This window comes from Allosalinactinospora lopnorensis (genome assembly GCF_000981225.1).
GTDB classification, from domain to species: domain Bacteria; phylum Actinomycetota; class Actinomycetes; order Streptosporangiales; family Streptosporangiaceae; genus Allosalinactinospora; species Allosalinactinospora lopnorensis.
In genome coordinates this window covers 1-44,077 of sequence record NZ_LAJC01000051.1, presented here as the reverse complement: position 1 = coordinate 44,077, position 44,077 = coordinate 1, and the positions used below count along the sequence as shown (strand labels likewise).

Here is a 44,077-nt window from a genome sequence, read left to right as displayed (position 1 = left end):
GAGTGCCCCCGTGAGCCCGCAGGGGGCGTGCCCGGGGCCCGGCGCCCGGCTGGGCGGGACCGCTCCCGGTGGCGGCGGGACGCCGCTACCGGGCCATCCGCCTGGGGCCGACCATCCGTCCTCTGCAGGGCGTCGTCCGGGCTCGTCGGTCATTCATTCTCCGTGTACCTGGTTGCCGTCTTCGTCGCGGAACGCTCGACGTACGCAGCCGGATGCCCGCCGCACGGGGCCGCCTGCGGCCGACCGCGGGCTAGCGCCCGGCCACGTCCGCGATCCCGGCGCCCAGCCGTTCGAACCCGCGCCGCACCTGGGCCCAGAACCCGGAACCATCGGGCGCGGGCAGCGCCTCGACCGCGGTACCGACGATCTCGGGGGGAGCGTCGGTCAACACCGTATAGACGAAACCGCCGGATTCCCATATCCGACGATATTTCCCCGAATCACCGACGTAGGCCGTCCCGCCGCCTTCTACGACCGGACGCATCCCCCGTGCGGTTCCCACCGATTCCGGTTCGAGCCGCCCCCGTTGCACGAACACCGACACGATCGACAGCCCGTCGGAGTAGGAGAGGTGGACGACGCGTTCCTCTCCGGTGCCCTTGGTCCGTGCCCCGACGAACCGGAGCCCCCAGGACAGATGCTCGGGCAGTTCCCAGCCTCCGTCCGCCAGGCGTCGCCGCTCCGGCGCGGGCAGGCTCTCCCCCCAGTGACCGCTCCGCCCGGAGGCCTCCGGCAACGGCGCTGTTTCGGTTCCCACGGCCAGGGTGACGAACCGGACGGAGTGCGCCACCTCCCCGGTGGTGACGTAGGCCTCCCGGCGCATCAGCAGTGACGTCCGGTCGTCGACCCAGAATCGCCCGGCGGCGGTCCCGTCGCCGCGCCGCGCCTCGACCACCGTGGCGCCGCGCCCGTTGACGGTGTCGGAGCCGGAACGGGTCACCCGGTAGTTGCGCTCCAGCGCCCGAAGCAGCCGGTCGTTCAGCTTGAGCAGTGACGGGGACTGCCCCACCACGAGGCTCTGCTCCCCCAACCCTCCCTCAGCGGGCAGGCTGGCATACCCTGTGCCCTCACCCGGCCGGTGCACCACCTCGGCCCGCTCGGTGACGGTGCCGGCGTCCGCATCACCGCTGCTCCGCACCGAGACCGACTGCACGCCCTCGTAGGCCGTCTCCTGCCCTATCCTGGCCGCGCGGCGCAGGAGATCCATACCGTCGTCCTCGCCCCCGGAGCGCACCACGACGGCGCTCCCCGGGGTCGAGGTCGTCAGCGCTACCAGGATCAGCAGCCCTGAGAGCAGCAAAGCCGACGCTGGACGGTACCGCTGGTGAGCCGCGCCCTCCCCACTCACCGGGAGGAGGGGGCGTCGCTCGGCACCGCCTCGTCCAATGCCCGGTGCACGCTTCCGCCGCTTTCATCCGGTGTGGTGTTCGTGTGCACCGGCCCCTGCCTGCTGACCAGGGCGTGCTCGACCTCGTAGTCATCGAGGGCCGGACTGACCACCGGTCCCTGATCCGGCTCGCCTCCCGCGAAAAACGCCGCCCCCAGAGTCAGCGCCACGACAGAGACCCCCGCCACGGCGAAGCGCGCGCGGGTCCAGCGGCGGCGCAGCAGCGACAGCGGTGGGGTGGTCCGGCGATCCGGTTCGCGCGCCGGTTCGGCTTCGGCGGGCCCGTCATCCGTCACTACCAGGTGCCCGCCGCTCGACATTCCGGGGAGTCCTCCCCCTATCGGGCGGCTGGATCCCAGCGGCGGCTGGGTTCCGAAAGGGCTGTGGCCACCGGACGGCGGGCCCCACGGTGGTTCCCCGGACGGCGAGTCCTCCAGCGCGGAGAGGCGGCCCATGAAATCCGTCGACGGTTCCGGACCGTCGAGACCGTGCAGCCGCCGCTTGAGCCGCCGCAGCATCTCGGCTTCGAAGCGGCAGGTCTCACACGAAGCCAGGTGACGTAACGCACGGTCGCGCTCCGTGTGGCCGAGTTCGCCATCGACCAGAGCGGACAGGCGTTCCCCCAAATGGTCCATGCTCACTCCACCTCCCGGGTCCATCCGTATGCCACCGTGTCGCAGCCGTCCGCCGTCGGCGGCGCGGCGGACTCGTCCGAACCGGCCGCACCTGCTTGGGCGGCCAGCCGTCGCCGGTGGTCCAGGGCCTTGCGCAGCTGCGCGCGCCCCCGGTGGATCCTGCTGCGGACCGTCCCCAGCTTCACGCCGAGGGTGGCCGCGATCTCTTCGTAGGACAGCCCTTCGATGTCGCACAGGACGACCGGCGCGCGGAACTCTGCGGGCAGCGCGTCCAGCGCGACCTGGATGTCGGAGTCGAAATGGCGCTCGTCGTAGGACTGGGCGGGCGAGAGCTCCCGGCCTTCGAAACGTTCGTCGGCGTTCTCACCGAATCCCTCGAAGCGGATCCGGGCCTTGCGGCGCGCCATGTCCAGGAAGAGGTTGGTGGTGATGCGGTGCAGCCACCCTTCGAACGTCCCCGGGGTGTAGTTGGCGAGCGACCGGAACACCCGGATGAACACTTCCTGAGTGAGATCCTCGGCGTCGTGCTGGTTGCCGGTGAGGCGGTAGGCGAGGCGGTAGACCCGCGCCGAGTGGTTCCGCACGACTTCGTCCCAGCTAGGCGGCTCCCACTGCTCGAAGTCCACGGCAGAGCCGGAATCTGCCACCGGTACTCCCTTCCTCGGCGCGTCCCGTCCGGAAACGGCGGCGCGCCACACGTGCCTCGCTGGCCCAGGTGCCGGCGGGGGACCGGCCACCAAACGGCGAGCCCTCGCCGATTCCAACGCCGCGACCGAGCGATTAAGTTCCGGCGCCGCCGGAACACTCCCCTGGCAGGCTACTCTTTATCCTGGGACCCGGTCCGGTCGTAACCGCGCAGAGACGTTGAGTGACGACGGCTGCGCCCTGGTCCTGATCGAGCACACCGGGACGGCACCAGCGACCGCACCCGGGTCCCATGCGACCCCCCGCGGAGGCGGGGATGATCCGAGTCACGTCCGTTACACGCGCGGGAGGCCGTCATCGCCAGCCGAGACGACACACTGGCCTACATCGAGCAGTACGTCACCGAGGACGATACCCTGACCTCTGCCCGGCAGGCCGGCCAGCAGGCCGAGATAGGACACATCAGCGCGGCCAGCGGGGCAGCGCTGCGCTTCCTCACGGCGGCCATTGGGGCGAGATCGGTCGTGGAGATCGGCACGGGGTGCGGGAGTTCGGGGATCTGGCTGCTCCGCGGCATGCGCCCCGACGGTATCCTGACCAGTGTCGACGTGGAGCCCGAGTACCAGGAGTCCGCCCGGGATGCCTACCGGCGGGCCGGCTTCCCCGCCAACCGGACACGGCTGATCCAGGGCTGCGCTCTGGAGGTGCTGCCCCGCCTCACCGACTCCGCGTACGACCTGGTGTTCCTCGACGCCATGAAGACCGAGTACCCGCGATTCCTCACCGAGTCCCTGCGGCTGCTCCGCCCCGGCGGGGTCGTCGTGTTCAACAACGCGCTGGCCGCCACCCCGTTGACCGACGGCCCGCTGAGCGCCTCCGACGCCGACACCGCGGCGATCCGCGAGGTCGGGCGGCTGATCCGGGAGGACGAGTCGCTGATCCCGCTGCTGCTCCCGGTGGGCGAGGGCCTCCTCGCCGCGATCCGCGAGAAGGGCGCACCGGCCCGGTGAACCGGCGTCCTCGGCCGCACCGGGACAGAGGCGGGGGCCCGCCCTCAGGCCGAGAGCCAGCGCAGCAGTAACCGGGTGGAGAAGCCGGTGCCGCCCTTGGTCAGCACCCCGTCCTCACTCGTGGACCGCCCCGGCCCCGCGATGTCCAGGTGCGCCCACGGGAGGCCCCCGGCGAACTCGCGCAGGAACATAGCGGCCTCGGTGGCGCCCGGGGTCCCGTAGTCCTTGTTGGTTCCGATGTTCGCCAGGTCGGCGACCTGGGAGTCCAACGTATCGCGGTACTCCTCGACAAGGGGCATCCGCCAGACCGGCTCGTCCGACGCCTCCGCCGCTTCGCTCAGGGCCGACGCGAGGGCGTCGTCCGTACTGAACAGCGCACCGATGCCGGTGCCCAGCGCCAGTTTCGCGGCACCGGTGAGAGTGGCGACGTCCACCAGGACATCCGGTTCCAGCCCGGCCACGGCGTAGGCCATGGCGTCCGCCATGACCAGGCGCCCTTCAGCGTCGGTGTTCAGCACCTCGACGGTGCGCCCGCCGTAGGCGGTGACAACGTCGCCGGGGCGCTGGGCGCGATCCGAGACCGAGTTCTCGGCGAGCGCGACCAGTCCGGTGACCCGTGCCCGCACCCCGAGGTCGGCCAGCGCCGACATCACTCCCATCACCACCGCAGAGCCGCTCATGTCGGTCTTCATGAGCTTCATGTTGTCGTTCGGCTTCAGCGAGAGCCCGCCGGTGTCGAAGGTGACCCCCTTACCGACCAGCACCACGTGCCTCGTCGGCTCCTCGGGCACGTAGTCGAGCCTCACCAGGCGCGGCGGCCGTGCCGACCCGCGGCCCACACCCAGGATCGCGCCGAAGCCGTCGCGCTCCAGTTCCGCCTCGTCCCACACGGTGACGCCGAGGCCCGCCTCCCGGCCGAGCTTCTCGGCCCGGTCGGCGAGCCACTTCGGGTCCTTCTCCGCAGAAGGGGTGTTGATCAGGTCGCGCGCCAACTCCGTGGCGCGGGCCAGGGTCATTCCGCGCCGGACCGGCCCCGCGATCCGGCCGGGATCCTCCGCCACGAGATCGATCGCCGGCACCGCTTCCGGTCCCTTGGCCGAACTCCGCAGCGTGAACCGGTACCCGGCGAGGAGAGCTCCCTCCACGAACGACGTCAGTCCCGCGCCGGCAGTGGCTGTTTCCGTGCCGCCGGGGCCGAGAAAGGCGATGTTCGTCGCCGCGCGGGTGCGCCCCTTGGCGAGGCGGGTGAGTGCCGCTCCCGCCTTGCGCAGGTCACCGGGTGCGCCCGCGCCGACGCCGAGGAGAGCCAACCGGACCAGCCCCCGCCCGAGGTCCACCGGGAATTCGAGGGTCTCTCCCGGTTTGGCGTCGAGCTTGTAATAGGCGAGCAGTTCGGCCAATGATGCCGGTAGCCGCGTGTCGAGGTCGGCGGGTCCCAGCCCCACACCGGCGGTCACCACACGCGGACCGCCGTCTCCGGAGTAGAGGGGAAGCGCCAAGAGATCGGCGTCGGAGTCAACGAGCGGCCCCGGAATCGGGTGGATCTCCGTAGCAACAGGCACGAGCGCTCACATTCTCGCAGGGGTTGGTGCTTGCGGGCGGTTGGCTGTGCGCCGTGGGCGGCCATCGTTCCGATGCCCGTTGGGGGCGTGGACACCGAACCGGATCAAAGGCGAGCGGTCGCCCAGCGGCGGATGCCTCGTTCAGTTCCGGGAACGACCGGCTCGCGCGCTAGCCGACGACACCGTTCAGGGCCTCCGCGAGCTCGTTCGCCTCGTCCGGCGTGAGTTCGACAACGAGGCGCCCGCCACCCTCGAGCGGGACTCGCATGATGATGCCGCGGCCCTCCTTGGTGACCTCCATCGGACCATCACCGGTCCTCGGCTTCATCGCCGCCATGCCGTATCCCCTTTCATAGGAAACTTTCGCGGATGCACGGGCCGGTCCTGCGAGGTGCGGCCCCTCGTTCGCTGAGCCGGCCGTGTGAGGCCGCCACCCTGCATCGTTCGCGCCGCGAGTGACTCCGGGAACGAATCACTGTTCTGCCATTATCTCGGTTTCGCGACCTGATTGGGAACGATCGGGCGGCCCCAAGGCGCCGACCCCGAAGATTTCGAACAGTAAGGTTAGACCCGGACCGCGGGGTCACGGTTAAGCAGAACCGTACCTGCCGATCGAACCAGGGAGTTTCGCGTGCCCGAGCCGGACAGTGTCGTCTACGAACTCTCGGACGGCGTTGCCACAATTACGCTGAACCGGCCTGATGCGATGAATTCGCTGACGGTCGAGGCCAAGGAAGCCCTCCTCGCCGCTGTCGAACGGGCGAAGGCCGACGCCGATGCCCGCGCCGTCCTGCTCACCGGAAGCGGCAAGGCGTTCAGCGCCGGACAGGACCTGCGCGAGCACGCCAATTCGCTGAGCGAGGGAAAAGGCCTCAACGAGACGGTCCGCAGGCACTACAACCCGATAGTCTTGGGCCTCACCCGGATGCCGAAACCGGTGGTGGCCGCCGTCAACGGTGTCGCCGCCGGAGCGGGGGCATCGCTGGCCTTCGCCTGCGACCTGCGCGTGGCTTCGGAGAAAGCGTCGTTCCTCATGGCGTTCACCAGGGTCGGACTCGGCGCGGACTCCGGGGCGTCCTGGACGCTGCCCAGGCTCGTCGGGCACGCCCGCGCCATGGAGATGCTGATGCTCGCCGAACCCGTGTCGGCGGAGCGGGCCCTGGAGATCGGACTGGTGAACCAGGTCGTCCCCGCTGAGGAGCTGGCCGGCTCGGCGCACGAGCTCGCGCAGCGGCTGGCCAACGGCCCCACGGTCGGCTACGCCGCGATCAAGGCCGGCCTGACCTTCGGCTCCGGCCTGGATCTCGGCAACGCCCTGGAGATGGAGGCCGACCTGCAGGACCAGTGCGCGCAGACCGCGGACCACATGAACGCCACACTGGCCTTCCTGAACAAGGAGGAGCCCTCCTTCGAGGGACAGTGAGCCCAGTCGGCCCGCCGCACGGCGACGAGATCACCGCAGGGTGCCCGTAGAGGTCATGGACGTGCCCTCCTGCGAGGTCGCGCTCCACTTCGCCTCGAGTTCCCCCTCGTCCTCGCCGGCGCGCAGAACCAGCTCGGCCTCGTCGACACAACGGTCCTCGGGATCGTAGGTCTCGACGTAGTCGAAGAACAGCCGGTCCTCTTCCTGCCCGGAGAGGGCGAGGCCGCCCCGGCAGTCCAGGGTGTACCACTCGGAGCTGCCCCGCTTGGCTCCGGCTTCGAGCTCGACCCTGGTGCCCCAGTCGATGACGTGGTCGCCCTCGGCGTCCTCCTGCGACATCCGGCCGCTCCAGGTTCCGGCGAAGGGACCGGGCACGCTGGCCTCTTCGGTGGAAGACCCCTCGGAGGCCGACCGCCACGCCCATACCGCCACGCCCCCGCCCGTCCCTGCCAGGAGGACCGCGGCGGCCGCGATCACGGCCGCTCCCCTACGACGCCTCTTACCACTGTGGCGCGTGGAACGGCGCGGCGGCCACAGCGACATCTGCCGTACGGGCGAACTCGACCCCGACTCGCCGCACTTCGGCACCGGCACGGGTGCCGGTGCGTCGCTCACCGGGACTTCCCCGCGACGGCGGCACGTATACGGCGGGCACCGGCTGAATCGCTCATCGGTATTCCTCCAAGGCGAACGGCAGGGGAACGTTCGCGGCTCAGCGATCGAGGATAGGACACCAGGGCAACAGCCATGCGGGGCGGCCTGGCACTACCGCACGCGGGAGGCGCGCTCGCGCCCGGTCCCAGTGCGGGTCAGACCCGGCCCCGGGCGGTCACATCCCCTGTGCCCCTGCGGAAGCAGTCGGCGAGGTGATCGTCGACGACCCCGACCGCCTGCATCGTGGCGTAGGCGGTCGTCGGACCGACGAACCGGAATCCGCGCTTCTTCAGCGCCTTCGCCAATGCGGTGCTCTCCGGCGTGGAGGCGGGCACGTCGGCGACCGTGCGCGGCGCCGGCGGGCGGTCCCGGGGGGCGTACTCCCACACGAGGCGCGCGAGCCCACCGGAGAGTTCCAGGGTGGCACGGGCGTTCGCGACCACCGCCTCGATCTTGGGCCGACTGCGGATCAGCCGGGCGTCGCCGAGCAGCCGCTCGATGTCGCCGGGACCGAACCGGGCGACGGCGACCGGGGCGAACCCGCAGAACGCCTCGCGCAGCGCGGCACGCTTGCGGAGGACGAGCAGCCAGGACAACCCCGCCTGGAACCCTTCCAGCGCGATACGCTCGAACATCCCGTGGTCATCCCGGACGGACAGTCCCCACTCGGTGTCGTGATAGTGCAGCTCATCGCCCGTGGCGAGCGCCCAGTGGCAGCGTCGCAGCCCGTCGGGCCCCTGCCGGGCCGTGCCGTCATCGCTCATACCGGTGTCCGCATTGTGCGTCCGTGGTGCCGCGGGGCGATCAGGTGTCCTGCGGCCGGGGCTGCGTTTCGGGCGCGCCTTCGGCGGTGGCCGCCCCGGCGCGCACCGACCGCTGCTCGGGGAGGGCGGCGTCGGCGTCGGTGTCCTTGGGACGTTCGTGCCTGCCGCTTCCGGCCGAGTGCGGGTACAGGACACGCGGATCCGAGGACGTCTCCAGCTCGGCCATCCGATATTCGAGTTCGGCGATCCGGGTATCGCGCTCCCGGAGCGACGTGGCCAGCCGGGCCAGCGCCTCGTCCACCGCGCGGACGTGGTAGCCCCACAGCGCCAGCGGAAGCGTTACGCGGGCGATGTCGTCGCTCGTCACGGGCCGGTCCACCGGAAGATCCAATGGCGGGTGATCGGCCTCGAAGCGCGCCAGTTGTCCGCCCTTGCCCATGACCACGAACGCCACGCCCGCGAGGACGGTCACCGCGGCTAGAGTGATCAAGATCAGGATGGTTGGAGTCACATTTCGATCGTGCCATATCCGGGGTCCTCAACGGTGCGGGAACCGCTCGCCGACCGCGGTCGGAGGCGTGGGAGGCCCGGCACTTGTACGCCGTTCCCGCAAAGCGAAGTTCCCCCGAAGGAGAGGTATGTGTAAGACAAAAGGCGCTGGTGTCAGTGCCCGGATCCCTCCCCAGCCCGAAGACCGGGACATCCTCCGGGAGCCGCGGTGAACAAGAACACAGATCCCCGCGTCGTCGCGCCCGAGGCGGTGGTCGAAGGCGTCGCCGACGCCGGGTACCGCCCGAGCGTCCCGCGTGTCCGCGAACTGATGGCCGGCGGTCGCCCGGTCCTCGTGCGCTGCGTTCCCCCCGCGCCGGGCGGCGAAGGGCGCTGCAGCGTGGAACGGGAGGAGCTCGCCGAGACCCTCGCACTGATTTCGGTGTACGCCTGGCTCGGCGTCCGGGTGTTCGCGACCGACCACCCGCGCGCCGCCCGCCAGGCCCTCGACATGGTCGCCTCGATCCGGGGCACCCGGCCACCTGCGGCGGTGCGGCGCGGACTCGCCTGACCCGCCGGCACAGCGGGGCACGAGGCCTCTCGTCCCGGGTCAGCTCTCCGAGGTGTACTCCGCGGCCTCGACGTCGGCGGCGGTCGCCTGCACCTGATCGAACTCGAACTCCCGCCGGGCCAGGTCGACGTGCGCCTTGCGGATGATATCGACGACCTCGTCGGGATCGTCGATGAGGTGCATCAGGTCCGGGTCGTGCGGGGAGATGACCCCCTCGTACAGCAGGGTCGTCCGGATCCAGTCGCGCAGGCCGCCCCAGAACTCCGAGCCGACCAGGACGACCGGGAACCGGGTCACCTTACCCGTCTGCACCAGCGTGATCGCCTCGAACAGCTCGTCCATGGTGCCGAAACCGCCCGGCAGCACCACGAACGCCTGCGAGTACTTCACGAACATGGTCTTGCGCACGAAGAAGTACCGGAACGTGACACCCATGTCGATGTAGTCGTTGAGGGCCTGCTCGAAGGGGAGCTCGATGCCGAGGCCGATCGAGGTGCCCCCGGCCTGCTGCGCGCCTCTGTTGGCGGCCTCCATCATCCCGGGACCGCCCCCGGTGATGACCGTGTAGCCGGCTTCGGCGAGCTTGGCCCCGATCGTCCGGCCGAGGGAGTACTGCGGATTGTCCGGTGCGACCCGCGCCGACCCGAACACGCTCACAGCCTGGTCGACCTCCGAGAGCAGGCCGAATCCTTCCACGAACTCCGACTGGATCCGCAGTACCCGCCACGGATCGGTGTGCACCCAGTCCGTGGGACCGCGACGGTCGAGGAGGCGCTGGTCGGTCGTGGTCTCCGGGATGGCCTCGCCCCGGTAGGTGAGGGGGCCGGCCCGCCGAACATTGCGAGATTCCGTCATGGGAACAAGGTATCCGCCCCGGGTACATGAGTGTTGAATCCCAGGTCACCGGCGCGCGTCTGGGAACCGTCGGTCAGTGGGCGGCGTTCACGGACAGCCAGTGGACCATTTTCCGCTCGGCCTCGACGACGAGGTCGAGTTCGACGTACTCGTCGCGTGTGTGGGCCAGGGTGGGATCGCCCGGCCCGTAGTTCACGGCCGGCACCCCGAGTTCCGACATGCGGGCGACATCGGTCCAGCCCAGCTTGGCGCGGACCGCACCGGCGCCCACGGTGCGCACGAACGCCGCCGCCGCCGGATGGTCCAGGCCGGGGCGGGCCGGAGGGGCGACATCGGTGACCCGCACCTCGAAACCGTCGAACTGCTTGCGCAGGTACGCCTCCGCCTCCTCCGGGGTCAGGTCGGGGGCGAAGCGGTAGTTGACGCTCACGGTGCACTCGTCGGGGATGACGTTGCCCGCCACCCCGCCGGAGACGAACACGGCGTTGAGCCCCTCGCGGAAACTCAGCCCCTCGACCTCGGGGCGCCGCGGCGAGTACTCGCGCAGCACGTCGAGGATGCGGCCCGCGTCGTGGATGGCGTTGCGCCCCATCCAGGAACGGGCGCTGTGGGCGCGTTCGCCGCGCGCCGTCACCTCGACCCGCATGGTCCCCTGGCAGCCGCCCTCGATCACGCCCCCGGTGGGCTCCATGAGCACCGCGAAGTCGCCGCCGAGCCATTCGAGATGATTGCGCGCCAGCCTGCGCAGGCCGTTGCGCTCGGCGTCGATCTCCTCGCAGTCGTAGAACACGTAGGTGACGTCGTGCACCGGCGCGGTCACGGTCGCGGCGAGTTTGAGCTGGACCGCCACCCCGCTCTTCATGTCGGAGGTCCCGCAGCCGTAGAGCCGGCCGCCGTCCCGGTGCGACGGCACGTTGTCGACGATCGGCACGGTGTCGATGTGGCCCGCGATCACCACCCGCTGATCCCGGCCCAGATCGGTCCGGGCCACGATCGCGTCGCCGTCGCGCCGCACGTCGAGGTGGGCCAGGCCGCTCAGCTCCTGCTCGATCGCGTCGGCGAGGGCGCGCTCCCCGCCGCTGACCGATTCGATGTCGACGAGTTGGGCGGTGAGGGTGCGGACGTCCGCGGTGAGATCCAGCATGCGGGTTACGTACTTTCCGTGATCGCGGGTCGTGGGCCCCGGCACCCGGTGGGCACCGGGGCGCCGTGCACGGCCTCAGGCATTGACGCCGTGCTCGCGCAGCATCTCGTTGAGGGCCAGCTTGTCGTGCTCCTGCCCCTCCTCCAGGCGCTTGAGCACGAGCAGGCACGGCAGGCCGAAGTCGCCGCCCGGGAAGCTCTTCACCCGGGTCGCGGTCACGCACACCGACCAGGCCGGAGCCTCGCCGCTCGGGAGTTCGTCGCCGCTCTCGGCGTCGAAGACCCGGGTGGAGGAGGTCAGGATGGTCCCGGCGCCGAGCTTGGCACCGCGGCGCACCCGGGCGCCCTCGACGACCATGGAGCGCGAGCCGAGGAACGCCTCGTCCTCGATGACGACCGGTGAGGCCTGCGGCGGTTCGAGCACGCCGCCGACGCCGACACCGCCGGACAGGTGGACGCTCTCCCCGACCTGGGCGCAGGACCCCACCGTGGCCCAGGTGTCGACCATGGTGCCGGAGCCGACCCAGGCCCCGAAGTTGGTGAACGAAGGCATCAGCACGACGCCGGGAGCCAGGTAGGCGCCCCATCGGGCGATGGCGCCCGGCACGACGCGGACGCCGTCCAGGCGGGTCTTCAGCGGAATGCGGTCGTGGTGGTGGAAGCCCCCGACCTGGGACTCCTCCATGTTGAGCACTCGGAAGCTGAGCAGGATCGAGCGCTTCGCCCGCTCATCGACGATGACCTCGTCCGTCTGCGGGTCGACGAAGGCGACCCGGGCCTTCCCGGCGTCGAGTTCGTCGACCGCGCCCACGATGGTCTCGCGGGCCTCTGTGTGGTCGGGGGTCAGCTCGGAGCGGCGCTCCCACAGCTCATCGATCTCGGCAGGGAGCGGACTGGTGAACGAGGTGGTCATGGATGCCGAGCCTACTGGGTCCGGCCGGGGAAGTTCGAACCGCGCGCCCAGCTCGGCACGGCGCCCGCGCGTTCGGGGACTCGCGCTTCCGGCCCGCGCTGGACGGCACGCCCTACCATTCGAGTACGTGCACCCCTGAACCGGGGGCGACGGGCCCCTACCCCCTCGGCCCCTGGTTTCCGTCCGTATCAGCCGAGGTCAAGCGCTGGATCATCAGCGCGCGGCCTCATGAACCCATGGTCTGACTGTGCCTCGAAAGCTGCGAAGGGTATCCGCCTTCTTCAAGATCCTGACCGTGCTGACTGTTGTCTGCGGCCTACTCGTCGTGGGCGGGTACTTCGTTGTGAGCTCGTTCGAACCGATCGAGGTGCCCGAGGAGCCCCAGGAGGAGTGCCGGGTCGACATCGACGCGGACCGCCGGACACTGGACCCGGAGCAGGCCGCCAACGCCGCCACGATCAACGGTGTGGCGTTCAGCCGGGACCTCCCCGAGCAATCGGTCGTGATCGCCTACGCGACGGTGTGGCAGGAGTCCAAGTTCTTCAACATCGACTACGGGGACCGCGACTCCCTGGGACTGTTCCAGCAGCGCCCATCGCAGGAGTGGGGCGAACCCGACGAGCTGATGGACCCCGTCTACACCAGTGACGCGTTCTACGAGAAACTGGAGGAGATCCCCGGCTACGAGGACAAGCCGGTCTACGAGGCGGCTCAGGAGGTGCAGCGCAGCGCCGACGGATTCGCCTACGACCAGCACGAGGACGTCTCCCAGCTCATGGCCGAGGCCTTCGGCGGCACCCAGGAGAACGCGGTGAGCTGCCGGTTCGAGGAGGATGTGGGCGAACGTGAGCCCGATATCGCCGCGGCCGAGGAGGAGATGCGGCGTGTCTTCGGTGTGGACCCGGCGGCTCTTCCGGTGTCCGAGGAGCCGCAGACCGGCGATCTGGGGTGGGCCATGGCGCAGTGGGCGATGACCCACGCCCCGGAATACGGGCTGAACTCGGTGACCTACGGCGACCAGCGCTGGAGCGCCTCTCAGGAGCAGGAAGGCTGGTCCTCGGTGGACGACCCGGCCCCAGAGGGGCGGATCGCGCTGGGCTAGGGCGTACGCACCGCGTGCGGGCGCCGCCGGCGGAGTGCGCTATCCCACCTCTTCCAGCCGCTTGACCGCCGCGGCGACCCGCTCGTCGGTGGCCGTGAAGGCCACCCGCACATGCCGGGCTCCCGTGGGCCCGTAGAAGTCTCCGGGGGCCACCAGGATGCCCAGCGCGGCCAGCGCGGCCACGGACTCCCAAGCGTCGCAGCCGGGGTGCTCGGCCCATAGGTACAGGCCGGCCTCGGAGTGCGTGATGGTCCAGCCGGCCTGTTCCAGACCGGTGCGCAGCCGCTCCCTGCGCGTGGCGTAGCGCTCCTTCTGCTCGGCCGCGTGGACGTCATCGTCCAACGCCGCGCGCATGGCCGCCTGGACCGGCGCGGGCATGATCATCCCGGCGTGCTTGCGCACCTGGAGCAACTCCTGGATCAGGCCTGGATCGCCGGTAACGGAGGCGGCGCGGTACCCGGCCAGGTTGGAGCGCTTGGACAGCGAGTGCAGGGCGAGCAGCCCCTCGTGGGAGCCGCCGCAGACATCGGGGTGCAGGATCGAGATCGGGCGTACGCCGTCCCACCCGAGGTCGAGATAGCACTCGTCGGAGGCGACGATGGTGCCGCGCTCCCTGGCCCAGGCCACGATCTTGCGGAGGTGCTCGGCGGGAAGCACCCGGCCCGTCGGGTTGGCCGGGGAGTTGGTCCACACCAGCGGCACCCGTGCGGGGCCCAGCGCGGTCAGCCCGTCGGAGGCCACGGGGACGGCCCCGGCGAGCCTGACGCCGATGTCGTACGTGGGGTAGGCGAGCTCCGGGTACACGACGGTGTCGCCCTCGCCCAGGCCGAGCAGTGTGGGCAGCCAGGCCACCAGTTCCTTCGAGCCGGCCGTGGGCAGGGTCGCCGCCGGATCCGCCGCCACGTCATGGCGGCGGCCCAACCACCCGGCGATCGCTTCGCGCAGCGCCGGCGTGCCGTAGGTCGCGGGGTAGCCCGGAGAGTCCGCGGCGTTGCTCAGGGCCGCACGCAGCCGTTCGGGAACCGGGTCGACCGGAGTCCCCACGGACAGGTCGACGATCCCGTCCGGGTGCGCGGAGGCCTTCTGCTTGTACGGCGTCAGCCGGTCCCACGGGAATTCCGGCAGCCGGTCCACAGCGCCGCTTCGCCCCATCATCGTGCCCATGCTCCCGTATGCCCCCGCCGCATCGCCTCAAGAACGCCGCGTCCCCGCTGCGGGGATACGACATGCCTTCCGGCGGCCGCGCGTTCGCGCACGGCCGCCGTTCGCCGTTCTTCGCTACTCGTCGCCCTGGGGTGGGAGTTCGGCCACCACCGGGTGATCCTTGTCGATCTGACCCACCTTGGAGGCGCCCCCCGGAGACCCGATGTCGTCGAAGAACTCGACGTTCGCCTTGTAGTAGCTCGACCACTGGTCCGGCAGGTCATCCTCGTAGTAGATGGCCTCCACAGGGCACACCGGCTCACAGGCACCGCAGTCGACGCACTCGTCCGGGTGGATGTAGAGCATGCGCTTGCCCTCGTAGATGCAGTCGACGGGGCACTCTTCAATGCACGCCTTGTCGAGCACATCGACGCAGGGCTGCGCGATGACGTAGGTCACGTCGTACTCTCCTCTTCGGTCTTCGCCACGGGGACCGCTGTAGGTGTATTCGCTGTCACATAGCCTGGGCGATGCCGGGCCCGACATGCGGGTACGCCGGGCATCCGACACACGACTCGCTCTTTCCAGTATTGCGCTGTCCGGGCGATCATGTGCAATTGGGGGTTGATCCAGTGGGCTACGTATCACGATTCGCCACGGAGGTAACACCCGAAGACGTTGGGCGGCGTGTCACTCTGCGCGTCCAGCTGCCTGATCGCCGCTTCCGGGATATCGTCGGTGTGCTGGAGTCTTGGCATGATGGCATGATCCGCGTACGGCGACGCGATGGCGGTGTGACAGACCTCACGGCCGCTGATGTGGTCGGGAGCAGGATCGTGCCTCAGCGACCACCGCGCCGCCGAGCCGAGGACCGAGCTGCCGGCGGAGAGCCGACAGAAAGCTGAGCCGGGGACGGCCCGAAGGGGAGGTGACAAAGCCACGCCATGCAAGAGGCCATCGCATCCGCCCTCGCTCAGTTGGCGCGCCTCGACGTCAAGGCTGCTCAGGTAGCCGAGAACGCCCTTTCCACCCTCACCGCGGGACAGAACCTCGAATCGCTCTCCCAGCACGCCGTTCAGGAGTTCTGCTGGTACGTGCTCCCCGTCCGGTTCACCGCGGCCTCCGGCGACCGGAGCTTCGCCTCCCGCTCTCTCGGGCAGTTGTTCACCCTTCTCCACCTCGACCGCTACGCGGAGATCTGCACCTCGGAGAGCACGGAGCAGATCCTGCACGCCTACGCCACCAACCACGAGACCGGGCTGGCCGCCTACCGGCGTGCCATGCGCGCCTCCGGCGTCGAGCCGCCCGACCTGCCCGAACTCACCTGGGGCACCGCTCTCGGCAGCGCGAGATCGACGCCTACCATGCCACGTCGGCGGCGCTGGAGCTGGCCATCACGCTGGAGGAGGTCCGCCCCGGGACCCGCGGCTGGCGCACGGCCCAGGCGCAGCACGCCCGCGCCTTCCTCACCCAGCCCGACCACCAGGGCCGCAGCTACCTCGACCGGGTCCGCGAAGAACGGGTCCGCGGCTGGCTGGGCTCCCCGTCGCATCCGCACCGCCACCAGATGTGGCCGCTGCTCGGCCAGATCATCGCGGGCGCAGAGCCGCCGCCCAACGCTGACGAGGTCCTGGGGCCGGTGCGGCGGCTGCTCGGCTACGCCGACGAAGGCATCGGCCTGACCCAGATCGGCTACATCTCGCCCACCATGGTGCGGGAGCTGTGCACGGAGTTCGACTGGGCCAGCTCCCCCTCGCCGGCGCGCAGCGAGACCGACGTCATGCAGCTCATCGCGTTGCACAAACTGCTGCGCACCATGCGGGCGGTCCGCCGTTCGGGCCGGCGGCTGGTGCTGACGCGGCGCGGCCGGCAACTGCACGGCGACACCGAGGCGCTCTGGCGCGCGGTGGCCGAGAGCGTCCTGGACACCGACGGCTTCGAGCAGGCCGCCACCGAGACCCTGCTCGGGCTGCTGCTCGTGAGCTCGCCCCGCCCTACGGGGAACCACGCCCGAACCGACACCATCGACATCACCAGCGACGCCCGGCGGATCCTGGCCGAGGCCGGCTGGGGCGGCGAGGGCACCGACTGCGGCCCCGACACCCAGCAACTGCAGTCGATACTGATCAACGCCACCTGGCTGCTGGAGACACTGGGCTTCATCAACCACGACCGGCCGAACGACGGCGGTCCGCAGCGCCTCACCAAAGCGGGCCGCGCCTTCGCGCTCACCGCGACGCACCTCTCCGCCACGGCGCCGCAGACGTCCCTCTGAGACCGGGCCCGACCCCGTTCCCGCCCGCCGGCCGGGCCCAATAGCCTGGAAGTCGGAGACGGGGCGCCGGACGCTCTCCGGCTCCGCGACGATTCCCTCGAACATCGGCAGGAGCAGTATGTCCACGCCTGAGTCGGCGGAGGCGGACGCGAACGCCACCACCACCGGGAACGGCACACCCGACCCCGCGGGGCCGGAGCGGCCGGCGGCCGACGGCGGCCCCGCGGACGCCTCCGCCGCCCCGGAGGACACGGACGGGGAGATCCCCGGCGACGCCGGCGGGGCCGATTCCTCCGACGATGCCGCGAATGCACCGGAGTCGAGGGCGGACCTGCTGCCCAGCCCGATCTTCCTACTGCTCCTCGGTGTCACCGGGCTCGCCGGGTGGCTCTCCTGGACCCGGGCCGAGCTGGACTGGGGCGGCGACGAGGGCACCGTCTACCTGCCATTCGTGTTCATCCTGGCCGGCTGGATCGCCTCGATCGCGCTGCACGAGTTCGCGCACGCGCTCTTCGCCTACCGCTTCGGCGACCGCGCCCTGCGCGGGTCCGGTTACCTCCGGCTCAACCCGTTCCGGTTCCGCGAACTCTTCGCCGGTCTCCTCCTACCGGTGTCGTTCCCCATCCTGGGGGAATCGGAATGACCGGGCCGGCGACCTACCTGGACCCCGCGGCGGTGTCCGGCAGGGGCAGGCGCACCCTGACCGCGCTGGCCGGACCGGCGGCCAACCTGCTGCTCGCGGTCCTCCTCGCCGCCGCCATCAGCACGCTGATGGGGCCCGATGCGGTCACCGACAACTGGGTGCTGGGCGGCCTGATGTACCTGTGCTACCTGAACCTCGCCGCCGCGCTGATCAACCTGCTGCCGGTCCCGGGGCTCGACGGCTTCGGCGCGCTCGCGCCCTACCTCCCGGAGCGCATCGCCCGCCACGCCCACTCCTCCGGCCTGTTCGGCGTGATCGCGGTCTTCGCGGTGCTCTGGTTCCCGCCGGTGAACCTGGCCTTCATCAACCTGATGTTCGGCGCCTTCAGCCTGGTCGGGCTCTCCCAGGTCGACATCGGCTACGGACTGGTGCTGTTCCGGTTCTGGGGGTTCTAGGAGCTGACCGGGCCGGTTCGGCCCGTCCCCCCGGAGAGGGAGGTCACGGTCGGGGCCCGGAGAGCACCGTCGCGCCGGCCACCACAGCGATGCCGCCGAGCAGGAAGGCGTAGCTGACCACGGTCGCCAGCATCACCACGTCACCGGATGGTGCGAATCCGGTGAGGAGGAGTCCGGCCCCGACCCAGCCCGCAGCGGGCAGACCGGCGCCGAGCCTGGATCCCATCGCCCAGCCCGCTGCCCGGCATCCGGTGTAGAGCAGCCCGAGGAAGACCACGAGCGCCCCGCCGGCGAGGGCCATGCCGAGCGCCCCGCTCCCCCACAGCCATGAGAGCCAGGACGCCGCCAGGCCGCAGACGAGCCCCGCGGCGAAGCCGAGGACCAGCAGCACCGTGTATCCGGCCACCGTGACAGCGGCGGCCGCCGCTCCGCGCGGCCCCTGACCGCCCTGCGCGGATGCTCCCTGCGACGCGGACTCGGGCGAAAACGATACGGACACGAACGAACTCCTTCTCCCAACCGGGGCCTTCCCCCAGCCTCCCCGACTTCCGCTGCGCCGGCCACTTCCCGCGGCCGGTGTCAGGCGAACAGATCGGTCTCGAACCCGTCGGGGCCGGGGCGCAGGGAGGGGCCGCGCAGCAGGGTGAAGTACTCCACGGCATCGATCTCCTGGGCGATGCCGTTGGAGAGGGCGAAACGGTCCCCTTCGACGGTGATCTGGCTGGCGTGCGCGCGCATGGCCAGCACCTTGGCCGGCCATTGGGAGGAGGCGTCGATGCGTGTGGTGACGATCCGGTCCGGGGCCCCGGGCGCGATGTCCCGGATCGACTCCGGTGCCGTGAACGGTCCCGGGGAATCCCGCAACCGCTCGACCGAGGCTTCGAGCACCGACCTGGGCTGAGCGATCGCGTAGAGCTTGCGGGTGTGCCAGGAGGAGCCCGGCAGGGCGCGCTCGGCGGCCTTGCCGAAGGCCCGGACGGCGACACGGTGCGCCTGGACGTGATCGGGGTGGCCATAGCCTCCGTTGTCGTCATAGCTGACCATGACGTGCGGCCTGACCTCGCGGACGATCATGGCGAGCCGGTACGCCGCCTCTTCGACATCGGCGCGCCAGAAGCAACGGGGATCGTCGTTGGAGGGCGCCCCCATCATCCCCGAATCGCGGTAGTGTCCGGGCCCGCCCAGGAACCGGTGATCGCGCACGCCCAGCGCCAGACAGGCCTTGCTCAGCTCACCGATGCGGTACTTGCCCAGACCGTCGCCCGACAGATGGACCAGCTCGGGCGGGATGACCTCGCCCTCTTCGCCGAGCGTGCAGGTGACCAGGGTGACCCGGACCCCCTCAGCCACGTACTTGGCCATGGTCGCCCCGGTTACGATGCTCTCGTCATCGGGATGCGCATGCACCAGCAGTAACCGCCGATCCGCCATGCCGGTGACGATACCCGGATCCCTGCCCGAGTTCTCCCTCTTTTGACCGCACGTCACGAAAACCACGTTCCGCTGTCCCGCGGCAGGATGCGCCACAATCGACACATGAGCTTTCCTCGGCAGCAGGCCCGGACACAGCGGTTCATGCTCGGCGTTCCCCAAGCCTTCCACATCTCCCCGGACGGGCGGCGGGTGACCTTCCTGCGCGGCAGGGACGGCACCGACACCGCCGCCTGCCTGTGGATGCTGGACCTGGAGAGCGGCGGCGAGCGGATCGTCGCGGATCCGCGCGAGATCGGGGCGGACGACCGGAACCTCCCCGCGGAGGAGAGGGCCCGCCGTGAACGGCTGCGCGAGACCGGCGGAGGAATCGTCTCCTACACGGTCGACGAATCGTTCACCCGCGCGGCGTTCACCCTGTCCGGGCGGCTGTACTACGCCGACCTCGCCGGCGACGGCGGCCCGCCCCGCGAGCTGCCCGCTGCGAGCCCGGTCGTCGACCCGGTGATCTCCCCACTCGGCGACTCCATCGGCTACGTCAGCAACGGCGCGATCCGCACCATCGACATCAGCAGCGGCCGCGACGGCGTCCTGGTCCCCGCCGAGCCCGAGGGGTCGGATGTCACATGGGGGCTGGCCGAGTTCATCGCCGCCGAGGAGATGAGCCGCTACCGGGGCATGTGGTGGGCGCCGGACGGCTCCGCGCTGCTGGCGGCCCGGGTGGACAACAGCGCCGTGCTTCGCTGGAACATCGGGGACCCCGGCAATCCGGAGGCACCGCCGCAGACCATGGCCTACCCCGCCGCCGGTACCGCCAACGCCGACGTGCGCCTCGCGGTGTTCCCGGTCGAACGCGGAGGCGCCGGGCCGGTCGACCCCCTCTGGATCGAGTGGGACCGCGGGGCCCTGCCGTACCTGGTCCGCGCCGGGTGGGCGGCGACCGGCCCGGAGAAGAGCCCGACCGTGGTGTTCAGCGCGCAGAGTCGCGACCAGCGCGTTCTGAGACTGTTCAGCGCCGACCCCGCCACCGGGCGCGGCACCGAGGTGCACGTGGACACCGACGACGTATGGGTGGAGATCATGTCCGGTGTCCCCGCCTTCACCGGCAGCGGGCGGCTGGTGTGGATCGGCCCGGAGTCGGCCGCCGGGGCGGGCGGGGAGCGCGAGCGCCGCCTCTATGTGGACGGCCGCGCGGTCGGGCCGCGCGACCTCTACATCCGCTCCGTCGTCGACATCGACGGCGAGCGCGTCCTCTACTCCGCCTCCCCCTCCGGAAAACCCGGTGTGATCTCCCTGTGGCTGCTGGACCTGAGGGAGGGTTCCGCCGGACCCGTGGAGTTCCCAGGGGCGCCCGGCGACGGCGTGCACGCCGGGCGGCTGCGCGGCGGCACCCTGGTCCTGCAACGGCGGGATCTGGAGTCGGACGGGGTGCGGACGGCCGTGATCCGCGGCGCGGGCGCGCGGACCCCGGAGGTCGCCATCGAGGTGGCGAGCCTGGCCGAGAAACCGGAGATCGCCGAGCCGGACGTGCGCATGTGGGCAGCGGGCCACCGCGGCATCCCGGCGGCGCTGCTCCTGCCCTCCTGGTACGAGTCGGGATCAGCACCCCTTCCGGTGCTCGTCGACCCCTACGGCGGCCCGCACGCCCAGCGCGTGCTCCACGCCCGACCCGCCTACCTGACCTCGCAATGGTTCGCCGAGCAGGGGTTCGCGGTGCTGATCGCCGACGGCCGGGGAACGCCGGGAGTCGGCCTGCGGTGGGAGCAGGCGGTCCACCGCGATCTGGCGACACCGGTCCTCGAAGACCAGGTCAGCGCACTGCACGATGCGGCCGAGCGCTTCGACTGCCTGGATCTGACGCGTGTGGCGGTCCGCGGATGGTCGTTCGGCGGCTATCTGGCGGCCCTGGCCGTGCTGCGGCGGCCCGATGTCTTCCACGCCGCGGTCGCGGGAGCGCCGGTGACCGACTGGCGGCTCTACGACACCCACTACACCGAGCGCTACCTGGGGGCACCGGACGAGGACGGCGCCTATGAACGCAGCTCGCTCCTGGCGGACGCGCCGAAACTGAGCCGTCCCCTGATGCTCATCCACGGTCTGGCCGACGACAACGTCGTCTTCGCGCATTCCCAGCGGCTGTCCACAGCCCTGCTCTCGGCGGGCCGTCCGCATGTGGTGCTCCCGTTGTCCGGGATCACGCACATGCCATCGGAGGAGACGACCGCGGAGAATCTGCTGCTCCTGCAGGTGGACTTCCTCCTCGACGCACTCGGACGGACCCCGGCCGAACGCTGAGGTCCCACCGTCCCGGGCACGAGACGGGCGGGGCGTACGCCGCCGGCGGGGAGGGGGCCGCGCCGGCGGCGCGCGAGCACGGCTTCGCCCTCTCCCGGGGAACCGGACGAAGAAGGCGTATCGCGGCGAACGGCGCGAAAGTTTTCTCGGATTCAGCACGGACCCGGCATCGACAGCGGGGCTCGTTTCCACCGGGAGCGCTCGACATGGCGACACCGGCGCATCGCGCGTCTGAGCGACATGTCTAATCGAAAACTCCAGAGAACCGGACATGCGGCCACAAAGTGCCCGCATTTTCGTATGATCCCACAAGAGGTGTGGTACCGGATCATTTGACCGGATCCGGACACTTTGCTCCCCTTGAAGAATCCGCGGCACACCTGGCCGGAAACGCGCACCGCGCGGCCGACTTCCTGATCCACTTCGGATTTCGTCCGGCGGCGGCTCTCCCGCATGCCCGGCCCTACCCGCTCCGGGCCCGCCAATTTCGACATGTGCTGATATCTCACCCTCAGAGACGGTCTGTTCTCAAACAGGGAACATGACCTATGGTTTCGGATCGTTTACCGAAATCGGTAGGCATCGGCCGCGGATCCGGTCCCATAAGGCCCGCCTGCGGTCAGGGAGCCGCGTTGAGTCCCCGCTCGTTAACGCGGATCCCGCCCTTGTTACATCCCCGAAGAAAGGGCAGGAAATTGCGAAAATCCTCCATAACCCGAGCACTGGGCGGCGGCGCCCTGGCGCTGGGTCTGGTCGCCGCGGGAACCGTGGCCGCGGCGGCCGAAGACCAGGAGCCGGTCGCCGACCAGGGCAGCGGGCAGGACCAGGCGCAGGACCTGCTGGCCGCGATGGAACGCGACCTGGGGCTGACTACCGCCGAGGCCGAGCAGCGGATGGCTGACGAGGCCGAGGCCCGCTCGATCGACAATGAGCTCCGTACCGAGCTCGGCGAGGCCTGGGGCGGCAGCTACTTCGACGGCGACAGCGGCGAGCTCACCGTCGCGGTGACCGACGAGTCCGCCACCGACGAGGTCGCCGCCGCAGGGGCGAACCCCGAGATCGTCACCTACGGCACCGACGAGCTCGAGGCCATCGTCGACGAGTTCAACGCACAGGGTTCCCAGCTCGGCAACGGCATCACCGGCTGGTACGCCGACAGCAGCGCCGACGCCGTGGTCGTCGAGGTGACGAGCGGCAACGAGGACGCGGTCGACGACCTCGTCTCCGAGACCGGTGTCGAGGCCGGCGCCGTCCAGGCCGCCGAGACCGACGAAGCGCCGGAGCTCTACGCCGACATCGTCGGTGGCGACCCCTACATGATCGGCGGGACCGGGCGCTGCTCCATCGGCTTCGCCGTCGAGGGCGGCTTCGCCACCGCCGGGCACTGCGGTGATGTCGGTACCGAGGTCTCCAGCGAGGACGGCAGCGGCACGGGCACGGTCGGCGGTTCGGAGTTCCCGGGCACCGACATGGGCTTCGTCGAGGCCGATGACAACTGGACGCCGACCTCGACCGTGAACGACTACGAAGGCGGCACCCTTGAGGTGGCCGGCAGCGAGCAGGCGCCCGAAGGCGCGTCCATCTGCCGCTCCGGCTCCACCACCGGCTTCCACTGCGGCGAGATCGAGGCACACGACCAGACGGTCGAGTACCCCCAAGGCCAGGTCCAGGGCCTGACGCAGACCAACGTCTGCGCCGAGCCCGGCGACTCCGGCGGCTCCTGGCTCGCCGACGACCAGGCCCAGGGGGTCACCTCCGGCGGCTCGGGCAACTGCACGATCGGTGGGACCACGTTCTACCAGCCGATCGAGCCGATCCTGGACGAGTTCAACCTCACGCTCGTAACCAGCTGACCCTCCTCGTATACTCCACGTAGCAATCCCCGGCATCCCTTCGAGGGTGCCGGGGATCTCGCGCTGCACAGCGGTCACGCGAGGCCGGCTGGCACGCCTCTGTCCATCCCTCCCCGTGCCAGCCGGCGCACCTGTCGGGCCGGGCCGCCGCGCCCAGGCCCGAACGGCCCCCTAATCTGGCACCATGCGTTCGATCCCGGTTTCCGCGGCCGCCGCGCTGGACCTCCTCTGCGTTCTCATCTTCGTTGTCGCCGGCCGGGCCGAGCACGAGAGGGGGAACCCGCTCGCGGGCATCGCGGAGACGGCTTGGCCGTTCCTGGCCGCCCTGGTCGCCGGCTGGCTGATCACCCTGGCCTGGCGCGCTCCCGCCCGGATCCTGCCGACCGGGCTCCTCATATGGGCCGTCACGGTCGTCGGCGGGATGCTGCTGCGCGTGCTCGGCGGCGGCAGCACGCAGCTCTCCTTCTTCGTCGTCACCGCCCTCTTCCTCGGCGCCACGCTCATCGGCTGGCGGGCGGTCGCCCAGCTGGCGCGCCCGCGCGGGACGGAGAGCCGCGTCTCCCCCTGAACGCTCTGGCGCCGCCGACCGCCCTGAGGCAGGATGAGGTCCGCCCCTCGCCCTCCGTCCCCGGGAGTCCGCATGATCGACGACGTAACGATCGCCATCGCCACCGCCGTCGCCGGCAAGGTCGGCGAATCGCTCACCAAGGGCGCCGGGGAGGCGCTGAAGAAGCTGCGCAAAGCGGTCTTCGAACGGTTCCGCGACCATCCCGAGGCGCAGAAGGCGCTCGCCGAAGCCCAGATCGACGCGGAGGACACCGTCGTGGTCAGAGAGCTCGCCGGGCATCTCGACACCGCGCGGACCGAGGACCCGGAGATCCGGCGGCTCATCGAGCGGCTGCGCCCCGAGTTCGACGCCGGCCGGGACAACGTCCACAACACGATCAGCGGCGACGTCCACGGAACCGCCATCCAAGCCAGAGACATCAGCGGCGGCCTGAACCTCGGCGGCTGACTCCCGCAGGGTCAACTAGGCTTGACGTCGTGAACGACCAGGTCGCCGAATCCGAGAGCGTATCCGGCCCCCCGTATGAGCAGCCCGCGGTCGGTGTGGGGCCGTGGCCGGGCCCATGGCCCGAAGGCGAGCACTACGATCCGGAGCTTCTGGCCCGCGGCGACCGGCGCAATGTCGTCGACCGGTACCGGTACTGGCGGCACGAGGCGATCGTCGCCGACCTCGACACGCGCCGGTATCCGTTCCACGTGGCCATCGAGAACTGGGAGCACGACTTCAACATCGGATCGGTCGTCCGCACCGCCAACGCGTTCGGCACGGGATCGGTGCACATCGTGGGACGCCGCCGTTGGAACCGGCGCGGGGCCATGGTGACCGACCGCTACCAGCACGTGCACCACCACCCCGACACCGCCTCGCTCATCGGCTGGGCCGGCGAGCGCGAGCTGCCGGTCATCGGCGTCGACAACCTGCCGGGCGCGGAGCCGCTGGAGACCTACCCGCTCCCCCGCGCCTGCGTCATGGTTTTCGGCCAGGAGGGGCCCGGGTTGTCCCCGGAGGTCCGCAAGGTGTGCCGGGCGGTGCTCTCCATCGCCCAGTTCGGCTCCACCCGTTCGATCAACGCCGGGGCGGCGGCCGCCGTCGCCATGCACGCCTGGGTTCGCGCCCACGTGTTCGGCCAGCGGCCCTGACGCCCCGGAAGAACAGCGGGGTCGTCCCGCACGGGACGACCCCGCCACCGGACTGCACCCCCTTATGCGGGCGAACGTCTCACTCGGAGGACGCCGACGTCAGCGACCCCAGCAGGTCGCGGTTCAACTGGGAGATCGTGTCGAGCGGGATTCCCTTCGGGCAGACCGCGGCGCACTCGCCGATGTTGGTGCAGCCCCCGAACTCCTCCTCGTCGTGCTGGTTCACCATCTTGACCACTCGGGCCTCCCGCTCGGGCTGGCCCTGCGGGAGCATGCCCAGATGGGTCACCTTGGCGGCGGTGAACAGCATGCCCGAGGCGTTCGGGCAGGCGGCGACGCAGGCGCCGCAGCCGATGCAGGTGGCCGCGTCGAACGCGCGGTCCGCGTCGCTCTTGGGCACCGGCATGGCGTGGGCATCGGGTGCGGTACCGGTAGGGGCGCTGATGTAGCCGCCCGCCTGGATGATCCGGTCGAACGCGCCGCGGTCCACGACCAGGTCCTTGACCACGGGGAACGCCGTGGCACGCCACGGTTCGACGGTGATGACGTCGCCGTCGCTGAAGCTGCGCATGTGCAGCTGGCAGGTGGTGGTGGTCTCCGGGCCGTGCGCGACGCCGTCGATCACGACACCGCACGCTCCGCAGATGCCCTCCCGGCAGTCGTGGTCGAAGGCCACCGGCTCCTCGCCCTGCAGGGTGAGCTTCTCGTTGAGAACGTCGAGCATCTCCAGGAAGGACATGTCAGGCGACACGTCCTCGATCTCGTAGGTGACCATCCGGCCCTCGACGTCACGGCTCTTCTGGCGCCAAACGCGCAGGGTGATGTTCACTTGTAGCTCCGCTGCTTCATCTCGACGTACTCGTACTCCAGGTCTTCCTTGCGCAGCACCGGCTGCTCGCCGGTCCCGGCGAACTCCCATGCGGCGACGTAGGCGAACTCGTCGTCGTCGCGCAGCGCCTCGCCGTCCTCGGTCTGGCTCTCCGCTCGGAAGTGCCCGCCGCACGACTCGCGGCGGTGCAGCGCGTCGATGCACATGAGCTCGGCCAGCTCGAAGAAGTCGGCGACCCGCCCGGCCTTCTCCAGTGCCTGGTTGAGCTCGTCGTTCGAACCGAGGACCCTGACGTTCTGCCAGAACTCGCCGCGCAGTTCGCGAATGCGGTCGATGGCCTTGCGCAGGCCCTCCTCGGTGCGCTCCATTCCGCAGTAGTCCCACATGATCTGGCCGAGCTCCTTGTGGAAGGAGTCCACGGTGCGGGTGCCGTTGATGGAGAGCAGCCTGTCGATGCGCGCCCGGACCGTCTCGGACGCCTCCCTGGCCTCCGGGGTGTTCTCGTCGAGCTTCTCGAACGGGCCGTCGGCCAGGTAGTCGTTGACGGTGTTGGGCAGCACGAAGTAGCCGTCGGCCAGGCCCTGCATCAGCGCGCTGGCGCCCAGCCGGTTGGCGCCGTGGTCGGAGAAGTTGGCCTCGCCGGTCACGAACAGCCCCGGAAGGGTGCTCTGCAGGTCGTAGTCCACCCACAGTCCGCCCATGGTGTAGTGCACGGCCGGGTAGATGCGCATCGGAACCTCGTAGGGGTTCTCGCCGGTGATGCGCTGGTACATGTCGAACAGGTTGCCGTACCTCGCCTCGACGGCCGGGCGGCCCATCCGCTTGATGGCGTCGGCGAAGTCCAGGTACACGCCCAGGCCGCCGGGGCCGACCCCGCGCCCCTCGTCGCAGACGTTCTTCGCCGCGCGGGAGGCGATGTCGCGCGGCACCAGGTTGCCGAACGCCGGGTAGCGGCGTTCCAGGTAGTAGTCGCGCTCCTCCTCCGGGATGTCCCGCGGATCACGCGGGTCGCCGCCCTTCTTGGGCACCCAGATCCGACCGTCGTTCCGCAGCGACTCGCTCATCAGCGTGAGCTTGGACTGGTATTCGCCGCTGACGGGGATGCACGTGGGGTGGATCTGCGTGTAGCAGGGGTTGGCGAAGAGCGCGCCCTTGCGGTGCGCCCGCCACGCCGCCGTGACGTTGCAGCCCATGGCGTTCGTGGAGAGGTAGAAGACGTTGCCGTAGCCACCGGTCGCGAGCACCACCGCGTCGGCGAAGTGCGTCTCGATCTCACCGGTGACCATGTCGCGGGCGATGATGCCCCGGGCCCGGCCGCCGGCGACGATGACCTCCAGCATCTCGTGCCGGGTGTTCATCTCCACGGTGCCGGCCGCGACCTGGCGCTCCAGGGCCTGGTAGGCGCCGATCAGCAACTGCTGCCCCGTCTGGCCGCGCGCGTAGAAGGTGCGGGAGACCTGCACGCCGCCGAAGGACCGGTTGTCGAGCAGCCCGCCGTACTCGCGCGCGAAGGGCACGCCCTGCGCCACGCACTGGTCGATGATCTCGACACTGACCTGGGCCAGCCGGTGCACGTTGGACTCGCGCGAGCGGAAGTCGCCGCCCTTGACCGTGTCGTAGAACAGCCGGTAGATGCTGTCGCCGTCGTTGCGGTAGTTCTTGGCGGCGTTGATACCGCCCTGGGCGGCGATGCTGTGCGCCCGCCGCGGGCTGTCCTGGTAGCAGAAGGAGGTGACCTGGTAGCCGGCCTCGCCAAGGGTGGCGGCGGCGGATGCGCCCGCCAGGCCGGTGCCGACGATGATGACCGACAGCTTGCGCCGGTTCGCCGGGTTGACCAGCTTCGCGGAGAAGCGGCGCTTGTCCCACCGCTCCTGGATCGGCCCTTCGGGGGCCTTTTCGTCGCGGATCGGGTCGCCTTCGATGTAAAGCTCGGTCATTTAGCTCACCAGCCCGAAGAGAATGGAGAACGGCGGCACGAGGAAGCCGACCGTGATGGCGGCGGCGACCACGGTCGCGATAAGGCGAAGCGCCCGTTCCCGGCCTGCTTTGTTGACGCCGAGCGTCGCCAGGGCGCTGAAGATCCCGTGCCACAGGTGGTAGCCGACCGCGAGCAGCGCGATCAGGTAGCTGAGAACGACCCACCAGATCTGGAAGCCGTTCACCAGCCGCTCGTACGGGCTGTCGGAGGCCCCGCCCGGCGCGATGTGGTTCGTGGTGAGGTGCAGGATGTGGTAGATCACGAAGAGCGCGACGATGACGCCGCCCCAGCGCATCGTCTGTGCCGCGTAGCGGCGCGAAGGGCTCTGCGCGCTTTTCCGCACTACGTAGCGCTGCGCGGCCGGCCGGGCGTGCTTCGCGCGCGCCCACAGCGCGAAGGCCGCGTAGGCATGGATCAGCAGGCTCGCCAGCAGGACCACGCGGATGATCCAGAGCGCGCCGCCGTGCGGGAGCATCGGCTCACCGATCTCGCGGATGTGATGCGAGTAGTCGTCGAAGGCCTCTTGACCGCCGAAGACCATCAAGTTGCCGTACATGTGCGCGATCAGGAAGAGCACCAGGATCCCACCGGTGACCGCCATCGCGGACTTGAGGGCCACCGAGGACTGGAGCGCCGCTGAGCGCTGCTTGGTCAAGGTACTGTTCGCCACAACTTGTGACTCTAAGACCGAGTTAACTAAGCGTCTAAGTCATCGGTACGCTCGTCTCGATAGCCATAAGCTATGGAGCATGCAGTTCCAACAGCTCGCATACTTTCTCACAGTGGCCGAAACACGCCATTTCACCCGCGCAGCAGAGGTTTCACGCGTCGCCCAGCCGAGCCTGAGCAAGCAGATCCGCAACCTTGAGGAGGACCTCGGGGCTCCGCTGTTCAGCCGAGCTCGGGGAAATATCACACTCACACCCGCCGGCGAGGTCCTGCTTCCGCTGGCCCAGCGCATCATCACCGACATGCAGACCGCCCGGCGCGAGATCGAGGAGCTGGCCGGGATGCGGCGTGGCCGGGTGCGGCTGGGGGCGACGCCGTCGCTGTGCGGCGGGCTGCTGGCCGACGCCCTGGCCGGGTTCCACGGCAGCTTTCCCGGGGTCGAGCTGCAGATCGACGAGGGCGGTTCGCGCGACCTGATCCGCGCGCTGAGCAAGGGCGAGCTCGACCTCGCGCTGATCATCCTGCCGCTGCACAGCAGTGATCCCGTGTTCGTGACCACGCCGCTCCTGCGGGAGAGCCTTGTCGTGGTCAGCTCCGCGAACCTGCCTCCGCCTTCCGAACACGTTTCCATGCGCATCACCGAACTCCGCGACCGGTCCTTGGTGATGTTCCGGGCCGGCTACGACCTGCGCGAGGCCACCCTGCAGGCCTGCCGGGCCGCCGGGTTCGAGCCCCGACTGGCGGTGGAGGGCGGCGAGATGGACGCCGTCCTGCGCTTCGTCGAGGCCGGACTCGGTATCGCTGTCGTCCCGAGCATGGTGCTGAAGAACCGGCCCGGTCTGCGCGGTACCCCCCTGATCCTGCCCCGCCTGCTGCGCACCGTCGCCCTGGCGCATCGCAAGGATGTCGAACCCTCGCACGCGGCCAAGGCCTTCCGTCGCCACCTGATGAACCACATCTCCGGGCTCACCCGCGACGAGCTCGGCGCGGACCTTGAGGTAATCGCCGCACCCGAGGACTGACCCTGCCCGCAGTAGCCCGGCTGACCGGCGAAGACGGGAGTGGGGTACGGATCACAGCCCCATCGGTGCGCGAACGGGACCTTGGTGGGGGCGCAGACGGTAGATTCCGACATTGGCGGTCGGCTTTCACCTCACCAAAAACCTCATACTTCACTTTCCACGCATATACCCCAAAAACCCACAAACAACGCTAAAACCCAATAGAAGACAAAATCCATATTTTTCGTGAAACCACTCTCACAGCTATTGGGAGTGGCATTTTTCACATGCATTTCAGCGGAATTTCCTGCTGAATTCGTGATCGCACCGGCCTAACGTGGCTCTCCAGATGCAACTGCATTGCCTGCTCACGCGGCAGAGGGCGACCGGACCGCACACACCGCCGGTATGCCCTCCGCCCTAGATGGAGACGCCGCGAACATGACATCGACACTTCCCCCACCGGAGCGCCCCCGCCGTGCGCAGATTCCGGAGCGGACGCTGCGCAAGGACCGATGGTGGCTCGGCCCGCTGTTCACCGTGCTGGGACTGGCCGCATTCGTGGCCTACGCGACCGCCCGGGTGTTCCAGCAGGACTACTACTGGGTGAGCGAGTACCACTACCTCACCCCGTTCTACTCGCCCTGCCTTTCCGCCGGCTGCGAACCGGGGTCCGCCGTCTTCGGCACGGTTCCGTGGGAGTTCCCCTGGTTCATTCCCTACGCCGCGATCACCCTGCCGATCCTGCTGCTCTTCCGGTTCACCTGCTACTACTACCGGAAGGCCTACTACCGCTCGATCTGGCAGGCGCCCACGGCCTGCGCCGTCCGCGAGCCGCACGAGCGCTACACCGGCGAGACCCGCCCGCTGCTGCTCGGTCAGAACCTGCACCGCTACTTCTTCTACGGCGCCGCCCTCATCACGGTGCTCAACGCCTACGACGCGACCGTCGCGCTGTTCCACGGCGCGGACGGCGGTTTCGGCATCGGCGTGGGCAACCTCGTCCTGATCGGCAACGTGCTCATGCTCGCCTGCTACACGTTCGGCTGCCACTCCTGCCGGCACGCCTTCGGCGGGCGGATGAAGAGCTTCGCCAAGCACCCGGTGCGCTACTGGCTGTGGACGCGAATCTCCTGGTTGAACGGCCGCCACATGTTGTTCGCCTGGATCACACTGGGAACGCTTGCGGTAACCGATCTCTACGTGGCGCTGGTCGCCAGTGGAGTGATCACCGACCTGCGGATCTTCAACTAGAGGCCCTTCTCCCGACCGTCGGGCGCCGGCGGCCGCCCAGCCCCTTCGCGCGGGCGAGCACCGCGCCGGGTATCGATGCAACAGAAAGTCTGTCGAAAATGTCCGAGATAAAAAGACTCCCCTACGACGTGGTGGTGATCGGGGCCGGGGGTGCCGGCCTGCGCGCCGCGATCGAGGCGCGTCAGCAGGGCAAGAAGACCGCGATCATCTCCAAGTCGCTGTTCGGCAAGGCGCACACCGTCATGGCTGAGGGCGGCGCCGCCGCGGCGCTGGGCAACGTCAACCCCCGCGACCGCTGGCAGGTGCACTTCCGCGACACCATCCGCGGAGGCAAGTTCCTCAACGACCCGCGCATGGCCGAACTGCACGCCAAGGAGTCCGCCGACCGCATCCTGGAGCTGGAGTACTGGGGCGCGCTGTTCGACCGGACCTCCGACGGCAAGATCAGCCAGCGCAACTTCGGCGGCCACGAGTACCCCCGGCTCGCCCACGTCGGCGACCGCACCGGCCTGGAGATGATCCGCACCCTCCAGCAGCGCGTCGTGCAGCTGCAGCAGGCCGACGCCGTCGAACTCGGCGATCCCGACGCCATGCTCAAGGTCTACGCCGAGACCACGGTCACCGAACTGCTCAAGGACGGCGACCGGATCGCCGGGGCCTTCGGCTACATCCGGGAGAACGGCGCGTTCGTGCTGTTCGAGGCTCCCGCGGTCATCCTGGCGACCGGAGGCGTCGGCAAGTCCTTCAAGGTCACCTCCAACTCCTGGGAGTACACCGGCGACGGGCACGCGCTCGCGCTGCGCGCCGGGGCGACCCTGCTGAACATGGAGTTCGTCCAGTTCCACCCGACCGGCATGGTCTGGCCGCCATCGGTGAAGGGCATCCTCGTCACCGAGTCCGTCCGCGGCGACGGCGGTGTGCTGCGCAACTCCGAGGGTGAGCGGTTCATGTTCAACTACGTGCCGGACGTGTTCCGCTCCCAGTACGCCGAGACCGAGGAGGAGGCCGACGGCTGGTACACCGACCCGGAGAACCACCGACGCCGCCCGAGCTGCTCCCGCGCGACGAGGTCTCGCGCGCCATCAACAACGAGGTCAAGGAAGGGCGGGGGACCCCGCACGGCGGTGTCTACCTGGACGTCTCCACCCGGATGCCGGCCGGTGAGATCACCCGGCGGCTGCCGTCGATGTACCACCAGTTCAAGGAGCTGGCCGATGTCGACATCACCGCCGAACCCATGGAGGTCGGCCCCACCTGCCACTACGTGATGGGCGGCGTCGAGGTCGACGCCGATACCGGTGCCGCGGTGGTGCCGGGCCTGTTCGCCGCCGGGGAGGTCGCGGGCGGTATGCACGGCTCCAACCGGCTGGGCGGGAACTCGCTGTCCGACCTGCTGGTGTTCGGCCGCCGCAGCGGCCTGGGCGCAGCGGCCTATGTCGACGAGCTGGGCACCGACCACCCCGCTGTCGCCGAGGAGGATCTGGCGGACACGACCGCCGCGGCGCGCGCCCCCCTCGAACGCGAGGCCGGCGAGAACCCCTACACCGTGCACCACGAGCTCCAGGACACCATGAACGACCTGGTCGGCATCATCCGGCGTGGGTCCGAGATCGAGGAGGCCCTGGAGATCCTGGACAAGCTCCGCGACCGGGTCGCCAACGTGCGATCCGAGGGCGGGACGATCTACAACCCCGGCTGGCACCTCGCCTTGGACCTGCGGAATATGCTGCTCGTCTCGGAGAGCATCGCCCGGGCCGCGCTCGAACGGGAGGAGTCGCGCGGCGGCCATACCCGCGACGACTTTCCCGACATGTCCCCCGAATGGCGCAAGGTCAACCTGGTGGTGTCCCTGCGCGACGGCAGGGTCCGGCTGCGCCAGCGGGCCGTCGATCCGCTGCGGCCGGACCTGCTGGAGCTCTTCGAGCACGAGGAGCTCACCAAGTACCTCACCAAGGACGAGCTGGCCGCGGACGCGACCGCGAAGGAGGAACTGTAATGGCCACGGAGCGGACGTTTCGCGTGTGGCGCGGCGACGACGACGGCGAGCTGGCCGAATACCGGGTGGAGGTGAACGAGGGCGAGGTCGTCCTCGACGTTCTGCACCGGCTCCAGGCCACCCAGGTTCCCGACCTGGCCGTGCGCTGGAACTGCAAGGCCGGCAAGTGCGGTTCGTGTTCGGTGGAGATCAACGGCCGGCCGCGGCTGTCGTGCATGGCCCGGATGTCCACGTTCGACCCTGACGAGACCATCATCGTCACCCCGATGCGGACCTTCCCCGTCATCCGAGACCTGGTCTGCGATGTCTCGTACAACTACCAGAAGGCGCGGGAGATCCCGTCCTTCACCCCCGACCCGAAGACCGAGCCGGGCGACTTCCGGATGTACCAGGCCGATGTGGGGCGGCCGCAGGAGTTCCGCAAGTGCATCGAGTGCTTCCTGTGCCAGAACGTCTGCCACGTCATCCGGGACCACGAGGAGAACAAGGAGAACTTCTCCGGCCCGCGTTTCCTCATGCGGGTGGCCGAACTGGAGATGCACCCCGAGGACACCGCCGACCGGCGGAACATCGCCCAGGAGGACTTCGGGCTCGGCTACTGCAATATCACCAAGTGCTGCACCGAGGTGTGCCCGGAGAACATCAGGATCACCGACAACTCGCTGATCCCGCTCAAGGAGCGGGTGGCCGACCGCCGGTACGACCCCGTGGTGTGGCTCGGCTCCAAGATCGGGCTGCGCAAGGGCGCCGACACGCCCATGGTCCCCAACACCCGCCCCGGCCGCGAGGCGGAGGAGTAGCAGGGAGCCGCGGGGATCACCGGCCAGGGGTCCCCGGCTCGCCTCCCAGCCGTGGCGGGTGCCAGCCGGTGATCGGCCGCAGGGATCGGGCGGTCGCCCCGAAAGGCAGCCGTCCCGCCACGGCGGCCAGAGTCCAGCGCGTGCGCACCGCGGCGGGCGAGTCGCGGTGCACCATCGCGCCGACCTTGGCCGAGCGCCGGACCATCGCCGTTGTCCGCTCCAGCCGGGCGGCCGTGTAGTCGTACACCCTCCTCGGGATGTCCGTGCCGTCGCCGGCGACGTGTGCCAGGACCACCGCGTCCTCGATCGCCTGGCAGGCGCCCTGGCCGAGGTTGGGGGCCATCGGGTGCGCCGCGTCCCCCAAGAACGCGACGCGGCCCCGGTGGAGGCTCGGCAGCGGACGAGCAAGGTGGAAGACGTCGTTGCGCAGTACGGTCTCCGGAGCCGCCGCGGCGAAGAGATCGGGGATCGGCGCGTGCCAGTCGCCGAAGCGCCGCAGCGTCTCGGCCCGCTCGTCCTCGAAGAGCTTCCCCGGAGGCATGACACCGGTGGCGTAGCAGTAGACCCGGCCCTCGGCCATGGGCAGAACGCCGACGACCCCGGAGTTCCCCCAGGTCTCCGAGGCGAGGAGCCCGCACCCGGGCGCCGGCACCACGATCCGCCACGCCGTGAACCCCGCGTGGACCGGCCCCGGGTGGGCGGGGAAGAGCCGGGAGCGCAGCCCCGAACGCAACCCGTCCGCGGCGACGACGAGGTCGGCGTCGAAGTCCCCCTGGGATGTGCTGACCCGGGCGGGCCGCTCCCCGGTCCCCGTCTCGACCCCCTCGACCCTCGTTTTGAGGTGCAGCGTCTCCGGCGGAAGCCGGTCCGCGAGGATGCGGACCAGATCGGCGCGGTGCAGCACGGCGAACGGTTCCCCGAAACGCCGCCGGGCCTTCTCCTCGTCGACGAACACCAGCCAGCGGCCGCTTGGGTGCCGGATCCCCATGCCCTCGTGGCTGGCCGAACATGCGCGTACCTCGTCGGCGACCCCCAACTCCCGCAGGGCCCGGACCGCGTTCGGGGCCAGGCCGATCCCGGCGCCGACCGGTGCCAGCGAGACCGCCCGTTCCACGACGGTCACCGTCCACCCCTGCCGATGCAGCGCAAGAGCGGTGGCCAGACCACCGATCCCGCCACCGGCGATGAGCGCGTGCCGGATTCGCATAACGCCATCTTCCCGCACCGGCGGCGACCGGCCACAGTGAAACGCCTACGCCGGATCCTGGTCGGGGTTTCCCCTTAGGCAGCGGTCGCCTTTCGGCCGGGAGCACCGTGCCGCGCTTCCGGCGGAGCCGGCCCCCTCAGCCCGCGTACCCGCTCACCCGGGCGGGCGCCAGTCGTCGATCGGCCGGACGTAGCGCCCCAGCAGCCCGGGAGCGACCCGGCCGGCGATGCTCGCCGCGGTGTCCCGGAGACCGTTGACGAACGAGGAGTCGCTCTGGACCGCCTCCGCGAGTTGCGCCGACCGCTGGACCAGGGCCGCCGTGCGCGGTAGCCGGGCGTCGGTGTAGGACTGCAGCGCAGTCGGCACATAGGCCATGGAACCGTTGACGTGCTGGGCCAGCACCACACCGTCCTCGATCGCCTGGGCGGCGCCCTGCCCGAGGTTGGGTGTCATGGCGTGCGCGGCGTCGCCGAGCAGCGCCACCCGCCCTTTGTGGTACGCGGGCAGAGGGGTGTCGACATGCCAGATGTCGCTGCGCAGCACCGATTCCGGCCGGGCGGAGGCGAACAGCTCCGGCAGGGGCGAGTGCCAGTCGTGCAACCGCTGCGCCAGTTCCCGCTTCTCGTCCTTGGCGGTCCCGCCGGCCGGAACGTTGGCGGTCGCGTAGCAGTACACCGTGTCGTCGATGAGCGGCAGCACCCCGGCCACACCGCCCGCTCCCCAGCTCTCGCCGCACTCCAGGGGGTACTCGCTCGGCCACGGAACAATGGTGTGCCAGCAGGTGAACCCCGCGTAGACCGCCCCGGGATGCTCCAGGAACAGCGCCGGCCGGACGGTCGAGCGCACCCCGTCGGCCACTGCCACGAGGTCCGCGTTCAGCTCCCCGGATTCGGTACGCACCCGGGCCAACTGCCGGGTGTCGCCCGGTTCGACACTAGTGACGGTGGTCGCGGTACGCAGGGCCTCGTCGGGCAACTGTTCCAGCAGGATGTCCTTGAGATCGGCGTAGCGCAGCACGCGCACGGAGTCACCGAAGCGCTCCTCGGCTTCCGCGGGCCCGGTCCGCACGATCCACCTGCCGTCCTTACGCCGGAGCGCGGCGACACCGTGCCGGGCCGATTGCTTGCGGACGGCGGTGCCGACATCGAGCGCGTCGAGACCGCGCAGCGCGTTGGGGGCGATGGCCAGCGCGAGGTCGAGGGGATCGGTGACCGGAGCCCGCTCGCAGATGGTCACGGCCCACCCTTTGCGGTGGAGGGCGAGCGCGGCGGTCAGCCCACCGATACCGCTTCCGACCACGACGGCGTGCGGCTCTGCCATCAGACGTGCGCGGAGGGGACCTTCGGCGTAGCCGAGGGCGGATCCGCGCTCCCTCCCCTCTGCTGCTCTCCCGATGCGTCACCCCGCGGTCGCTGCTCAGGACGCGGCCCTCGCCTCCCTGCACAGGGACGGGCGAGAAGCCGCTGCCGTACGGCAGCGGGTATCGCAGGAACGTCCTTCGGCCCTGAGCGGAGGTCCGACGTACCGGTCGATCACTGGGCCCTGAAGTCCCAGGCTAGAGTCGCCGACCGGGGAACGCCACGGTTTCCCGGCCAATCACCGCATGTCGCCCGCCGCTGGCCGCCGACATGGTCGTCGTTCCCCGCCATAGCCCCACGCACACGGGCAGTCGCATTCCGTCAGCTCCGCTTTTTCTGCGCGGCGATGCGGCCGCGCTCCTTGTGGTCGAGGATGACCTTGCGGATGCGTACGGCTTCGGGCGTGACCTCCACGCACTCGTCCTCGCGGCAGAACTCCAGGGCCTGCTCCAGGGAGAGCCTGCGCGGCGGCACCAGGCGCTCCAACTCGTCGCCGGTGGCCGAGCGCATGTTGGTCAGCTTCTTCTCCTTGGTGATGTTGACGTCCATGTCGTCGGCGCGCGAGTTCTCACCGACGACCATGCCCTCGTAGACCTCGGTTCCCGGCTCGACGAACAGGGTCCCCCGCTCCTGCAGGTTGAACATCGCGAACGTCATGGCCTGGCCGCTGCGGTCGGCCACCATCGACCCGCTCGGACGGGTGCGCAGATCGCCGAACCACGGCTCGAACCCCTCGAACACGTGGTGCGCGATGCCGGAACCGCGTGTCTCGGTCAGGAACTCGGTACGGAAGCCGATGAGGCCTCGGGAGGGGATCAGCCAGTCCATCCGCACCCAGCCGGTTCCGTGGTTGGTCATCTGCTCCATGCGCCCCTTGCGCACGCTGAGCAGCTGGGTGATGGCGCCCATGTGCTCCTCGGGCGCGTCCACGGTCAGCCGCTCGACGGGCTCGTGCAGCTTGCCGTCGATCTGCCGGGTGACCACCTGGGGCTTGCCCACGGTCAGCTCGTAGCCCTCGCGTCGCATCTGCTCCACCAGGATCGCCAGCGCGAGCTCGCCGCGGCCCTGCACCTCCCAGGTGTCCGGACGCTCGGTCGGCAGCACGCGCAGGCTGACATTGCCGACGAGTTCGCGGTCGAGCCGGTCCTTCACGAGCCGCGCGGTGACCTTGGCCCCCTTGACCCTGCCGACCAGCGGTGAGGTGTTGGTTCCGATCGTCATCGAGATCGCCGGCTCATCGACCGTGATGAGCGGAAGCGGACGCGGGTCGTCCGGGTCGGCGAGGGTCTCACCGATCATGATGTCGGGGATCCCGGCGATGGCGATGATATCGCCCGCCCCGGCCCGTTCCGCGGGCTTGCGGTCGAGCGCCTCCGTCATCAGCAGCTCGGTGATCCGCACCTGCCGCGCGCTGCCGTCGCCCTTGAGCCACGTGACCTGCTGGCCCTTGCGGATCTCGCCCTGGTGAACGCGGCACAGCGCGATCCGGCCGAGGAACGGCGAGGCGTCGAGGTTGGTGACGTGCGCCTGCAGCGGGGCGCCCGGCACGTACTCCGGAGCCGGGATCGTCTCCAGCAGCACCCGGAAGAACGGGGTCAGGTCGTCGCCGGCCGGAACCTCGCCGTCGGCGGGCCGCTCCAAGGAGGCCTTGCCGTCGCGGGCGCAGGCGTATACGACCGGGAAGTCGATCTGGGAATCGTCGGCGTCGAGGTCCATGAAGAGCTCGTAGGTGTCGTCGACGACCTCGGCGATACGGCTGTCGGGCCGGTCCACCTTGTTGATCACCAGGATCACCGGGAGCTTCGCCGCGAGTGCCTTGCGCAGCACGAACCGCGTCTGCGGCAGCGGGCCCTCGCTCGCGTCCACCAGCAGGACGACACCGTCCACCATGGACAGTCCCCGCTCCACCTCACCGCCGAAGTCGGCGTGGCCGGGGGTATCGATGATGTTGATGACGACGTCCTCGCCCTCGGGCGTCGTGTAATGCACCGCCGTGTTCTTCGCGAGAATCGTGATGCCCTTCTCGCGCTCCAGGTCGTTGGAGTCCATGACGCGCTCGTCGACGTCCTGATTGGCACGGAAGGCCCCGGACTGCCACAGCATTGCGTCCACGAGCGTGGTCTTGCCGTGGTCGACGTGGGCGACGATGGCGACGTTGCGGAGGTCAGTCCGACGGGCGGAGCCTGCGACAGGCATGGCGCTGGACATGCGAAGGTCTCGATCTCATCTGGAGGGAAGAGCCGCGACTCCCGCGGCCGTCCATCAGTTTATGCCTTGGCGCCCGAGCTCTGCGGAAACGAGGGGCCGGGTGGCCGCGCCGCCCTCTTGTCCCTCAGCTCAGCAGGTGCGGCCTGATGTCGTCGAGGAACGGGATGTCGGCCGGCAGCCAGTCGACGTCGGTGAGCGCGTCGGCCTTCAGCCAGCGCAGGGAGAGGTGCTCCAGAGGCACCGGTTCGCCGTCGACGAGGCCGGCGGTCCACACCCGGAGCACGGCCGCCGGCGCACCGGGGCGGGCCGGGAAGGCCACATCCTCACCGATTCGCCGCAGCGGCCGGATCCGCACTCCGAGTTCCTCGCGGCACTCCCGGACCAGGGCTTCGGTGTCGGCTTCGCCGGGGTCGACCTTTCCGCCCGGCAGCTCCCAGCGGCCGCGCGCATGCGGTGGGCTCGCACGCTGGGCCGCGAGAAGGGCACCCTCGCGGATGATGGCCGCGCCGACGACGATCTGGATTCCTGTCACGAGGAACAACGGTAACCGCCCGGCCGCGGCGTGCGGCGTTTCAAACGCTACGCGGCGGCGTTGAGCGTCCTGCGGTTGTCCTGCCCGGTGATCCACCGCGCGGCGCCCTCGGGGTCCGCGGCGGGGTGCGTGATCTGTCTTCCGTCCTCGTCGCGCCACTGGAACCGGCCGTGCATGCACCACACGGTGAGACCCTCGCGGACGGACAACAGCGCGATCGTCGTCCGATCGGCGGCGTAGAGCCGCCGCATGCCGGCGGCGGTCAGGTAGCTGTGCAACCGGCCGATGGCCTCGGCGGGAGTCGCCGTGAAGGAACCGCGGATCGACGAGAGGGTACCCACGAACGCCTGCCTTTCCAGCTGAACGCGCGGGCCGGGGCCCGCGATGAGGGGTGTGCCGACCTGAGAGAACCCCGGCCGCCGACATCGCTAATCCCCTGATCCGGATGTCCGCAAACGAGCCGGGTCATTTCCATCGCTTCTTGATCACGGCGTATCCTACCGTCTATCACCCGAATATTGATGTGTTATCAGGTGAAGCGGTATTCCATCCCCCAACGGCGCTCGCCGCCCCGATCGCCGGTACTCGCCCGCCCGGGGCGCACGGCCGCGCCGATACACACTGAGAGCCGCATCCGGCCGGAGGAATCGCCCGAACCGGTCGGTACGGTGTCGAGATAGGGCAACGACGGCACGTTGACGGCACGGTCCGCCGGACGCCGTCACGAAAACAGGGGGTACGCGCATGCCGGCACTCGACGCCCTGAAAGGGGCCTCTCTGCGGGGTATCTGGGTCGACGCCCCCGGGCACTACGTCACCATTACGCTGCGCACCATGAGCGTCGGCACGGCCCTGGACTACAACATCGTCCTCGAAGGCGTCACGAACTTCAGTTTCTACGACGAGAACCCGGCGCCCTGGCCGGGCGCCGAGGTGACGGAGATCCGGTCACAGCACGACCCCGACTCGATGCACCTGGACTTCTCCTTCGGCAGCGACACCGCCGGTATCGTCGTGACCTGCGCCAAGCTCGTCATGCACCGCGCCAGACCGGCCGGATGACCCCGATGACCGAAACCGGTCATCCGCACGCCCCCCTGCGCGGTCCGGCGCCGGAAGGCCTCGGGCGCCGGTTCTGACCGGCGCCCGAGGGGCTGACGCTCTTCGGGGGGAGTGGGAAGAGCGTCAGCGTCCAGGGAAGTCGGCTGAGCTGCGACCGCCTGGTGAGGCCGGGCCGGTCGCACCACGGAGGAAGGATCCGCGGTCCCAGGGCGCGGCGTTCCGGGCACGGGCCGGCGAATAATCCCCGCCGTGCCCGCTCCGCGGATTCCGCCCCGGTTTCAGCGCCATGAGGTGAGCCTATTGACACCCAGACGACAATGGGGTGGGAATTCAAAAACATGCGGTAAGCGGGAGCGAACGTGCAGGGAACCGCCGCTCTCCCAATTCCTCGGCGCCTTGGGGGCGGTTAGGGCGCCTCAGCGGCGGCGGTTCCCGCATACGGCCCGTATCCGCGCCCGGGGATAGAACAGGCGCGATGCGGGCCATGGCCCTGCGAGACCTGGAGGGGGCGGGGCCCCACACGGCCATCACATCCACGGTAGGGGATCCCCGGACCAAATTCATTTGTCCGTCAGTACGAAATCTTCCGGTAATTCCCGACTATCAGGCAGAACGAGGACTTGAAGACCTGGTTCACCCAGAAGCCGAGAAACGGTTGAATGAGCAACGAATATATGTGTCTTTTGAACAACCGGTTTTACCGGTCATCCCGAACCGACCGTCCCCTCGCCGGCCGTTCAACGGTCAGGACCCGAGCAGCCGGTGCGCCAGAGCAGTGTTCCGCCGTCCCGCGGTGGCGTTCCGCACCGCCTGGGCGACGGCTTTGCGCGAGCCGACCAGCACGACCAGCCGCTTCGCCCGGGTGATCGCGGTGTAGAGCAGGTTGCGCTGCAGCATCATCCACGCGCTGGTCGTTACCGGTATGACAACGGCGGGGTACTCGCTGCCCTGGGAACGGTGCACGGTCACGGCGTAGGCGTGCACGAGTTCGTCGAGTTCGGCGAAGTCGTAACCGATGTCCTCGTCCTCGTCGGTCCGGACGGCGACCTGCTGCTCGTCGGAGTCGATTCCGGTGATGACACCGAGCGTGCCGTTGAATACCCCGTTCGCACCCTTCTCGTAGTTGTTCCGGATCTGGGTGACCTTGTCCCCGACCCGGAAGATCCGGCCGCCGAACCGCCGCTCCGGCACCCCGTCCCGGGACGGGGTGAGTGCGCCCTGCAGCAGCGTGTTGAGATTGCCCGCTCCCGCCGGACCGCGGTGCATGGGGGTGAGGACCTGCACGTCGCGGCGCGGGTCCAGACCGAACTTGCGCGGAATGCGGTTGGCGACCACGTCCACGGTGAGCTCCGCTGTCTGCTCGGCATCGTCGCACGGGAAAAGGAAGAAATCGGTCATGCCCTCCAGCAGCGGAGGCTTGCCGGTGTTGACCCGGTGCGCGTTGGCCACCACCCCGGACTGCTGCGCCTGCCGGAAGACGTGGGTGAGCCGCACGTTGGGAATCGGAGAGTCGCCGCCGTCGGTCGCGAGCAGATCGCGCAGCACCTGCCCTGCCCCCACTGAGGGAAGCTGATCGACATCGCCGACGAGCAGCAGGTGCGCGCCCGGAGGAACGGCCTTCGCCAGCTTGTTGGCGAGCAGCAGATCGAGCATGGACGCCTCGTCCACGACGAGCAGGTCGCAGTCGAGCGGGCGGTCCCTGTCGTAGGAGGCGTCACCCCCGGGCTTGAGCTCCAGCAACCGGTGCACCGTGGACGCCTCGTGCCCGGTGAGCTCGGTGAGCCGCTTGGCCGCCCGTCCGGTGGGTGCGGCAAGGACGATCTTCGCCTGCTTGGCGGCGGCGAGCGCGATGATCGAGGCGACGGTGAACGACTTTCCACAGCCCGGGCCGCCGGTGAGCACCGCGACCTTGCTGGTGAGGGCCAGCTTGACGGCGGCCTCCTGTTCCGCGGCCAGGTCGGTGCCGGTGCGGTTCCCCAGCCAGCCGAGAGCCTTGTCCCACTCGACGCCGGCGAAAGCCGACATGCGGTCCTCGGGGCTGCTGAGCAGGGTACGCAGCTGCGCCGCGAGCGCGGCTTCGGCCCGCTGGAACGGCACCAGATACACGGCGGTGTGCGCCTCCCCGTCGGGTCCGGGCACCTTCTCCGCCACCACCCCCTCCTCGGCCACCAGAGCGGCCAGGCACTCGATCACCAGCCCGGAGCCGACCTGGAGGATCTTCACGGCCTCGCTGATCAGCCGCTCCTCCGGCAGGTAGCAGTGGCCGTCCGAGGTGGACTCCGAGAGGGTGAACTGGATACCGGCCATGACGCGCTGCGGGCTGTCGTGCGGGATCCCGACGGACTGGGCGATGGTGTCGGCGGTCTTGAACCCGATCCCCCAGACATCGGTGGCCAGCTTGTACGGTTCGTTGCGCACCGTACTGATGGAGGCGTCGCCGTACTTCTTGTAGATGCGCACCGCCAGCGAGGTCGAGACCCCGATCCCCTGGAGGAAGACCATGACCTCCTTGATGGCCTTCTGCTCCTCCCACGCCTCGGCGATCAGCCTGGTGCGCTTCGGGCCCAGGTTGGGCACCTCGATGAGGCGCTCCGGGGTCTCCTCGATAACGTCGAGCGCCTCCACCCCGAAGTGGCCGACGATCCGCTCAGCCAGCCGCGGGCCGATCCCCTTGACCAGCCCCGACCCGAGGTAGCGGCGCACGCCCTGGACGGTGGCGGGCAGGACGGTCGTGTAGTTGTCCACCATGAACTGCCGCCCGTACTGGGGGTGCGAGCCCCAGCGCCCCTCCATCCGCAGCGACTCTCCGGGCTGCGCCCCGAGCAGCGCCCCGACCGCCGTGGTGAGTTCTCCTCCCCGCCCGTCGTCGATCCGGGCGACGGTGTACCCGGTCTCCTCGTTGGCGTAGGTGATCCGCTCCAGCACCCCTTCGAGCACCGCCGACCGGGCACCGGACCCGCCCGGACCGCCCCGCCCGGTTCGCGCAGTCGTCACGCAGCTCCCTCCCGCCTCGCCGACACCCCCATCATGCCGGGCCCTGCCGACCTTCACACGCCGCCGCATGCGGGGCCCGCTCCACCTGCCGCGCCGGCCCTCTCCCGGGGACTCCTCCGCGCGGCGCGAACCGGCCGCTTTCCGAAGTCCCGGTCGACGAGTACCGCGCGGCGACTCGCGTCGCTCGGCCCGCTGACCATCACCGCTGAGCAGGCGGCGACCGTCGCGTTCGCCGCCGGCGGTCAGTCTTCCCGCGGCCCCGCGAGTTTCTCCCGCACCCTGCCAGCGGCCTTCTCGTGGTGGAGCCTCTCGAAGAGGGCCAGCGCCGCGCGCAGCCGTTCGGAGCGGGCTTCAGGGGCGTCCTCGGCCTCCGCCAGGGCTTCGAGGGCCCGGGCCTCCTCGAAGGGGCGCCCCGTCTCCTGGAACCTCAGCAGCGCCTGTTCCAGGACGGTCGCGGCCTCCCGCCGCCGCTCCGCTCTCAGCAGCACACCGCCCTCGCCCAACAGGAGCTCGCCCTCGTCCACCGGGGCGTGCCCGCCTTCCGCGGCCGGCCCCTCGAACCCTTCGCGCACCCGCCGGAAGCACGCCAGCGCCTCGTCCAGCTCCCCGAGCTCGGCGAGCCCCCGCCCCTGGTGCACCAGGCTCAGCGCGATCGAGCGCGCGGCCGAGCTCGACGAAGAACTCGTGCGAGCGGCGAAGGTGGTCCAGTGCCCGCGCCGGTCGGCCCCGTTCTCGTTGGACGAGCCCGAGGCCTTCCAGCGCGGCCCCCATCTCGTACAGCGCTTCGGCCTCGCCGCCTCCCCGCTGGGCCCCCTCCAGACGCTCATCCGCCAGACTCAGCGCCCGCTGGAACTTCACGAAGGCGGCCGTGAACTGGCCGTGGTCGAAATGGGCCGTCCCCCATTGCAGGTACATCCGCACCTGCGCGCCCGGGTCACCGCAGGCCCGCGCGTCCATGAGCCCCAGCCGCACCAACGCGAAGCGCTCCGCCTTGTGCCCGTAGGCCCGGAAGAACCTGTCGGTGGCCATGGCCAGCCGGTACACCCACCCTTCGGGGCCGCCGGCCTCCTCCCGCGGAATCCGCGACCGCTGGGCGAGATCCGTCATCACGGGGAGATTGTCGAGAATCCACCGGGCGGGAGGCGGGTCGGTGGAGGGGTGCGGGTCGCCGCCGAGGCCGTGCCCGGCCTCGCGCGCCGCGGCCGCGAAGTCGGGGCAGCGCCGGGCCGTCCAC

The 44,077-nt window shown here is 70.0% G+C and carries 40 protein-coding genes and 2 pseudogenes; 17 read left to right on the top strand and 25 right to left on the bottom strand.

The features are described from left to right. Window positions 1-250: 250 nt before the first annotated feature. From VS93_RS18020 to sigE, 3 genes are read right to left on the bottom strand one after another with little or no spacing between them, the layout of a single operon-like run. A complete protein-coding gene (locus VS93_RS18020; RefSeq protein WP_052745833.1) occupies window positions 251-1,300 on the bottom strand; it encodes a sigma-E factor regulatory protein RseB domain-containing protein in 1,050 nt (349 codons plus the stop codon). 44 nt (window positions 1,301-1,344) lie between these two features. Further along, the gene (locus VS93_RS18015) at window positions 1,345-2,022 is read right to left on the bottom strand and encodes an anti-sigma factor family protein (RefSeq protein WP_082126986.1); all 678 of its coding nucleotides are present in this window, start codon (window positions 2,020-2,022) and stop codon (window positions 1,345-1,347) included. 2 nt (window positions 2,023-2,024) lie between these two features. Then, window positions 2,025-2,669, bottom strand: coding sequence for an RNA polymerase sigma factor SigE (gene sigE, locus VS93_RS18010; protein WP_082126985.1), 645 nt, complete (start codon window positions 2,667-2,669; stop codon window positions 2,025-2,027). Window positions 2,670-3,053: 384 nt separating this feature from the next. Here sigE and VS93_RS18005 point away from each other — a divergent pair, with 384 nt between their 5' ends. Then, complete coding sequence (locus tag VS93_RS18005) at window positions 3,054-3,677, top strand: O-methyltransferase (RefSeq protein WP_082126984.1); 624 nt, start codon at window positions 3,054-3,056, stop codon at window positions 3,675-3,677. Window positions 3,678-3,721: 44 nt separating this feature from the next. On the opposite strand, the gene VS93_RS18000 is transcribed toward VS93_RS18005, so the two are convergent. Both VS93_RS18000 and VS93_RS28320 read right to left on the bottom strand, forming a co-directional pair. Continuing rightward, complete coding sequence (locus VS93_RS18000) at window positions 3,722-5,239, bottom strand: leucyl aminopeptidase (protein ID WP_046471070.1); 1,518 nt, start codon at window positions 5,237-5,239, stop codon at window positions 3,722-3,724. Window positions 5,240-5,408: 169 nt separating this feature from the next. Then, complete coding sequence (locus VS93_RS28320) at window positions 5,409-5,576, bottom strand: DUF3117 domain-containing protein (protein WP_082126983.1); 168 nt, start codon at window positions 5,574-5,576, stop codon at window positions 5,409-5,411. 294 nt (window positions 5,577-5,870) lie between these two features. Between VS93_RS28320 and VS93_RS17995 the strand changes: the two genes are divergently transcribed. Continuing rightward, complete coding sequence (locus tag VS93_RS17995) at window positions 5,871-6,662, top strand: enoyl-CoA hydratase-related protein (RefSeq protein WP_046471069.1); 792 nt, start codon at window positions 5,871-5,873, stop codon at window positions 6,660-6,662. Window positions 6,663-6,692: 30 nt separating this feature from the next. Here VS93_RS17995 and VS93_RS17990 read toward each other — a convergent pair whose 3' ends face one another. The 3 genes from VS93_RS17990 to VS93_RS17980 all read right to left on the bottom strand — a co-directional run bounded on the left by VS93_RS17990 (window position 6,693) and on the right by VS93_RS17980 (window position 8,591). After that, complete coding sequence (locus VS93_RS17990) at window positions 6,693-7,277, bottom strand: hypothetical protein (RefSeq protein ID WP_338022764.1); 585 nt, start codon at window positions 7,275-7,277, stop codon at window positions 6,693-6,695. 194 nt (window positions 7,278-7,471) lie between these two features. Further along, window positions 7,472-8,080 carry a DNA-3-methyladenine glycosylase I gene (locus VS93_RS17985; protein ID WP_046471068.1) on the bottom strand — a complete coding sequence of 203 codons (609 nt, stop codon included), beginning with the start codon at window positions 8,078-8,080 and terminating at the stop codon, window positions 7,472-7,474. Between the two features lie 40 nt (window positions 8,081-8,120). Continuing rightward, window positions 8,121-8,591 (bottom strand): hypothetical protein, encoded by a 471-nt coding sequence (locus VS93_RS17980; RefSeq protein ID WP_052745832.1) that lies wholly within the window; start codon window positions 8,589-8,591, stop codon window positions 8,121-8,123. Window positions 8,592-8,798: 207 nt separating this feature from the next. On the opposite strand from VS93_RS17980, the gene VS93_RS17975 reads away from it, so the two are divergent. After that, window positions 8,799-9,140 carry a hypothetical protein gene (locus tag VS93_RS17975; protein WP_046471067.1) on the top strand — a complete coding sequence of 114 codons (342 nt, stop codon included), beginning with the start codon at window positions 8,799-8,801 and terminating at the stop codon, window positions 9,138-9,140. Window positions 9,141-9,179: 39 nt separating this feature from the next. Here VS93_RS17975 and VS93_RS17970 read toward each other — a convergent pair whose 3' ends face one another. From VS93_RS17970 to VS93_RS17960, 3 genes are all read right to left on the bottom strand, one after another. Next, window positions 9,180-9,995 (bottom strand): LOG family protein, encoded by an 816-nt coding sequence (locus VS93_RS17970; protein ID WP_046471066.1) that lies wholly within the window; start codon window positions 9,993-9,995, stop codon window positions 9,180-9,182. 73 nt (window positions 9,996-10,068) lie between these two features. Further along, complete coding sequence (dapE, locus tag VS93_RS17965; protein ID WP_046471065.1) at window positions 10,069-11,139, bottom strand: succinyl-diaminopimelate desuccinylase; 1,071 nt, start codon at window positions 11,137-11,139, stop codon at window positions 10,069-10,071. Between the two features lie 75 nt (window positions 11,140-11,214). Next, window positions 11,215-12,051 (bottom strand): 2,3,4,5-tetrahydropyridine-2,6-dicarboxylate N-succinyltransferase, encoded by an 837-nt coding sequence (locus VS93_RS17960; protein WP_046471064.1) that lies wholly within the window; start codon window positions 12,049-12,051, stop codon window positions 11,215-11,217. 247 nt (window positions 12,052-12,298) lie between these two features. Here VS93_RS17960 and VS93_RS17955 point away from each other — a divergent pair, with 247 nt between their 5' ends. Continuing rightward, a complete protein-coding gene (locus tag VS93_RS17955; protein WP_046471063.1) occupies window positions 12,299-13,153 on the top strand; it encodes a hypothetical protein in 855 nt (284 codons plus the stop codon). Window positions 13,154-13,192: 39 nt separating this feature from the next. Here the strand turns inward: VS93_RS17955 and dapC are convergent, their stop codons facing one another. Together dapC and fdxA are read right to left on the bottom strand one after the other, a co-directional pair. Further along, window positions 13,193-14,317, bottom strand: a complete 1,125-nt coding sequence (dapC, locus tag VS93_RS17950; protein WP_394298831.1) for a succinyldiaminopimelate transaminase — start codon at window positions 14,315-14,317, stop codon at window positions 13,193-13,195. 114 nt (window positions 14,318-14,431) lie between these two features. Next, entirely contained in the window at window positions 14,432-14,755 is a 324-nt protein-coding gene (gene fdxA / locus VS93_RS17945) for a ferredoxin (RefSeq protein ID WP_046471062.1), read from the bottom strand. 485 nt (window positions 14,756-15,240) lie between these two features. On the opposite strand from fdxA, the pseudogene VS93_RS17940 reads away from it, so the two are divergent. The 3 genes and pseudogenes from VS93_RS17940 (at window position 15,241) to VS93_RS31855 (ending at window position 17,669) form a co-directional block, all read left to right on the top strand. Continuing rightward, window positions 15,241-16,571 (top strand): annotated as a pseudogene (locus VS93_RS17940) (hypothetical protein). Between the two features lie 118 nt (window positions 16,572-16,689). Beyond that, a complete protein-coding gene (locus VS93_RS31860) occupies window positions 16,690-17,214 on the top strand; it encodes a zinc metalloprotease (RefSeq protein WP_052745831.1) in 525 nt (174 codons plus the stop codon). Further along, window positions 17,211-17,669 carry a zinc metalloprotease gene (locus VS93_RS31855; RefSeq protein WP_052745830.1) on the top strand — a complete coding sequence of 153 codons (459 nt, stop codon included), beginning with the start codon at window positions 17,211-17,213 and terminating at the stop codon, window positions 17,667-17,669. The genes VS93_RS31860 and VS93_RS31855 overlap by 4 nt, the downstream gene beginning before the upstream one ends. A gap of 43 nt (window positions 17,670-17,712) precedes the next feature. Here the strand turns inward: VS93_RS31855 and VS93_RS17930 are convergent, their stop codons facing one another. Beyond that, window positions 17,713-18,168, bottom strand: a complete 456-nt coding sequence (locus tag VS93_RS17930) for a DUF6113 family protein (protein ID WP_046471061.1) — start codon at window positions 18,166-18,168, stop codon at window positions 17,713-17,715. A gap of 80 nt (window positions 18,169-18,248) precedes the next feature. Beyond that, the gene (gene mshB / locus VS93_RS17925; protein WP_046471078.1) at window positions 18,249-19,100 is read right to left on the bottom strand and encodes an N-acetyl-1-D-myo-inositol-2-amino-2-deoxy-alpha-D-glucopyranoside deacetylase; all 852 of its coding nucleotides are present in this window, start codon (window positions 19,098-19,100) and stop codon (window positions 18,249-18,251) included. Between the two features lie 105 nt (window positions 19,101-19,205). Here mshB and VS93_RS17920 point away from each other — a divergent pair, with 105 nt between their 5' ends. From VS93_RS17920 to VS93_RS17900, 5 genes are all read left to right on the top strand, one after another. Then, window positions 19,206-21,395, top strand: coding sequence for a S9 family peptidase (locus tag VS93_RS17920; protein WP_046471060.1), 2,190 nt, complete (start codon window positions 19,206-19,208; stop codon window positions 21,393-21,395). A 695-nt stretch (window positions 21,396-22,090) separates the two neighbouring features. After that, the gene (locus VS93_RS17915; protein WP_046471059.1) at window positions 22,091-23,248 is read left to right on the top strand and encodes a S1 family peptidase; all 1,158 of its coding nucleotides are present in this window, start codon (window positions 22,091-22,093) and stop codon (window positions 23,246-23,248) included. A gap of 184 nt (window positions 23,249-23,432) precedes the next feature. Further along, window positions 23,433-23,816 (top strand): DUF3054 domain-containing protein, encoded by a 384-nt coding sequence (locus VS93_RS17910; RefSeq protein ID WP_046471058.1) that lies wholly within the window; start codon window positions 23,433-23,435, stop codon window positions 23,814-23,816. A 72-nt stretch (window positions 23,817-23,888) separates the two neighbouring features. Next, window positions 23,889-24,263, top strand: a complete 375-nt coding sequence (locus tag VS93_RS17905; protein WP_046471057.1) for a hypothetical protein — start codon at window positions 23,889-23,891, stop codon at window positions 24,261-24,263. Between the two features lie 29 nt (window positions 24,264-24,292). After that, the gene (locus VS93_RS17900) at window positions 24,293-24,955 is read left to right on the top strand and encodes a TrmH family RNA methyltransferase (protein WP_046471056.1); all 663 of its coding nucleotides are present in this window, start codon (window positions 24,293-24,295) and stop codon (window positions 24,953-24,955) included. Between the two features lie 79 nt (window positions 24,956-25,034). Here the strand turns inward: VS93_RS17900 and VS93_RS17895 are convergent, their stop codons facing one another. Genes VS93_RS17895 through VS93_RS17885 form a run of 3 tightly spaced genes read right to left on the bottom strand, consistent with a single transcriptional unit; the run spans window position 25,035 to window position 28,432 of the window. Continuing rightward, window positions 25,035-25,784, bottom strand: coding sequence for a succinate dehydrogenase/fumarate reductase iron-sulfur subunit (locus VS93_RS17895; RefSeq protein ID WP_046471055.1), 750 nt, complete (start codon window positions 25,782-25,784; stop codon window positions 25,035-25,037). Then, complete coding sequence (locus VS93_RS17890) at window positions 25,781-27,721, bottom strand: fumarate reductase/succinate dehydrogenase flavoprotein subunit (RefSeq protein ID WP_046471054.1); 1,941 nt, start codon at window positions 27,719-27,721, stop codon at window positions 25,781-25,783. The genes VS93_RS17895 and VS93_RS17890 overlap by 4 nt, the downstream gene beginning before the upstream one ends. Further along, entirely contained in the window at window positions 27,722-28,432 is a 711-nt protein-coding gene (locus tag VS93_RS17885) for a succinate dehydrogenase cytochrome b subunit (protein ID WP_082126981.1), read from the bottom strand. It lies immediately after the preceding gene. A 79-nt stretch (window positions 28,433-28,511) separates the two neighbouring features. On the opposite strand from VS93_RS17885, the gene VS93_RS17880 reads away from it, so the two are divergent. The 4 genes and pseudogenes from VS93_RS17880 (at window position 28,512) to VS93_RS17865 (ending at window position 33,482) form a co-directional block, all read left to right on the top strand. After that, complete coding sequence (locus tag VS93_RS17880; protein ID WP_046471053.1) at window positions 28,512-29,453, top strand: LysR family transcriptional regulator; 942 nt, start codon at window positions 28,512-28,514, stop codon at window positions 29,451-29,453. A gap of 420 nt (window positions 29,454-29,873) precedes the next feature. After that, window positions 29,874-30,686 carry a hypothetical protein gene (locus VS93_RS17875; RefSeq protein ID WP_046471052.1) on the top strand — a complete coding sequence of 271 codons (813 nt, stop codon included), beginning with the start codon at window positions 29,874-29,876 and terminating at the stop codon, window positions 30,684-30,686. 98 nt (window positions 30,687-30,784) lie between these two features. Further along, window positions 30,785-32,682 (top strand): annotated as a pseudogene (locus VS93_RS17870) (fumarate reductase/succinate dehydrogenase flavoprotein subunit). Next, window positions 32,682-33,482 carry a succinate dehydrogenase/fumarate reductase iron-sulfur subunit gene (locus tag VS93_RS17865; protein WP_046471051.1) on the top strand — a complete coding sequence of 267 codons (801 nt, stop codon included), beginning with the start codon at window positions 32,682-32,684 and terminating at the stop codon, window positions 33,480-33,482. Before VS93_RS17870 ends, VS93_RS17865 begins: the two are co-directional and overlap by 1 nt. 16 nt (window positions 33,483-33,498) lie before the next feature. Here the strand turns inward: VS93_RS17865 and VS93_RS17860 are convergent, their stop codons facing one another. The 5 genes from VS93_RS17860 to VS93_RS31845 all read right to left on the bottom strand — a co-directional run bounded on the left by VS93_RS17860 (window position 33,499) and on the right by VS93_RS31845 (window position 39,128). After that, window positions 33,499-34,689: an FAD-dependent monooxygenase gene (locus VS93_RS17860; protein ID WP_046471050.1), complete on the bottom strand. Its 1,191-nt coding sequence runs from the start codon at window positions 34,687-34,689 to the stop codon at window positions 33,499-33,501. A 153-nt stretch (window positions 34,690-34,842) separates the two neighbouring features. Then, entirely contained in the window at window positions 34,843-36,009 is a 1,167-nt protein-coding gene (locus tag VS93_RS17855) for an FAD-dependent monooxygenase (RefSeq protein WP_046471049.1), read from the bottom strand. A gap of 359 nt (window positions 36,010-36,368) precedes the next feature. Next, entirely contained in the window at window positions 36,369-38,255 is a 1,887-nt protein-coding gene (typA, locus tag VS93_RS17850) for a translational GTPase TypA (protein WP_046471048.1), read from the bottom strand. Window positions 38,256-38,379: 124 nt separating this feature from the next. Continuing rightward, window positions 38,380-38,787: a (deoxy)nucleoside triphosphate pyrophosphohydrolase gene (locus tag VS93_RS31850; protein ID WP_046471076.1), complete on the bottom strand. Its 408-nt coding sequence runs from the start codon at window positions 38,785-38,787 to the stop codon at window positions 38,380-38,382. A gap of 47 nt (window positions 38,788-38,834) precedes the next feature. Further along, a complete protein-coding gene (locus VS93_RS31845; protein ID WP_052745829.1) occupies window positions 38,835-39,128 on the bottom strand; it encodes a hypothetical protein in 294 nt (97 codons plus the stop codon). 403 nt (window positions 39,129-39,531) lie between these two features. Here VS93_RS31845 and VS93_RS17835 point away from each other — a divergent pair, with 403 nt between their 5' ends. Beyond that, a complete protein-coding gene (locus VS93_RS17835) occupies window positions 39,532-39,849 on the top strand; it encodes a hypothetical protein (RefSeq protein WP_046471047.1) in 318 nt (105 codons plus the stop codon). Between the two features lie 744 nt (window positions 39,850-40,593). On the opposite strand, the gene recD2 is transcribed toward VS93_RS17835, so the two are convergent. Further along, window positions 40,594-42,843, bottom strand: a complete 2,250-nt coding sequence (gene recD2, locus VS93_RS17830; RefSeq protein WP_046471074.1) for an SF1B family DNA helicase RecD2 — start codon at window positions 42,841-42,843, stop codon at window positions 40,594-40,596. A gap of 242 nt (window positions 42,844-43,085) precedes the next feature. Beyond that, entirely contained in the window at window positions 43,086-43,670 is a 585-nt protein-coding gene (locus VS93_RS17825; protein ID WP_046471046.1) for a hypothetical protein, read from the bottom strand. Window positions 43,671-44,077 lie beyond the last annotated feature (407 nt).

What these genes read in the sequence shown, in the direction of transcription:
- VS93_RS18015 (WP_082126986.1), bottom strand. Translation starts at nt 2,022, where the DNA reads ATGGACCATTTGGGGGAACGCCTGTCCGCTCTGGTCGATGGCGAACTC.
- VS93_RS28320 (WP_082126983.1), bottom strand. Translation starts at nt 5,576, where the DNA reads ATGGCGGCGATGAAGCCGAGGACCGGTGATGGTCCGATGGAGGTCACC.
- VS93_RS17985 (WP_046471068.1), bottom strand. Translation starts at nt 8,080, where the DNA reads ATGAGCGATGACGGCACGGCCCGGCAGGGGCCCGACGGGCTGCGACGC.
- VS93_RS17970 (WP_046471066.1), bottom strand. Translation starts at nt 9,995, where the DNA reads ATGACGGAATCTCGCAATGTTCGGCGGGCCGGCCCCCTCACCTACCGG.
- dapE (WP_046471065.1), bottom strand. Translation starts at nt 11,139, where the DNA reads ATGCTGGATCTCACCGCGGACGTCCGCACCCTCACCGCCCAACTCGTC.
- VS93_RS17960 (WP_046471064.1), bottom strand. Translation starts at nt 12,051, where the DNA reads ATGACCACCTCGTTCACCAGTCCGCTCCCTGCCGAGATCGATGAGCTG.
- dapC (WP_394298831.1), bottom strand. Translation starts at nt 14,317, where the DNA reads ATGGGCACGATGATGGGGCGAAGCGGCGCTGTGGACCGGCTGCCGGAA.
- VS93_RS31860 (WP_052745831.1), top strand. Translation starts at nt 16,690, where the DNA reads ATGTCCACGCCTGAGTCGGCGGAGGCGGACGCGAACGCCACCACCACC.
- VS93_RS31855 (WP_052745830.1), top strand. Translation starts at nt 17,211, where the DNA reads ATGACCGGGCCGGCGACCTACCTGGACCCCGCGGCGGTGTCCGGCAGG.
- mshB (WP_046471078.1), bottom strand. Translation starts at nt 19,100, where the DNA reads ATGGCGGATCGGCGGTTACTGCTGGTGCATGCGCATCCCGATGACGAG.
- VS93_RS17920 (WP_046471060.1), top strand. Translation starts at nt 19,206, where the DNA reads ATGAGCTTTCCTCGGCAGCAGGCCCGGACACAGCGGTTCATGCTCGGC.
- VS93_RS17910 (WP_046471058.1), top strand. Translation starts at nt 23,433, where the DNA reads ATGCGTTCGATCCCGGTTTCCGCGGCCGCCGCGCTGGACCTCCTCTGC.
- VS93_RS17905 (WP_046471057.1), top strand. Translation starts at nt 23,889, where the DNA reads ATGATCGACGACGTAACGATCGCCATCGCCACCGCCGTCGCCGGCAAG.
- VS93_RS17890 (WP_046471054.1), bottom strand. Translation starts at nt 27,721, where the DNA reads ATGACCGAGCTTTACATCGAAGGCGACCCGATCCGCGACGAAAAGGCC.
- VS93_RS17880 (WP_046471053.1), top strand. Translation starts at nt 28,512, where the DNA reads ATGCAGTTCCAACAGCTCGCATACTTTCTCACAGTGGCCGAAACACGC.
- VS93_RS17875 (WP_046471052.1), top strand. Translation starts at nt 29,874, where the DNA reads ATGACATCGACACTTCCCCCACCGGAGCGCCCCCGCCGTGCGCAGATT.
- VS93_RS17865 (WP_046471051.1), top strand. Translation starts at nt 32,682, where the DNA reads ATGGCCACGGAGCGGACGTTTCGCGTGTGGCGCGGCGACGACGACGGC.
- VS93_RS17860 (WP_046471050.1), bottom strand. Translation starts at nt 34,689, where the DNA reads ATGCGAATCCGGCACGCGCTCATCGCCGGTGGCGGGATCGGTGGTCTG.
- VS93_RS17855 (WP_046471049.1), bottom strand. Translation starts at nt 36,009, where the DNA reads ATGGCAGAGCCGCACGCCGTCGTGGTCGGAAGCGGTATCGGTGGGCTG.
- typA (WP_046471048.1), bottom strand. Translation starts at nt 38,255, where the DNA reads ATGTCCAGCGCCATGCCTGTCGCAGGCTCCGCCCGTCGGACTGACCTC.
- VS93_RS17835 (WP_046471047.1), top strand. Translation starts at nt 39,532, where the DNA reads ATGCCGGCACTCGACGCCCTGAAAGGGGCCTCTCTGCGGGGTATCTGG.
- VS93_RS17825 (WP_046471046.1), bottom strand. Translation starts at nt 43,670, where the DNA reads ATGAGCGTCTGGAGGGGGCCCAGCGGGGAGGCGGCGAGGCCGAAGCGC.